The sequence below is a fragment of the Gallintestinimicrobium propionicum genome (genome assembly GCF_025567525.1).
GTDB lineage: Bacteria > Bacillota > Clostridia > Lachnospirales > Lachnospiraceae > Gallintestinimicrobium > Gallintestinimicrobium propionicum.
In genome coordinates, this window is record NZ_JAOQJY010000008.1 from 13,457 (window position 1) to 71,127 (window position 57,671).

General features: G+C 49.7%; 49 protein-coding genes and 1 other annotated feature (1 of these 50 cut by a window edge). Of the genes, 17 read left to right on the top strand and 32 right to left on the bottom strand.

The window, feature by feature from the left end:
* The 7 genes from OCV62_RS07565 to gap all read right to left on the bottom strand — a co-directional run.
* On the bottom strand, positions 1 to 178 hold a 178-nt coding region (locus OCV62_RS07565; RefSeq protein WP_262585898.1), incomplete at its 3' end, for a spore coat protein.
* A 20-nt stretch (positions 179 to 198) separates the two neighbouring features.
* A complete protein-coding gene (locus OCV62_RS07570; protein WP_021914755.1) occupies positions 199 to 381 on the bottom strand; it encodes a hypothetical protein in 183 nt (60 codons plus the stop codon).
* A 178-nt stretch (positions 382 to 559) separates the two neighbouring features.
* Positions 560 to 1,642, bottom strand: coding sequence for an RsiV family protein (locus OCV62_RS07575; protein WP_262585798.1), 1,083 nt, complete (start codon positions 1,640 to 1,642; stop codon positions 560 to 562).
* A 108-nt stretch (positions 1,643 to 1,750) separates the two neighbouring features.
* A complete protein-coding gene (gene glgA, locus OCV62_RS07580; protein WP_021914757.1) occupies positions 1,751 to 3,199 on the bottom strand; it encodes a glycogen synthase GlgA in 1,449 nt (482 codons plus the stop codon).
* Between the two features lie 314 nt (positions 3,200 to 3,513).
* Complete coding sequence (gene tpiA, locus OCV62_RS07585) at positions 3,514 to 4,263, bottom strand: triose-phosphate isomerase (protein WP_117959478.1); 750 nt, start codon at positions 4,261 to 4,263, stop codon at positions 3,514 to 3,516.
* A gap of 20 nt (positions 4,264 to 4,283) precedes the next feature.
* Positions 4,284 to 5,510, bottom strand: a complete 1,227-nt coding sequence (locus OCV62_RS07590; RefSeq protein ID WP_021914618.1) for a phosphoglycerate kinase — start codon at positions 5,508 to 5,510, stop codon at positions 4,284 to 4,286.
* Between the two features lie 131 nt (positions 5,511 to 5,641).
* Positions 5,642 to 6,661 carry a type I glyceraldehyde-3-phosphate dehydrogenase gene (gene gap, locus OCV62_RS07595; protein ID WP_021914617.1) on the bottom strand — a complete coding sequence of 340 codons (1,020 nt, stop codon included), beginning with the start codon at positions 6,659 to 6,661 and terminating at the stop codon, positions 5,642 to 5,644.
* A 215-nt stretch (positions 6,662 to 6,876) separates the two neighbouring features.
* Between gap and OCV62_RS07600 the strand changes: the two genes are divergently transcribed.
* On the top strand, positions 6,877 to 7,695 hold the full coding sequence (locus tag OCV62_RS07600; RefSeq protein WP_262585799.1) for a histidinol-phosphatase HisJ family protein: 819 nt from the start codon (positions 6,877 to 6,879) through the stop codon (positions 7,693 to 7,695).
* A gap of 97 nt (positions 7,696 to 7,792) precedes the next feature.
* Here the strand turns inward: OCV62_RS07600 and OCV62_RS07605 are convergent, their stop codons facing one another.
* Genes OCV62_RS07605 through OCV62_RS07615 form a run of 3 tightly spaced genes read right to left on the bottom strand, consistent with a single transcriptional unit; the run spans position 7,793 to position 13,635 of the window.
* Positions 7,793 to 8,623 (bottom strand): hypothetical protein, encoded by an 831-nt coding sequence (locus tag OCV62_RS07605; RefSeq protein ID WP_262585800.1) that lies wholly within the window; start codon positions 8,621 to 8,623, stop codon positions 7,793 to 7,795.
* Positions 8,624 to 8,643: 20 nt separating this feature from the next.
* Positions 8,644 to 10,062, bottom strand: a complete 1,419-nt coding sequence (locus OCV62_RS07610) for a DUF5716 family protein (RefSeq protein ID WP_262585801.1) — start codon at positions 10,060 to 10,062, stop codon at positions 8,644 to 8,646.
* 12 nt (positions 10,063 to 10,074) lie between these two features.
* Positions 10,075 to 13,635 carry a DUF5717 family protein gene (locus OCV62_RS07615; protein ID WP_262585802.1) on the bottom strand — a complete coding sequence of 1,187 codons (3,561 nt, stop codon included), beginning with the start codon at positions 13,633 to 13,635 and terminating at the stop codon, positions 10,075 to 10,077.
* A 177-nt stretch (positions 13,636 to 13,812) separates the two neighbouring features.
* Between OCV62_RS07615 and OCV62_RS07620 the strand changes: the two genes are divergently transcribed.
* From OCV62_RS07620 to OCV62_RS07635, 4 genes are all read left to right on the top strand, one after another.
* Positions 13,813 to 14,181 carry a GntR family transcriptional regulator gene (locus OCV62_RS07620; protein ID WP_021914612.1) on the top strand — a complete coding sequence of 123 codons (369 nt, stop codon included), beginning with the start codon at positions 13,813 to 13,815 and terminating at the stop codon, positions 14,179 to 14,181.
* The gene (locus OCV62_RS07625) at positions 14,178 to 14,897 is read left to right on the top strand and encodes an ABC transporter ATP-binding protein (protein ID WP_262585803.1); all 720 of its coding nucleotides are present in this window, start codon (positions 14,178 to 14,180) and stop codon (positions 14,895 to 14,897) included. Before OCV62_RS07620 ends, OCV62_RS07625 begins: the two co-directional genes overlap by 4 nt.
* Positions 14,882 to 15,706 carry a hypothetical protein gene (locus OCV62_RS07630; protein WP_262585805.1) on the top strand — a complete coding sequence of 275 codons (825 nt, stop codon included), beginning with the start codon at positions 14,882 to 14,884 and terminating at the stop codon, positions 15,704 to 15,706. Before OCV62_RS07625 ends, OCV62_RS07630 begins: the two co-directional genes overlap by 16 nt.
* 276 nt (positions 15,707 to 15,982) lie before the next feature.
* The gene (locus tag OCV62_RS07635) at positions 15,983 to 17,266 is read left to right on the top strand and encodes a peptidoglycan-binding protein (RefSeq protein WP_262585806.1); all 1,284 of its coding nucleotides are present in this window, start codon (positions 15,983 to 15,985) and stop codon (positions 17,264 to 17,266) included.
* Between the two features lie 379 nt (positions 17,267 to 17,645).
* Here OCV62_RS07635 and htpG read toward each other — a convergent pair whose 3' ends face one another.
* The 4 genes from htpG to OCV62_RS07655 all read right to left on the bottom strand — a co-directional run bounded on the left by htpG (position 17,646) and on the right by OCV62_RS07655 (position 24,735).
* Positions 17,646 to 19,691 (bottom strand): molecular chaperone HtpG, encoded by a 2,046-nt coding sequence (gene htpG, locus OCV62_RS07640; protein WP_262585807.1) that lies wholly within the window; start codon positions 19,689 to 19,691, stop codon positions 17,646 to 17,648.
* A gap of 308 nt (positions 19,692 to 19,999) precedes the next feature.
* A complete protein-coding gene (locus OCV62_RS07645) occupies positions 20,000 to 21,010 on the bottom strand; it encodes a peptidyl-prolyl cis-trans isomerase (protein ID WP_262585808.1) in 1,011 nt (336 codons plus the stop codon).
* Between the two features lie 429 nt (positions 21,011 to 21,439).
* A complete protein-coding gene (locus OCV62_RS07650) occupies positions 21,440 to 23,566 on the bottom strand; it encodes an alpha-amylase family protein (protein WP_262585809.1) in 2,127 nt (708 codons plus the stop codon).
* 83 nt (positions 23,567 to 23,649) lie between these two features.
* Entirely contained in the window at positions 23,650 to 24,735 is a 1,086-nt protein-coding gene (locus tag OCV62_RS07655; protein WP_262585811.1) for a PTS sugar transporter subunit IIC, read from the bottom strand.
* A 147-nt stretch (positions 24,736 to 24,882) separates the two neighbouring features.
* Here OCV62_RS07655 and OCV62_RS07660 point away from each other — a divergent pair, with 147 nt between their 5' ends.
* Together OCV62_RS07660 and OCV62_RS07665 are read left to right on the top strand one after the other, a co-directional pair.
* The gene (locus OCV62_RS07660; RefSeq protein ID WP_330667310.1) at positions 24,883 to 26,346 is read left to right on the top strand and encodes an MATE family efflux transporter; all 1,464 of its coding nucleotides are present in this window, start codon (positions 24,883 to 24,885) and stop codon (positions 26,344 to 26,346) included.
* Between the two features lie 83 nt (positions 26,347 to 26,429).
* A complete protein-coding gene (locus tag OCV62_RS07665; RefSeq protein ID WP_262585812.1) occupies positions 26,430 to 26,567 on the top strand; it encodes a hypothetical protein in 138 nt (45 codons plus the stop codon).
* On the opposite strand, the gene OCV62_RS07670 is transcribed toward OCV62_RS07665, so the two are convergent.
* The 9 genes from OCV62_RS07670 to OCV62_RS07710 form a co-directional block, all read right to left on the bottom strand.
* The gene (locus OCV62_RS07670; protein WP_262585813.1) at positions 26,562 to 27,023 is read right to left on the bottom strand and encodes a SpoVA/SpoVAEb family sporulation membrane protein; all 462 of its coding nucleotides are present in this window, start codon (positions 27,021 to 27,023) and stop codon (positions 26,562 to 26,564) included. The genes OCV62_RS07665 and OCV62_RS07670 overlap by 6 nt on opposite strands.
* A gap of 52 nt (positions 27,024 to 27,075) precedes the next feature.
* The gene (locus tag OCV62_RS07675; protein ID WP_262585814.1) at positions 27,076 to 27,552 is read right to left on the bottom strand and encodes a stage V sporulation protein AB; all 477 of its coding nucleotides are present in this window, start codon (positions 27,550 to 27,552) and stop codon (positions 27,076 to 27,078) included.
* Positions 27,553 to 27,566: 14 nt separating this feature from the next.
* Complete coding sequence (locus OCV62_RS07680; protein WP_021915424.1) at positions 27,567 to 28,193, bottom strand: stage V sporulation protein AA; 627 nt, start codon at positions 28,191 to 28,193, stop codon at positions 27,567 to 27,569.
* Between the two features lie 186 nt (positions 28,194 to 28,379).
* Positions 28,380 to 29,117, bottom strand: coding sequence for a SigB/SigF/SigG family RNA polymerase sigma factor (locus tag OCV62_RS07685; protein ID WP_262585815.1), 738 nt, complete (start codon positions 29,115 to 29,117; stop codon positions 28,380 to 28,382).
* Between the two features lie 3 nt (positions 29,118 to 29,120).
* Positions 29,121 to 29,573 carry an anti-sigma F factor gene (gene spoIIAB, locus OCV62_RS07690; RefSeq protein ID WP_262585816.1) on the bottom strand — a complete coding sequence of 151 codons (453 nt, stop codon included), beginning with the start codon at positions 29,571 to 29,573 and terminating at the stop codon, positions 29,121 to 29,123.
* Between the two features lie 124 nt (positions 29,574 to 29,697).
* Entirely contained in the window at positions 29,698 to 30,030 is a 333-nt protein-coding gene (locus tag OCV62_RS07695) for an STAS domain-containing protein (RefSeq protein ID WP_021915427.1), read from the bottom strand.
* Positions 30,031 to 30,221: 191 nt separating this feature from the next.
* Positions 30,222 to 31,631, bottom strand: coding sequence for a tetratricopeptide repeat protein (locus OCV62_RS07700; protein ID WP_262585817.1), 1,410 nt, complete (start codon positions 31,629 to 31,631; stop codon positions 30,222 to 30,224).
* A gap of 12 nt (positions 31,632 to 31,643) precedes the next feature.
* Positions 31,644 to 31,811 (bottom strand): hypothetical protein, encoded by a 168-nt coding sequence (locus tag OCV62_RS07705; protein WP_262585818.1) that lies wholly within the window; start codon positions 31,809 to 31,811, stop codon positions 31,644 to 31,646.
* Between the two features lie 297 nt (positions 31,812 to 32,108).
* Entirely contained in the window at positions 32,109 to 34,772 is a 2,664-nt protein-coding gene (locus tag OCV62_RS07710; protein ID WP_262585819.1) for a valine--tRNA ligase, read from the bottom strand.
* A 232-nt stretch (positions 34,773 to 35,004) separates the two neighbouring features.
* Positions 35,005 to 35,288: a binding site (T-box leader), on the bottom strand.
* Between the two features lie 163 nt (positions 35,289 to 35,451).
* On the opposite strand from OCV62_RS07710, the gene trkA reads away from it, so the two are divergent.
* Together trkA and OCV62_RS07720 are read left to right on the top strand one after the other, a co-directional pair.
* Positions 35,452 to 36,810: a Trk system potassium transporter TrkA gene (gene trkA / locus OCV62_RS07715; RefSeq protein WP_021915431.1), complete on the top strand. Its 1,359-nt coding sequence runs from the start codon at positions 35,452 to 35,454 to the stop codon at positions 36,808 to 36,810.
* A gap of 9 nt (positions 36,811 to 36,819) precedes the next feature.
* A complete protein-coding gene (locus OCV62_RS07720; protein ID WP_262585820.1) occupies positions 36,820 to 38,259 on the top strand; it encodes a TrkH family potassium uptake protein in 1,440 nt (479 codons plus the stop codon).
* 120 nt (positions 38,260 to 38,379) lie between these two features.
* Here the strand turns inward: OCV62_RS07720 and OCV62_RS07725 are convergent, their stop codons facing one another.
* Genes OCV62_RS07725 through OCV62_RS07735 form a run of 3 tightly spaced genes read right to left on the bottom strand, consistent with a single transcriptional unit; the run spans position 38,380 to position 42,474 of the window.
* Positions 38,380 to 40,257, bottom strand: a complete 1,878-nt coding sequence (locus OCV62_RS07725; RefSeq protein WP_262585821.1) for an ABC transporter ATP-binding protein — start codon at positions 40,255 to 40,257, stop codon at positions 38,380 to 38,382.
* The gene (locus OCV62_RS07730; protein ID WP_262585823.1) at positions 40,257 to 41,990 is read right to left on the bottom strand and encodes an ABC transporter ATP-binding protein; all 1,734 of its coding nucleotides are present in this window, start codon (positions 41,988 to 41,990) and stop codon (positions 40,257 to 40,259) included. The genes OCV62_RS07725 and OCV62_RS07730 overlap by 1 nt, the downstream gene beginning before the upstream one ends.
* A 7-nt stretch (positions 41,991 to 41,997) precedes the next feature.
* Positions 41,998 to 42,474: a MarR family winged helix-turn-helix transcriptional regulator gene (locus OCV62_RS07735; RefSeq protein ID WP_262585824.1), complete on the bottom strand. Its 477-nt coding sequence runs from the start codon at positions 42,472 to 42,474 to the stop codon at positions 41,998 to 42,000.
* Positions 42,475 to 42,662: 188 nt separating this feature from the next.
* Between OCV62_RS07735 and OCV62_RS07740 the strand changes: the two genes are divergently transcribed.
* Complete coding sequence (locus OCV62_RS07740) at positions 42,663 to 43,967, top strand: TrkH family potassium uptake protein (RefSeq protein ID WP_262585825.1); 1,305 nt, start codon at positions 42,663 to 42,665, stop codon at positions 43,965 to 43,967.
* Between the two features lie 127 nt (positions 43,968 to 44,094).
* Positions 44,095 to 44,778 (top strand): potassium channel family protein, encoded by a 684-nt coding sequence (locus OCV62_RS07745; RefSeq protein ID WP_021915437.1) that lies wholly within the window; start codon positions 44,095 to 44,097, stop codon positions 44,776 to 44,778.
* 78 nt (positions 44,779 to 44,856) lie between these two features.
* On the opposite strand, the gene spo0A is transcribed toward OCV62_RS07745, so the two are convergent.
* Positions 44,857 to 45,387: a sporulation transcription factor Spo0A gene (spo0A, locus tag OCV62_RS07750; RefSeq protein ID WP_330667303.1), complete on the bottom strand. Its 531-nt coding sequence runs from the start codon at positions 45,385 to 45,387 to the stop codon at positions 44,857 to 44,859.
* Between the two features lie 252 nt (positions 45,388 to 45,639).
* Positions 45,640 to 46,803: an MFS transporter gene (locus OCV62_RS07755; RefSeq protein WP_262585826.1), complete on the bottom strand. Its 1,164-nt coding sequence runs from the start codon at positions 46,801 to 46,803 to the stop codon at positions 45,640 to 45,642.
* A 226-nt stretch (positions 46,804 to 47,029) separates the two neighbouring features.
* On the opposite strand from OCV62_RS07755, the gene OCV62_RS07760 reads away from it, so the two are divergent.
* Positions 47,030 to 48,412, top strand: coding sequence for an MATE family efflux transporter (locus tag OCV62_RS07760; protein WP_262585827.1), 1,383 nt, complete (start codon positions 47,030 to 47,032; stop codon positions 48,410 to 48,412).
* A gap of 99 nt (positions 48,413 to 48,511) precedes the next feature.
* Here OCV62_RS07760 and OCV62_RS07765 read toward each other — a convergent pair whose 3' ends face one another.
* The 4 genes from OCV62_RS07765 to OCV62_RS07780 form a co-directional block, all read right to left on the bottom strand.
* Entirely contained in the window at positions 48,512 to 49,903 is a 1,392-nt protein-coding gene (locus OCV62_RS07765; protein ID WP_262585828.1) for a uracil-xanthine permease family protein, read from the bottom strand.
* An 81-nt stretch (positions 49,904 to 49,984) separates the two neighbouring features.
* Entirely contained in the window at positions 49,985 to 52,276 is a 2,292-nt protein-coding gene (locus OCV62_RS07770; RefSeq protein ID WP_262585829.1) for a xanthine dehydrogenase family protein molybdopterin-binding subunit, read from the bottom strand.
* A 12-nt stretch (positions 52,277 to 52,288) separates the two neighbouring features.
* A complete protein-coding gene (locus OCV62_RS07775; protein WP_021915443.1) occupies positions 52,289 to 52,744 on the bottom strand; it encodes a (2Fe-2S)-binding protein in 456 nt (151 codons plus the stop codon).
* Between the two features lie 2 nt (positions 52,745 to 52,746).
* Positions 52,747 to 53,535 (bottom strand): FAD binding domain-containing protein, encoded by a 789-nt coding sequence (locus OCV62_RS07780; protein WP_262585830.1) that lies wholly within the window; start codon positions 53,533 to 53,535, stop codon positions 52,747 to 52,749.
* 172 nt (positions 53,536 to 53,707) lie between these two features.
* Between OCV62_RS07780 and OCV62_RS07785 the strand changes: the two genes are divergently transcribed.
* The 5 genes in view from OCV62_RS07785 to OCV62_RS07805 are tightly spaced (each overlapping or abutting the next) and all read left to right on the top strand, a layout consistent with a single transcriptional unit that may run on beyond the window.
* On the top strand, positions 53,708 to 54,829 hold the full coding sequence (locus OCV62_RS07785) for an ABC transporter substrate-binding protein (protein WP_262585831.1): 1,122 nt from the start codon (positions 53,708 to 53,710) through the stop codon (positions 54,827 to 54,829).
* On the top strand, positions 54,807 to 55,784 hold the full coding sequence (locus OCV62_RS07790) for a FecCD family ABC transporter permease (RefSeq protein ID WP_262585833.1): 978 nt from the start codon (positions 54,807 to 54,809) through the stop codon (positions 55,782 to 55,784). Before OCV62_RS07785 ends, OCV62_RS07790 begins: the two co-directional genes overlap by 23 nt.
* Positions 55,781 to 56,578, top strand: a complete 798-nt coding sequence (locus OCV62_RS07795) for an ABC transporter ATP-binding protein (protein WP_262585834.1) — start codon at positions 55,781 to 55,783, stop codon at positions 56,576 to 56,578. Before OCV62_RS07790 ends, OCV62_RS07795 begins: the two co-directional genes overlap by 4 nt.
* The gene (locus OCV62_RS07800; protein ID WP_262585835.1) at positions 56,575 to 56,916 is read left to right on the top strand and encodes a winged helix-turn-helix domain-containing protein; all 342 of its coding nucleotides are present in this window, start codon (positions 56,575 to 56,577) and stop codon (positions 56,914 to 56,916) included. The genes OCV62_RS07795 and OCV62_RS07800 overlap by 4 nt, the downstream gene beginning before the upstream one ends.
* On the top strand, positions 56,870 to 57,671 hold the 5' portion of the coding sequence (locus OCV62_RS07805; protein WP_262585836.1) for an NTP transferase domain-containing protein. Its footprint extends 323 nt past the window's final position; the window shows 802 of its 1,125 coding nt (coding positions 1-802); its start codon is at positions 56,870 to 56,872; its stop codon lies beyond the right edge, outside the window. The genes OCV62_RS07800 and OCV62_RS07805 overlap by 47 nt, the downstream gene beginning before the upstream one ends.

Here is a 57,671-nt window from a genome sequence, read left to right on the forward strand (position 1 = left end):
ATTTTTCCCGTGCGATCTGATACAGCTCTTCCTGAGACTGCTCGCACGCAGCCCGAAACTGTTTCAGGGTTGTTTTTAACTCTTTATTTTCTGTCTGCGGAATCATCTCGCCAAACCGCATCAGTTCTCCGTTGATTCCTGCCAGCGTGTCTGCTACCATCGTCTTATCTTCAAACATATTCCTCTCCTTGCCCCTGCTCAGCGCAGGAAATCCATCAACGCCTGCTTGTTCTCCATCGCGGACTTCGCGCCTTTTTCGAAAAACTGCTTCACTTTCGCATCCTGTGCGCACTCCGCATATTCCTGCATCTTGCAATGCGTCGTATCGTATCCGCCAATCAAGTGACGTAAATTCTGCAGTTCCAGTTCCGATAAGTTCATATTTTCCTCTCATTTCTGCGCACGCTTTTTGCGCATGTCGAGTTTGTGTCAAGTGCGCTCAGACACAAATCTCGCGATTGAAAAATTTTATTTTTCAATCTTCTGCCTTCGTTTCTACAGATATTTTTACTTGAAAACCGCACGGTTTTCCTGATGAGTATTTCCGAACCACAGAATTTTATTCACGATCATCCTCGATCGGCAGCTCTGCCTCCACATAGCCCTCTTCCGGCAGGGCAATTGTGTACGGCTCCAGATAGCAGACGATCGCTGTTTCCGTAAAATACCAGCCAATTTTCTCCGGATTCAACACTGCAATTTTTTCCTCCGCATCCGCATAATAAACGCCCGGATTTTCGCGCAGTTTGTCCCGATACGCCTCCTGCAGCAGCTGATAACATTCCTCTCTGGATTTTCCCAACAATTTTTCCAGCGTCACCTGCTGCCCGCTTTCGAGATCAAGCACATAACTTTCCCGGTGCGGGATTTTTTTCAAGTTTCCTTCCTTTAAATCAGAATCCAGCAAAACGCTCACATACTGCCCTTTCGTGCACACCCGACTGACGCGATAGCGCTCTGTCCAACTGCCCGTCCATCCGCTGTCTTTGCTCTCCCGATAGATTTCCAACGCGGCTTGTCGGATGGAATCCCCATCCGCTTCATAAATGCGCAGCTTTTCATTTTTCCAGTCCTCGAAAAAACGATTGACCTGCAGGACTCCGCCCGCCTTCCCGGCAAAATACGGCCACGACAGCTGCAGCTGATACAGCACCGTCCCATCTTCCGCATGAAAATTTTCCTGCACCGTTTTTACCTGATACGTTACGCTGCCGCTTCCACCCCCAAGCAGGCTTCCCGACCGCCCGGATTCTGTCGCGCGCACATTTTCTGTCACACGCCCGGATTCTGCCACGCTCCCGCTTCCAATCCATGTCGATGCACGCTGCCATTCAGACGTTTGCAGCTGTCCATTTCTGCCCTGTCCGCCGTTTTGCAAATTCTGATCTGATGCGTGCACCTGTTCCGATGTGCGTGCCCGTTCTCCCGTTTCAGAGTTGCCCGAATTTCCATGAAACTGTTTTGCATTGTCTGTATTTTGTTCTACGCCCTGCTGCACCTCTCCCATCTGGCTTTCCACAGAGTTTTCTTCTTTTTCACTCAGATCGCCTTTTTGACCGCATCCGTTTACTCCAATTCCAATCCCGAGGAGCAGACACAGACACGCAACCGCGGACAAAAGCGCCCTTTGCCGTTTTATCATCGCATTCTGCCTTTCCTTTTTTCACAGAATGCCCGCACCGCGAAAGTTTTATACAAAAAAACTGCAGACCTTTCAGCCTGCAGCTTTCCTATTTCATTCTGATTCTATTCAACGTCCGATCAGCCAGTCATACATCTCCTGATATTTCTGTGCGGAAACATTCCAGGAGAAGTCCGCTGCCATCGCACGGTCGATGATCTTATTCCACTCGCGCTTCTTATCATAGTAGATCTGTTCTGCATAACGAATCGTTGCGAGCATTTCATGGGCGTTATAATTCGTAAAGGAGAATCCGGTTCCGGTTCCTTCGAATTCGTTGTAAGGCCATACGGTATCTTTTAAACCGCCGGTCTCGCGGACAATCGGAACAGTTCCGTAACGCAGGCTCATCAGCTGGCTTAAACCGCAGGGCTCAAACAGCGACGGCATCAAAAATGCATCGCTTGCCGCATAAATCCGATGGGACAGCTCTTCAGAATAATAAATCTGTGCGGAAACCTTGCCGTTATATTTCCATGCAAAATGGCGAAACATGTTTTCATAACGTTCTTCACCGGTACCCAGTACGATAATCTGGACATTATCCTGACACAGCTCATCCATCATGTATGCAATCAGATCGAAGCCCTTCTGGTCAGTCAGTCTGGATACGATACCGATTAGCATCGTCTTGTCATTCTGCTCCAGCCCCATATCCGCCTGCAGGGCACGTTTATTCTTAATCTTCTCTTTTCGGAAGTTCACTGCATTATAACGGTTCGTGATGTAAGGATCCGTCTCCGGATTGAACGCATCATAGTCGATACCATTCAAAATACCACGCAGGTCATTCGAACGTGCACGGAGCAATCCGTCCAAGCCTTCGCCATAAAACGGTGTCTTGATCTCTTCTGCATAGGTCGGGCTTACGGTTGTAATCGCATCCGCATATACCAGACCGCCTTTTAACAGGTTTGCATCCTTGTATGCTTCCAGCTTATCCGGTGCAAAATAGTAATCCGGCAATCCGGTAATGCTCTGAACCTCCTTGATACTCCATTTGCCCTGGAATTTCAGGTTATGGATCGTCATAACTGTCTTGATACCCCGATAAAACTCACCGCCTGCAAAGCGTTCATGCAGATATACCGGAATCAGACCAGTCTGCCAGTCATGACAGTGAATCAAATCCGGTCTGAAACCGATCACCGGCAGAATCGACAGCGCAGCTTTTGAGAAAAATGCAAACTTTTCAATTTCAAATAAAGCGTTGTCACAGTACGGCTTAAAACCGTTAAAATAATATTCGTTATCAATAAAATAATATTTAATCCCATCGTATTCTGCTTCCAGAATGCCGACATATTCGTTTTTCCAGTTAAATTCCATGTAGAAGTGATCTCTGTAATGGAGCATATCCTTCTTATCCTGATGCATGCAGTTATACTTGGGCAGGATAACCCTCACATCATAATATTCCTTATCAATGCCCTTCGGCAGTGATCCAACCACATCTGCCAGTCCGCCTGTCTTGATAAATGGCACACCTTCTGATGCGATGAACAAAATGTTTTTCATGATACATCCTCCCACTTGATTATAATCCTCGGAATAAACCCCGTTTATTATATTCATTATACATCATTCCTGCCTTTTGTTAAAGGGGCATTTGTGGGAAATGTAAAGAACCTATACGGTAAAATAGAATGTACCTTGGCACATTCTCGCGCCGAGGCGCGGTTGCTTCGGCAACCATCTACCCTTGCGCCGAGTGCGCATCCTCGCGGAGCGTTTTTTATCATATGGAAATGAAGTTTTCATACGATAAAAAAGGGCTGACGCCCGACAAATATTGCCGAAGCGCCAGCCCTGTCTCTGCACAAAGTCAGATCTTATTTGTAATTTACAATTTTGCCAAAATCAGCCTTCAGAGATGCGCCGCCAACCAGACCGCCATCGATATCAGGCTGTGCAAACAGCTCTGCTGCATTGCCGGCATTTACAGAACCGCCGTACTGGATACGAACAGCTTCTGCAGTATCGGTATCATACATCTCAGCGATGCATTCACGGATACCCTTGCAGACTTCTTCTGCCTGCTCGGTGGTAGCGGTCTTGCCGGTACCGATTGCCCAGATAGGCTCGTATGCAATAACCATGCCCTTAACCTGATCTGCGGTAACGTCAGCCAGATCAGATTTGATCTGCAGACGGATCCAGTCCATGGTAACGCCCATTTCTCTCTGCTCCAGAGTCTCGCCGCAGCAAAGGATCGGGATCAGACCTTTTTCCAGAGCCTTCTTCACCTTCTTGTTCAGCAGGCAGTCACACTCTTTGAAGTAGTCACGTCTCTCGGAATGACCGATGATAACATATTTTACGCCAGCATCCAGCAGCATGTCTGCAGAGATTTCTCCGGTGTAAGCACCCTTTTCTTCGAAGTACATGTTCTCAGCACCAACTTCAACGTTTGTGCCTTTTACAGCTTCTACTACAGGTACGATGTCGATTGCAGGTACGCAGTAAACTACGTCTACATCGTCAGATTTTACAAGGTCTTTTAAGGTATTGCACAGTTCTACAGCCTGGCTGGGAGTCATGTTCATCTTCCAGTTGCCGGCTACGATCTTTCTTCTTGCCATGATAAATTGGTCTCCTTTGTTTACTCTTTGTCGTCTGCTGCTGCTACGCCAGGAAGCTCTTTGCCTTCCAGGAATTCCAGGGAAGCGCCGCCGCCGGTGGAGATGTGGCTCATCTTGTCAGCGAAACCAAGCTGGTTTACAGCTGCTGCGGAGTCACCGCCGCCGATGATGGTGGTAGCATCTGTTTCAGCCAGAGCTTTCGCTACAGCGATAGTACCTTTTGCCAGAACAGGGTTCTCGAATACACCCATAGGTCCGTTCCAAACAACAGTCTTAGCTGTCTTAGCAGCCTCTGCGAACAGTTCTGCAGATTTCGGTCCGATATCCAGGCCGATCTTGTCAGCAGGGATATTCTCAACATCAACATAGTCAACCGGGATCTCAGCATCGATCGGGTTCGGGAAAGCGTCAGCTACAGCTGCGTCTACCGGCAGAATCAGCTTCTTGCCCAGCTTCTCAGCCTTAGCCATCATTTCCTTACAGTAGTCGATCTTCTCTTCGTCAACCAGAGACTTACCGATCTCAAGACCCTGAGCCTTTAAGAAAGTAAATGCCATACCGCCGCCGATGATCAGAGTGTCGCATTTCTCCAGCAGGTTGGAGATAACGTTTAACTTATCTGCAACCTTAGCGCCGCCCAGAATCGCTACGAAAGGTCTAACCGGGTTCTCAACTGCATTGCCCAGGAAGTTGATTTCTTTCTGCATCAGATAACCAACAACATTGGAGCCGCCTTTTTCGGTGATGAACTTGGTAACGCCTGCAACAGATGCATGTGCTCTGTGAGAAGAACCAAATGCATCGCATACATAATCGTCAGCCAGATCAGCCAGCTCTTTGCTGAACTCTTCGCCGTTCTTGGTCTCTTCTTTGCCGCGGAAACGGGTATTCTGCAGCAGAACAACATCGCCGTCTTTCATTTCAGCAACAGCCTTGGTAGCTGCTTCGCCGGTTACATTGTAATCTGCAACGAATTTTACCTCTTTGCCCAGCTTCTCGGACAGTCTTACTGCTACAGGAGCTAAAGACTCGCCTTCGTTGGGGCCGTTCTTTACTTTGCCCAGATGAGAGCAAAGGATAACCTTGCCGCCATCGTTGATCAGCTTCTTGATTGTAGGAAGCGCTGCAACGATACGAGTTTCATCTGTGATCACGCCATCCTTTAACGGAACGTTAAAGTCGCATCTTACCAGAACTCTTTTGCCTTTTACGTTGATGTCATCAACGGTTTTCTTGTTTAAGCCCATGATAGGAACCTCCTGAAATTTTAACTGTTATCGTATGGAAACAAAGTTTCCGATACGATGAAAAGAGGCCCGGTCCTTCTCAGACCGGACCTCCAATGGCCTTTGTCTTATACGAAAAAGCCTAACGCCAATTAAGCGTTCAGCAGTTTGCCGAAGTGCTTGATGGTACGAACCATCTGGCTGGTGTAGGAGTTCTCGTTGTCGTACCAGGAAACAACCTGTACTTCAGACAGCTCGTCGTTGATAGGCAGAACCATGGTCTGAGTTGCATCGAACAGAGAACCATATCTCATGCCAACGATATCGCTGGATACGATCTCATCGGTGTTGTAACCGAAGGACTCATTAGAAGCAGCCTTCATAGCGTCGTTGATTGCTTCCTTTGTAGGGTTGCCCTTAACAACTGCAGTCAGAATGGTGGTAGAACCTGTAGGGGTAGGTACACGCTGAGCGGAACCGATCAGCTTGCCGTTCAGTTCAGGGATAACCAGGCCGATTGCCTTAGCTGCGCCAGTGCTGTTAGGAACGATGTTAACAGCTGCTGCACGGGATCTTCTCAGATCGCCTTTTCTCTGAGGACCATCCAGAGTCATCTGATCGCCAGTGTAAGCGTGGATGGTGCACATGATACCAGACTGGATCGGGAAGTTGTCGTTCAGAGCCTTAGCCATAGGTGCCAGACAGTTGGTTGTGCAGGATGCAGCGGAGATGATGGTATCTTCGTTGGTAAGGGACTCATGGTTTACATTGTAAACGATGGTAGGCAGATCGTTGCCTGCAGGAGCAGAAATAACAACGTGCTTAGCGCCTGCATCGATATGAGCCTGAGCCTTAGCCTTAGAGGTGTAGAAGCCGGTGCACTCCAGAACTACGTCAACACCGATTTCGCCCCAAGGAAGCTCTGCTGCGTTAGCCTTAGCGTAGATCTTGATCTCTTTGCCATCAACGATGATGGAATCTTCGCCTGCTTCAACCTTATCAGCCAGTGCATATCTGCCCTGAGTGGAATCATATTTCAGTAAGTGAGCCAGCATCTTGGGAGATGTCAGGTCGTTGATTGCAACGATCTCAAATCCTTCTGCGCCAAACATCTGTCTGAAAGCCAGACGACCGATACGGCCAAAACCATTAATTGCTACTTTTACTGCCATTTTAGTTTCCTCCTAAAAATGTTTTGAAATTCTTTTGTCAGACAAGCTGTCCGATCAAAGGGCAGTATGCTTGACAAAATTTTATCAGCACAATTATTCTACCTAATTTGTTTCAAAATATCAAGATGTAAAATTAAAAATATTGGAAACATACGTCGTTTTTATGCTATACTTTGGAATGAAAAATCAACAAACACCAACAGGAGGAGTTTTTCATGCCAATTTTAGCAGACTATCATATGCACTCCAGCTTTTCCGGAGACTCCAGAGCGCCCATGCAGGACATGGCAGCGCGCGCCATCGCACTCGGTTATCAGGAAATATGCTTTACCGAGCATATGGACCTGCACTATCCTGCTTCCGAAGAGTGTCCCGAAGACATGTTTTTATTAAATACCGATTCCTATCTCTATGATCTGCTCCGCGCCAGGGAGAAATTCGGGGAACAGATTAATATTAAATTCGGCGTTGAACTGGGACTCCAGCCAGATTACCTCAAAGAAATTTCCGACTACGCAAGATCCTATGATTTTGACTTTATCATCGGCTCCACCCATGTCGTACAGCATCAGGATCCTGCTTTTCCCTCTTATTATGAAGGAATCACAACTGAGGAGGGCTACCGCGCCTACTTTAATGAAATCCTGACATCCATCCGCTCCTTTACCAATTTCGATATTTACGGACATATCGACTATGTGATCCGTTACAGCAAAACAAAGGATTTAAACTACTGCTATGAACAGTATGCGGATATTTTTGACCCCATCATTGAAACGCTGATCGCCAACGGCAAAGGCATCGAAATCAACACCGCCGGTCTGGATAAAGGCTTAAAGGAGCAGCATCCCTGCACCGAATTCATCCGTCAGTACCGCAAAAAAGGCGGTGAGATCATCACAGTCGGCTCCGATGCACACCGCCCGGAGGATATTGGACGCCATTTCGACCACGCAGCTGACGTGCTGAAAGCATGCGGATTCTCTTATTACTGCACGTTTGAGAAACGGGTACCGGCTTTTCATAAGCTGTAAATACAAGCCGCCAGGAATTTTTATGTTCCTTTTACAGAAAAGATGAGGCAGCTGCACTGACGTGTGGCTGCCTCATCTTACGATAACAACTCCGGTATCACGAAACCGCTTCCCGGTATTCTTTTTCCAGCTCTTTGATTTTATCTGCCAGCTGCTTTTGGCAAATATCTCCGGAACCATTTTGCAAAGCCCCCTCCATGGACGCACAAAAGACCTGTCCTGGCGTACCCTGCCATTTCTGCCTGCAGTCCTTTAGCTGTTCCTCCACCAGAAGCGAAATCTGGTACAGCTCTGGATTTTTCGCCAGAAAATCCACATATTCCTGCTCAGACAGTCCCATCCGTTTTGCCGCCAGAAACCCGGCCGCGCTTCTTTTATCCCGCAGAAGCTTCCACGCTTTTTCATACGCGGCTGCCGCCCGATCGAACAAAAACAGTCCTGCATAAGCGCAGCCCGCATTATGATACACACTCCCGACGATCTCCGGCTTTGCGCCGGTCAGCTGTTTCATCAGCGGCTCATATTCCTGCAGCGCGCGGAAATATTTTCCGGATTCGAGGAAATAATCCCCCCGTGCCTTCGCCCGGTCGGTTTCGTTATTTCCCGCATTCGTCTGCAGGATTTTCTGCACCTGCAGCGCCTGCTCCTGCGGACAGTATCCGGTATACGAAAACAGACATGCCGCAAACGCCGTCACACAGTCCTCTTCTTTCAGGCTGTCATTTAACAGCACCGCAAGCTTTGGCAAACCGCACTGCTGCGCAACCCAGTCGATCAGCTCTTTTGTCAGCAGCTCCGGCTCCATTATCCATGCGTTTTCCCGAATAAAATAGCACAGTTCTTCGATATTCCAGATATGTACTTTTGCTTTTTCAAAATAGTAGGGCAATTCTGCGTTCTGCCCCAGACACAGATATACACGTCCCATGATTTTCCTCTAAAATTCGTCTATGATTCTGCCAAAACCGGCGGCGCAGCGGATTTTGCATCAGCGCCTGCTGCACTCTGTTCTGACGCCACAGTTGCAGTGTCTGTCGTATCGGCACCTGCTGACGCCTGGGCTGCAGTGCTGCTGCCTGCCGCAGTATCCGGCTGCCCGATCGAAATCGTCTTCTCCCAGAACTGGTGCGTCGCCGGGAAGAACTCTCCGAAGCCGAAATCTTCCATGTTCAAGCGCAGCGTCGTCAGATCCGCCATGTCGATCTGCAGGTGGATGCGCGTTGTGCGCGCCGGACGCTGTGGAAGTCCGGTCAGCGCGATCTCCACATCCCGGATCTCGCCGCCGTTTAGCGGTGTAATCCGCAGCGAAAAGCGGTTCTCCTCTTCCAGTAAGAAGTCGATCTCCGCCTTTGCATCGTACCAGTTCGTCCCGGCATCCAGAAGCGGATGGCAGCTGTCCTGCCCGCGCTTTTCCACATACAGACTGATGTTTGCCTTTAACATGTCTTTTCCCAGGAACACATACCCTTCGGAAACGCTGCCGGGCGTCATACGCTGGCGCGCCGCATAACAAGCTCCCTTGCTGTAAAGGTTGTTGCCCAGAAACACCCGGCGTTCCTGGCACAGAAACCGCAGCGATTCCTGATACCATTCTCCCAAAAAGCCTTCGCCAATCAGGTAGACACAGCTAATATTTCTATCGCCGATCACCGCTTTCATTGTCTCTAAAAAGCGCTGATCCAGATCTTCTCTGCCTGCCGCCACTTCCTTCCAGTCCGCTTCCTCCACAAAGCAGGCGACCGGAGATGTTTTCCGGTTTGCCGTAAACAGAAGCGTATGCAGAAACGTGCCGGAAAAATCACACAGAAGCACGTCCTGTTTCCAGAGCTCTTCGGGTTGGCAGATATTATAATAGAAAAAACTCTCCGCGCGTCCGATCAGAAACAGACTCGCATTTTTCAGACCGAGCATGCCGACCGCATCCGTCACTGCTGACAATACGGGTACAGACACCTCCGGTACAGAAAAGACGAGCGCCTGCAGGCGTTCCGGGCGCACGATCGGTGCAAGCAGCGACATCGTCCGTTTTAAAAACAGGGAAAGCAGCGCAATCGAACTATAGTTCTGTCCGCCTACCTCCACCATTTCCTGGTGTGCTGCCTTCGTCAGCAGTCCGTCAGCGAGAAAAACCTCTCCAGTCGCTGCCGCTGCCTGCGCTTTCGGTCCGTACACCCAAAGATCTTGATCGGTATACCGTCCCAGCAGCGCCGGAATCAGATACTGCTCCTGATCCGCCTGCAGGCTGATCGTCTTTGGACAGGGTTCTCCCGGCAGACAATAGCTGATTTGCGCATATGCATCCGTCAGATCATAGCCAGCCGTTGCCTGCCGTTTGTTTTCTTCTTTTTCCCTGTGTTCTAAAAACATATCTCCTTCTCCCTATTTCAGCATTCCAAACAGCCGTTTTGCACAAAACGCGGTATACAGGTAGCTTTGCGTCCGCTCCTTCTGCGCCGATAAATCCTCCTGCAAAAGCTGTGCCTGTGCCATTTCATAAAGCCTTGCGTACCTGCCCTGCATTGCCTCTGCAGCTTCCTCCTGTGCAAGCAACATGCCATTTTCCAAAATTTTTTCCGGCCTTTCGGACACTGTGATATAATACTGCAGCCGCTCTCCCGGAAACAGAATAAATCCCGCCGCATAAATGCCGTCGCAGACGCATGGAAGCTCCATTTCATGATACTGCGCTTCCGCCAGTTCCCCTTCCACTCTCCGATAGTTCAAAACCAGCTGTTTTTCGGGTTCTCCTTCATATACGACAAAGGTTTTGTCCAGAATCTCCCAAACCTCCGGCACAAGGTCTGCAAACTGCTGCAGCACCGGAAGCAGGCAGTTTTCTTCAAATAACTCCCTGATAATTTTAGCCACCTGACCGCGGTTTTTTTCCTCTAACATGCCTTTGTTTTTGGCGTAATACTGCAGCGCCGCAATTTTGCACAGCCTGCTTACCTTTGCACCCCATCTGCAGAGCCGCAAAATCATCTGCACCATATATCGGTGGATCGGTTGCTTTAAAATCACATTTGCATAGGCGCAGCGGTACAAAAATGCCTCTTCCAGCTCCGGACTGCCGCCCGCACTGATATAATCCCGCAAAAGATCCATCCGCTCCGTCACATCCTGCCCGGTAAACAATAGCTGAACCAGCAGCTTCCTGTTGATTTTCCAGATGTCGATTTCAAAATTTTTTGCCGCCTGCAATAGCACTTCCAGCTCGCTGCAGCTTCCCTCGTAAGCATCCGCCAGATACTGTAAAATCCGATCGTCATATTTTCCGTTCAGCGCAGCCTGCGCACACAGAAGCATCAGGCGCTTTTCTTCGAGATGGCTTTCTTTTGCCAGAAGTCTGCTGCAAAGGCGCATCAGCTCCGCCGGCTCAAGTTTGCAAAAGCATTGACCGGCAAGCCACTCATATGCTTTGTCATAAAAACCGTGCAGAATCATCAGTCGCGCCATGCATAGCCTGTCCTTTTCCGCAATCTGCTCTTTGGACACTGTCCGCAAAAAGGCGTTCAGCTCCTTATTTTTCTCCTGTTCGGACAGCCACACCGCCAGCCGGCAGCGAAGCTCCTGCCCGTAAACATCCTCCAGCTGTCTGTTTGTACAAAGCTTCGTCCAGACGGCGATCTGATCGAGTTCCGAAAGCTTTCTTTTTTCCGCTTCCAATAAAAACGCAATGCTCTCTGTGCCCCATTCCCGCAGTGCTTCCATTCCCCAGGCAGAAACCGCATTCTGAAACGAAAGCAGCTCTTTCCTGTCAACAGTCACCAGACAGCGGTTCTGCTCTTCGTCTTCTGTAAAAAGCAAATCCTCCGGATCGTAAACGGACACGCAGGCTTTTCCATCCTGCAGCCAGTAAGTCTCTTCGCCTTTCAGTCTGCGATGAACGACGATCAGCTTGCGGCATTCCTTGCGGTTCAATACAACTTCAGTGCTTCCGAGCAGTGAAGTAATCGTCTCCCCCTGCGTTTTGTCAAGCGCCAACGCCGGCAAATTTTCCCTGTACAGCCAAGACAGATGCCGGTTGATTCTTCCCTTATTCAGACAGTCCAGCAGAAAATGGTCCATCTCCGGCTTGTAGGTGATGTAAAGCTCCGGGTCCTTTGTCTTGCATCGCTCCACGCACGAATACAGCCACGCCGCATATTCCCAGTCCAGGTTGCACTGGTAGGCAAAATACAGCAGCACGCTTTTGGGCGGCTCAATATCCCGCGACAGATCGGTGCTCAACAGATAATATTCATACAGACGCGTGACGCGCAGCTTGTTTTCCACACCTCTTTCATACCAGACATGCCACTTTTGCTCGCATTTGTTCCCTTTGATCAATAACGAACAGATCGCCTGCAAAATAGCTGTGGACTGCGTTTTTTCCCAGCTGCGTTCCAGAATTTCAAACAAAACCGGCTCGAAATATTTTTCCCGGCAGGCAAGCTCTGCAGCCTGTCCGCAAAGATTTTCATTCAAAAGCCCTTTCCGTGCGCCATAAACTAAAACCCTGCGCACAATCGGGTCTAGCCCCGTCAAAAGCGCCGGATCTGCGTTCAGCAAAAGCACCGCTTCCTGATACAACAGCGGGCTTACGCAGCCTTTCTGGAACTGTTCCTGCAAAAACTGCCACTTCCGGTAGGTGCTCCGGTTGATCTCATGGGATAAAAACAGCATCAGCCACGCAATCCGCCATTCTTCCGGGTAACGGGTATAAATTTCCTCCACCCGCGCGGCGGCACGCTTCACATATTCCTCGCGCTTATCGTATAGTGTCGTCAGATACAGATAATAGCTGACGACCGCCGGGCTTTCTCCCTCCAGCATCGGGCGCAGCTGCTTTAACATCCAGCCGGCCTCTTCTGTTTTGTTTTCCGTCAATAACAGCTGTGCGGAAAAAAGCTTTGGCACGATACTTTTCCGATCCAGGACAGCCAGTTCTTCCACACATTCCCGCACCTTTTCCTGCCAGTCTGCCAGGTCGATCTGCTTTGCGCGCAGCTTTAAATAAAGCTCTGTCAGACGGATCGTATATTTTTTCTGGCGGCTTTTTTTTTCGGTTTCCGCAGACAGTCCCGTTTTCCGGCGGGTCGCTGTGACACCGACCAAAAAGCTGCCCCGGCTCCACGAAACCGTCACCGTCCCGAAATTTTTCCCGTCATGGAGCTTTTCTTCCGATATATAAACCGGCAGGCGACAGAGATTGCCTAAAAAGTCGTCCTCCCCGATTCTGTTTTTTTCCAGAAACAAAAAATCGTCCTCTGTCTGTACCTTCAGGCTGACCGGTCCCCAGCCATTTTTTAAAATCGGCAGCTCTTCCCGTACCGTTTCCTGTACGTCTTTGACCTGAATTTCCGGTTTGGCAGCAGTAAAGGTCAGTGCCTGCTTGCAGCCGTTTTCCTCCAGAAATGTCTCGACGTTGGAGCTGTTATAGTATCCGGCGGACAGCCCCCGGTACAAAAGCCAGGTCTTTTCGCCTTCTTTTTTACAGATTTCTGCAAACGGTTTGCTGTAAAAAAACTGTACCGCCGTTTTCCAGTCCGTGCGCGCAAGCTCTGTAAATCCGGCAAGCGTCGAGACTTTTCCTGCAATTCCTGCTGCCGCCTCTCTGCGCACCGTCACCTTCCACGGCAACGTGTATTCCCCGTAGTCCGATATGATCAGGAACTGTCCCTGCAGGCTATCGCCCTCCTGCAGCCCGTCTGCACAAAATCGGTACACGATTTTCTCCTGCACGCCGTTGAACCACTCCGTTTTACACTCCATCCGCTCATCCTTTGTCAGGACATAGCCTTGTGCCGGGATTTCTTCCTGTGATGCAAAAATGGTAAACGCGCCCTCTGCAGCTTCCCCCGGCGCAACAGACAGCTCTGCCAGCCGGACAGAAAACGTCAGCTTTCCTTCTATTCTGCGGTATTTTTCTGTCAGAATCTGCTCTTCCAGTCTTCTCACTTGCGTTCCCCTTTCTGCACATTTTTGCCTGCCGGGACGCTCCCGATCAGGCGGTCATTTCCAATAGTCTTACCTTTTATATTACCCTATTTCCGAATATCGCGCAAGGGATTGACAAATGCGTTCCGCTTAAGTATTATTGTATTAAATCAATCATACAAACAAGGAGGTGTTCACATGCCATGGGAACTTGATTCAGACAGACCTATTTACGCCCAGATTGTTGACCGGCTCAAGCATGAAATCGTATCCGGATTCTATCCGCCCGGCTCCCGGCTTCCCAGTGTCCGCGACCTCGCTGCACAGGCAAGCGTCAATCCGAACACCATGCAGAAAGCCTTCACCGAGCTGGAGCGTACCGGTCTGATTGTCACGCGCCGCACCAGCGGGCGGACGGTCACCGAAGATACTGCTTTGATTGAACAGGTGCGCAGTGAACTGGCAGAGCTTCAGATCAGTCAGTTTCTGACGCGGATGCAGCATCTCGGCTATCAGAAAGACGATAGTATCCGGCTGCTTTTGGCCAAAAAGGAGGAAAATTCATGACACAGACATCCGATACCCTGCTCCGCCTGCAGGACGTCAGCAAGCGCTTCGGCAAAAAAACAGCGCTTGACCATATCAGCCTCGAAATCGCTCCCGGCAGGATGGTCGGGCTTTTAGGCTCCAACGGCAGCGGCAAATCCACACTGATCAAACTCATCAACGGACTTTTGGTACCCTCGTCCGGACAAATTTTCATCTGCGGCCAGGCTCCCGGTCCCGAAACCAAGGCGATCGTTTCGTATCTGCCGGAGCGCACCTATCTGCCCGATACTGTCCGGGTAAAGGGACTGCTCTCTTTTTTCAGAGATTTTTATACAGACTTTGACGCTGCAAAGGCGGAGGAAATGTTGCAAAAGCTCGACATCGATCCGTCCAGCCCCTTAAAGACGCTCTCGAAGGGAACCCGTGAAAAGGTGCAGCTGATCATGGTCATGAGCCGCCGCGCCAGGGTCTATATTCTGGACGAGCCGATCGCCGGCGTCGATCCCGCCGCGCGTGATTACATTTTAAAGACCATTATCCAGGATTACAGCGAGGATGCGTCAATTCTGCTCTCCACACACTTGATTGCGGACGTCGAACAGCTTCTGGACGACGTTATTTTCCTGAAAGACGGACAGATCATTCTCTCTTCCAGCGTGGAGAAGATCCGGGACACCCGCCATCAGTCCGTAGACTCTTATTTCCGGGAGGTATTCTCATGCTCACAAAACTGATTTCCCATGAATGGAAAGATACGTTTAAAGTTCCTGCCCTTCTGCTCACTATCACAGTACTGCTTTCCGCCGCCAGCCTCGTATACTTCTCCGTTGCTGACCAAGCTACCGCCGACATAGATCTCAATGTGCGAAACTTTGTACTTTACATCGCATACATCCTGATTCTCAGCGGTCTTTCCATGATCCTGACAATCTATTTTGCTATCCGTTTTTATAAAAATCTCTATACCGACGAGGGCTATCTGATGCACACACTCCCTGTCAAGCCCTGGATGCTGATTGTCTCCAAGTTGACCATCGGAACCATCTGGTTTTACCTGATCGATTTGTTGTTGGTTGGCGCAATTACCTTGATCACCTTGATTGCCCTGCCCACGATGGCATATTTTTCTCCGGAAGATCTGTTGGAGCTTCGGACGATGTTCCAGTCGTACCACACGATTTTCACCGTTCCCTCCATACTCTTTCTGGCAATTCCCGTGATGATCATCGGCTCTGTCTTTTCCCTGCTTACCATCTATGCCTCGATCTCTTTGGGACAGCTGTTTTCCAGCCACAAGGTGCTCGCATCCATCCTGTGTTATCTCGGGCTGAGCACCATCCTTTCGACCGCTATGATGCTTCTGACCGCGCCTACGACCGCAGGCGTGTTCATCCTTCAATCGACTTCTGCGAATCCGATGGCTGATTTTGCCTCCATTTACTGGTCAATTATGCTGATTTCCCTGTTCGCAAATCTGGTTCTATGCGTTCCTGCTTTCTTGATCTGCAACTATGTAATGAAACGTTGTCTGAATCTTGATTAAACGAATCAACTGTACGCTTTGTAAAAGATCCGGTTATCCGGAAAAAACAACGCCCGCCAGGTTATCGTATAACCGACGGGTGCTGTTTTTTTCGTTTGCGCAGCTTTCGGCTTTGGCTGGTGTTCGGCACGGGCTTTGATCAGAGTCCGTTGCAACCAGCGTTCGATATATGTCGATCGCAGCGCTGCTGGCAGGTTTTCGGCGGCTGACGTTTAGAGCAGACCATCGTATCATTTTTTCTATCTCCGGCATATCTTATTATCACATATTCTGGATATGAGAGGTACTTTTATGCCACAGCTTTCCTGTGCTGCAGCAGAAGAAACCGGTTATCCCGGCTCCCTGATGATCTGCGTAACTTCTTCTGTCGGTTTTTTCCCGGTTGTGGGCGCTACTGTTACGATCTCCGACAGTGCTTCCCCGGAACAGATTCTTGAAACTCTTACTACCGATGAATCCGGACAGACAACGTCCGTCCTGCTGCCAGCGCCCAATCCCGCCTATTCCCAGAGTCCTTCCAATCCGCGACCATACACCGATTATATAATCGAAGTACAAGCGGACGGTTACGAGCCCGTCCGTATCAACGGCGCTGAAATTCTGCCGGACGAATCCAGCATTCTTCCGGTTTCCATGACACCCACCGCAGTTTCCGACACTCCCGAAGAACAGGACATTTTCATCCCGGATCACACGCTTTACGGTGAATATCCTGCCAAAATCCCGGAAGCTGAGATCAAAACCGAAGCTGAAACCGGAGAAATCGTCTTAAGCCGCGTCGTCATCCCGGAATATATCATCGTCCACGACGGTCTTCCCGACGATTCCAGCGCTCCAAACTACTATGTCCGCTATAAAGACTATATCAAAAACGTCGCTTCTTCCGAAATCTATGCAACCTGGCCGGAGAGCACTATCTACGCCAACATCCTCGTCATTCAGTCCTTTACCCTGAATCGTGTATACACAGAATGGTATCGTGCAAAGGGCTATTCCTTTACCATCACCTCTTCCACCGCCTACGACCAGAAATTCATCTACGGCAGAAATATCTACAGCAACATCGACCGCCTCGTGGACTCCATTTTTGCAAATTATCTCTCCCGCCCCGGCGTGCGGCAGCCGATCTTTACCAGCTATTGCGACGGAAACCGCGTCAACTGTCAGGGTCTCTCCCAGTGGGGCTCCAAATATCTCGGTGACCAGGGCTACAGCGCGATTGAGATCATCCGCTACTATTACGGCAACGACATGTATATCAACGCAGCCCAAGCCATCAGCGGCGTCCCATCCTCCTGGCCTGGTTATGACCTGACAATCGGTGCATCCGGCACAAAGGTTCGACAGATGCAGGAGCAGTTAAACCGCATTGCACAGAACTACCCTGCTATCCCGAAAACCTCTGCCGACGGTATCTTCGGTTCCCAGACCGCTGCCCAGGTGCGGGCTTTTCAGCGTATCTTCAATCTCCCGGCAACCGGAATCGTGGATTATCCGACCTGGTATCAGATTTCAAACATTTATGTGGCGGTCAGCCGTATCGCAGAGCCAGGGACGTAATGGCAGGATTTTCCGCCTGCGGCGGGTCGCGCAAGCGACATTCTTCCATTCCGCTGCAGTGCGATCCGCGCGGAGCGTTTTTATCGTATGGAAACGAAGTTTCCTATACGATAATAAAGAATGTGCCTTGGCACATTCTCGCGCCGAGGCGCGGTTGCTTTAGCAACCATCTACCCTTGCGCCGAGTGCGCATCCTCGCGGAGCGTTTTTATCGTATGGAAACGAAGTTTCCCATACGATAAAAAGACCGCAGACAGGAATTGTATATTCATCCTGCATGCGGTCTTCGCATTTACTAGTACAGCGTTTCGTAAATAACGATGTACTAGTTTTCTCTGATGAGTTATTTGCAGCAACGCTCTTTTCACAGCCTGCGCGTTTATTTTGCAAGCAGCAGCATAATGTCATTGGAGCGCGCTACAAACTTGGTCATCGCTTCTGGAGAAAGCGGTGCGTTCTGGAGCTTCGCCAGATCATAGAGCTGTTCGCAGATCATCTGGGTGTTTGCATCGTCTTCGTGCTCCGTAATGTAGGTTACGAGCGGATGGTTTGCATTCAATACCAGCGTCTCGCCCTCTGCACCGAACATGCTCATATCCATGCCGCCGCCATACATCTTCATCATATCCTGCATTCTTCTGCTCTCTTCGGAAACCGTCAGAACAGAGGATACCTTTTTATTCTTGAGCTTTTCGATCTTTACCTTGATCTTGTCGTTTTTCAGTGCTTTCTGAACCAGCTTTTCAACCTTTTCCGCCTGCGCGTTTAATTCTTCCTGCGTCTTCTTGCTGGTCTTTGTCTTAAACGCATCGGTTAAGTCAGCATCGATTCTTGCAAAATGAATCCCCTCATTCTTTGCTTCCAGCTGAGAGATAAAAGGCTGGTCGATCCGGTCGGTCAGCATAACGGCATCCATTTTGGCAGCCTTGAACATGTTGATGTACTGGCTCTGCTGTTTTTCATCTGTTACATAGTAGATGGTCTTGTCTTTCTTCTCTTCCTCAGCGGAATCTTCGCTCTTGTCCTCTACGACTTCTGCTTCTACCTTTTCGCCGTTCTCATCCACAGCACCCTCCTGTGTCTCATCCGGGTCAGTCTTATTGACTTCCAGGCACTCGGGCAGGGTCATATATTTGCCGTCCAGATTCTTGAAGAGGATGTAATCCGTCATTTTCTCGCAGAATTTTTCGTCCTTTAAGCAGCCGAATTTGATAAACGGAGCGATATCATCCCAGTATTTCTCGTATTCCTCCTTCTGGGTCTTGCACATGCCGGACAGCTTATCCGCAACCTTTTTGGTAATATAATCGGAAATTTTCTTTACAAAGCCATCGTTCTGCAGCGCGCTTCTGGACACGTTCAGCGGCAGATCAGGACAATCAATGACGCCCTTTAACAGCAGCAAAAATTCCGGAATTACTTCTTTAATATTATCGGCAATAAATACCTGATTGTTGTACAGCTTGATGACGCCCTCGATGGATTCGTATTCCATGTTGATCTTCGGGAAGTAAAGGATACCCTTTAAGTTGAACGGATAATCCATGTTCAGATGAATCCAGAACAGAGGCTCCTTGTAATCCATAAATACCTTGCGGTAGAAATCAATGTACTCTTCCTTTGTGCATTCACTGGGGTTCTTCGTCCAGAGCGGGTGAGTATCGTTGATCAGTTCCGGACGCTTTGTAATTTTGAGCTTATCCGGATCTTCTTCCTTTTCTTTCTTCACTTCTTCGATCACATGATCGCTGTCGAGCTTCTCACTCGCAAGAATCGTCTGTGTCTCAGGTGTATTGGCTCTGGAAACGTAAATTTCCACAGGCATGAAGGAACAATACTTTTTGATCACTTCGGTTGCCTTATACTCGTTGCAGAACTGCAGGCAGTCCTCGTTTAAGAACAGGGTAATGCAGGTACCGACTTCTGTGCGGGTACCATCCTGCATGTCATATTCTGTGCCGCCGTCGCACTCCCAGTGAACCGGCTTTGCATCCTTCTGCCAGGAAAGGGTATCGATATGCACCTCATCTGCTACCATAAATGCGGAATAGAAGCCCAGGCCGAAATGACCGATGATCTGGTCGTCGTTTGTCTTATCTTTATATTTTGCGATAAAATCTGTCGCGCCGGAAAATGCGATCTGGTTAATGTATTCCTCCACCTCATCCGCAGTCATGCCGACACCGTTATCGATAAACTGGATGGTCTTTGCATCCGGATCAACGATAACATCCACTCTGGGCTTGTAGCCTTCCGGAAGCTCGTATTCTCCCATCATATCCAGCTTCTTTAACTTCGTAATGGCATCGCAGCCGTTGGAAATCAGCTCTCTGTAAAAAATGTCATGATCCGAATATAACCACTTTTTAATAATCGGAAAAATATTGTCGCTGTTAATTGATAATGCTCCGTGCTTTTCAGCCATGAAATATCACGATCCTTTCTTTCTCAGTTCGTTTTCAGATGCCTGGAGAAGCTTTCCTCCAAGCTTTATCCATAGTGTAGTCCTGTCGTTTCAAAAAGTCAATAAAAAATTAGCACTCATTTTGACTGAGTGCTAATAATTCTTTGAAAGCCCGCATGGTTGCCGCGTTTCCCGCAATTCTAAATTTTTCATAAACAGGGTACAGCACACTGTCGGGCAGTTTTCATAAGCTGAAACGCAGCGTCCGACAGGGCAGTTTTCATAAGCCGGAAGCGCGACGTCCTGCCGGAATGCCCAGCTATTCCTGCTCACTCCTGATGCTGGAAATACATCTGGTATACTTCAAAAAAGCTGGAAGTTTTGACATCGTCCTGATGAATCATCGTGACGGAATTCCAGAGTTCCTCGTTGAGCTGACGTACCAATGTCTGCTCAAACGCCGTATATTCCGTATCGAATGCCTCGCTCTGGCGCTGTTTTACTATTTTTTCCTTATTCGCTTTGGTCTGCGCCTCGTCGAACGTGCTGATACATTTTAAAATATAGTAACTTCCGTCTGATTCCACCACGTCACTGATCTCGTCCTTGCCGAGGTTAAACGCCGCCTTTTCCAGTGCTTCCGAAACCTCGCCTTTTCCAAACGACTGCGTCACCGTTTGGTCCTCGCTCTCTGCCTGCGCAAGCGTCTCAAAATCCACGCCTTCTTCCTTTGCCTTGCCAAGCACCTGGGAAGCTTTGGCAGAATCGCTGACCCTGATCATATCTACCGTGATGGTGCGCGCTTCATCGTCACTGACCTCCGGATTGACATTTTCTACAATCGTCTGATAAACCTTTTCTGCAAGCGCATACTCTTCATACATCTTCGTAATCAGATCCTGCGTCACGTTGAGTGCCGTCACTTCCGCGCTGTTCAAGGAAGTAAAATATTCCCTGCCCGCCGCTGCCGCACGCTCCTTTTCCTTATCATCCAGCGTCACTTCTTTTTTCTGGGCGAGCAGATTCATCACCTTGATTCTCGCCAGCTGTGTCAACACCTGTTCCCGTTCCTCCTGCTCCAGCGAAAGCTGTCCGTCGGAAGCGTTCCAGATCTGGCTTCCATAGACGGATTCATACTGATTCTGCATGTTCGTCAGATATACCATCACCTCCGGCAGCACACAAGACGCACTCGAAATCCGGAATACCTCGTTCTTTTTCAGACCCGCCGTCAGAACGACCTTCGTATTTTTCCCGCAGCCTGCCAGCGCAGAAATCATCATAACAGCCGCGCCCAGAAGCGCTGCAGCTTTACAAAATTTTGTTTTTTTATTTATCATCAATTTCTCAACTTTCTATTTTTATATTTTTATAGGAAAAAGAATGTGCTTTGGCACATTCTCGCGCTGAGGCGCAGTTGCTCCGGCAACCATCTACCCTTGCGCCGAGTGCGCATCCTCGCGGAGCGTTACTTATCGTATGGAAACGAAGTTTCCTATACGATAAAAGAATGTGCCTTGGCACATTCTCGCGCCGAGGCGCAGTTGCTTTGGCAGCCATCTACCCTTGCACCGAGCGCGCATCCTCGTAGAGCGTTACTTATCGTATGGAAACGAAGTTTCCTATACAACAATAGAATGCATGCTCTGTGAGCATTCTATTGTCATGAATAAATAAAGACCACAGCAAAAGCCGTGGTCTTTATTATAACGATCTTCCATCGAGAAGTCAACGCGCGACAGCGCACTCTGAAAAGTTTAAAACATTTTTCAAACTTTCCTCTCGATAAAAACTCCCATATGCGGGAGCAGGATTTTGCTGTCCAAATCCTGGTACAGTTCGGGATTCTGGAAATAGCGTGTTCCGGGTTCATCGATTCTGCACGGATAGGAGCTGTGGTTGACGATGACCGTACCGTTTTCAAATTCTGCGCGCTCAACGCCCTTTTTCCGGGTCAGTGTCGTGCCGAATTTTTCTTCCAGAAGCATCCCTACGGGATCTTTTTTCAGCATGGTCAAAGGGTACAGCTCGTTATTGCGCTGCGTCAGCGGAACGTGCGGTGCGATTCTGCCGGTGTATTCAAAGCCGTAGAAAAATCCGATTTCGCAAACGGTTCCCTTCCCAAATGTGCGCTTGACAATCGCAGGCTTTTCGTCCGTTTCCCAGACTGCGAGCACGTCGGCGTTTTCCTCCTCGAAGCTGCCAAACTGCGTTCCGGTCAGCATTCCCTTTTCGCCGCTGCACTCAAACGCATCCTTTTCATGAGAAAGACAGCGGCTGCCAACGCTCGCCCGTGCAAGCAAATCCATCGGTCCGTGCAGCAGCATTCCGCCATTTTTTACCCATGCTGCAATGCCCTGCTCCAGTTCAGAATCCGGGGCAAGCGCATAGCAGTCGTTTGCCGCGAGCACGAGCACCTCGTACTGATCTGCTGTCTGATCCTTGAAAATGCTGCCATCTACAACGTCAACGTCGATCTGCCAGTCCTCCAGAGCCTTATACCAGCCCAGAAGATCCAGCCGCCTGTCATGATTGTGCTCCGTGTCAAACGTCTCTGCAAGCGCCATCGCAGACGGGAACAGCACTGCTGCCTTTGCAGCTTTTCTCACTCCGAGCCTCAAAACAACCTCTTTCCACCAGCGGTTGCCTTCTTCTAAAGACCTGCAGAATGCTTCCGGCATCCGGTGTAACACGCCGCCGTCGTCTAACCCGCACATGCCGTAAGACGCATATCCGGAAGCGCCGGACGCCGCCATCGAGGCGACCGCCTCACACGGAGAAATCCACGCATATAGGTCATTATAAACAAATCTTCCCCAGTAAATGCCGCCGACAAAGGATCTGCCACGATTCATATTCCGCATCATACTGTGTTGACATGCTGTCACATAGCAGTCCGGGTCACCGTTTGGAAGCACCGGCACAGAAATAAAATGCGCCGCATCCACATACGGGGCAATCCGGTAAAAATCAGCGCCTCGCACCGCCGTATCCCACAGATCAGAAAGCCCTGCACCGGTTAAAAAGCTTCCATCCACGTTCAAAAAATATCCCCACTGGCTCAAATCCGGGCACAGATACAGCTGCGGATCAAGTGCATGGAGCTTTTTCTGCATCGCTTCAAAATAAAACACCAGCTCGTCGCTTTTCCAGCGCTGGTTGTCCATCCATACGCGGCATTTTTCGTCCCGGTCTTCCAGCTCTTTTTCCGAAAAACCATTTTTTCCAGGATAACGCAGTTCAAACCAGTATTGCTCGGGTTCGATCGTTTCAAAGCTGTTTGCTTCCGTTTTGTAGAAGTGGTTAAAGGTTTTAATATCTCCGTTATAACGTTTTTCAAGCCAGCTGCGATAGCGCTTTTTTCCATCCTCATCGAAGCTCGGTGCAACGACCGGGTCCCACATGCTGCACAGCGGTTTTTTTTCTTCCCCGTCCACTTCGATCCGGGTCATATTTTCACCGTACATCTCTAAAAGCTGTGAAACGTGCTCCGTCATCGTCTCCTGCGCTTTCTCCGACCAATAACGATACCAGCGACCGTCATTGCCTTTTGCCGTCACAACAGATTCCCCGAACACCGGCGGGCTAAAGCGAACATTCGGATACAGGTTATCTGCATTCAGATAAATTGCCAGAAATGTATGGCTCATCCCCTGCTTTTTGATCTGCTCCATCATAAACTCCTGCATGCCGACATACTGGCTCGCAGGCTTTCCCTCATAGCGTTCCCGAAAATCCTCCCAGTCCTTGGAATCGAGCAAAACACTGTTGAAGCCGAGCTTTTTTAACAGCTCCATCCCCTCTGCGACAAACGCCTGATCGTCATACGCCGGTCGGTAAAAATTGCCGAACCAGACGTTTAAGTACGGCGCTCCGCTCTTTTTTTCAGAAATCATATACCCTCCTTTTCTGCCGTAAATGCAGCAGTCTTTCCTCTGATAACGCTTTTATCTGAATGCTGCCTTCTTGTCCAAATGCTTTACAGCTTCAGGTCATCTTCTTTGATCCAGCCGATTTTTCTTAAAATCTGTCCAAACACCAGGCTCAGCACCGCCGGAAGCACGAAGCAGATCAAGATCATGCCGATCCAGTCAAACGCTGTAATCTGACTCCGACTGCCCGCTGCAATTTCTTCCAGCCAGCCGGTATAAACGCCGATCTGTCCCACCAGTCCGCAGGTTCCCATTCCGGAGGAAACTGCGGGTCCGTTCATCTGAAGCCGGAACAGACAGGTCGCAATCGGTCCGGTGATGGCTGCCGCCAGCGTCGGTGGAATCCAGATGCGCGGATTTTTTACGATATTGCCCATCTGCAGCATACTTGTGCCCAATCCCTGGGAAATTAGTCCGCTCCACTTGTTTTCTTTGAAACTCATCGCCGCAAAGCCGACCATCTGCGCACAGCAGCCCGCAACTGCCGCGCCCCCGGCAAGCCCGGTTAAGTTCAGCGCCGCGCAGATTGCTGCAGAGCTGATCGGCAGCGTCAGCGCAACACCTACAATAACCGATACCAAAATACCCATAAAGAACGGCTGCAGCTCCGTCGCCCACATGATCAGGCTTCCGACTGCGCTCGCAGCAGCTCCGATTGTCGGCGCACACCACATCGACAGCAGCACTCCGGAAAGGATTGTCACCAGAGGCGTGACTAAAATATCAATCTTCGTTTCCTTGGAAACCGCCTTGCCGCATTCCGCCGCCACAATCGCAACGATCAAAACTGCAAGCGGTCCGCCCGCCCCGCCCAGCGAATTGGCTGCCGCCCCGACTGCAAGCAGGGAAAATAATACCAGTTGCGGTGCCTGCAGTGCATAGCCGATCGAAATTGCCATCGCCGGTCCGGCCACGCTTTTTGCAAAGCCTCCGGCGTCCACCAGCACCTGACTTCCGATCTGCTCTCCCAGCGTTCCGATAATTGTACCGATCAAAAGCGATGCAAACAATCCCTGCGCCATCGCGCCCAACGCGTCGATTCCATAACGTTTTGCCGAAAAAATAATGTTTTTCCGTTTCAGGAAACGCTGCAGCGCATTTCCGGTTTCTGTCTGTTGTACTTTCTCACTCATCTCTCATCCCTCATGTCTCCGGATTTTTCATCCAATTTCTGCCGGCACTCTTTCCCGGAAGGGTGCCACAGTAGTATCTTTTTCATCTTACCACATCTGTAGTTTTTCTAACAGCATAAAAGGCTTTCTTCTTCTGTAAAAAATGAGCTGTTTTCCCTATTTTCATCCATTTTATTTTCTGCTATGATACAGAAGGTTTTTTATTTTCCGCAGATTTTTCCAATATTTCAGGAGGCGCATGATTTTTTCGTGAACACAAAAAAACAAACAGCAACACAACATCTTTTCACCAATAAACAGCTTCGGACGCTGCTTGTCCCCATCATGGTCGAGCAGCTTCTGTCTTCCCTAATGGGAACCGCCGACACGATGATGGTCAGCAACGTCGGCTCCGCTGCAATTTCCGCAGTTTCTCTCGTTGATGCAATCAACATTTTAGTGATTCAGGCGCTCTCCGCGCTGGCGGCAGGCGGTGCGATCCTCTGCTCCCAGTACCTCGGCAGTCAGAACCTGAAAAAGGCGAAGCGTTCCGCAGAGCAGGTGCTTTTCGTTATGCTCGTCCTTTCCTGTTCGCTGTCGCTTTTATGCCTGATCTTCCGTTTTCCGCTGCTTCGTCTGATTTTCGGCACTGTAGACACGGACGTTATGGCAAACTCCCAGATTTACTTTTTCTTCACACTTTTGTCGTTCCCATTCATCGGTCTATACGATGCAGGTGCTTCCATTTTGCGTGCACAAAACAACACCAAAGGTCCTATGACGATTTCCATCCTTTCCAACTTCTTAAATATCGGAGGAAATGCGATCCTGATCTTCGTCTTTGGCATGGGCGTCGCCGGCGCGGCAATTTCCACCCTGGTTTCCCGTATTTTCTGTGCGATCGTCGTGATCTGGCAGCTGAGAAACCCTGCAGAACAGATTTATGTACGCAACTACTTTTCTATCCGTCCGGACTGGTCTTTGATCAAACGCGTTTTATTCATCGGCATTCCATCCGGAATTGAGAACAGCATGTTCCAGTTCGGTAAGCTCGCCATTCAGTCAACCGTCTCCACTCTCGGTACGGTTGCCATCGCCGCGCAGGCAATGACCAGTATCCTGGAGGCGTTAAACGGAATCGCCGCCATGGGTGTCGGCATCGGACTGATGACCGTCGTCGGTCAGTGTATCGGTGCAAAACGGAAAGATGAAGCGATTTATTACATCAAAAGGCTGTCCTGGCTTTCGGAAATCGTCATCCTCATCTCCTGTGCCGTCGTCTATCTGCTCGCAAAGCCTGTCACCATCCTCGGCGGCATGGAAGCAGAAAGCGCCCGCCTCTGCCTGCAGATGGTCGCATTTATTACCATCACCAAACCGATTTCGTGGGTGCTTTCCTTTATTCCCGCCTACGGCATGCGCGCAGCCGGCGATGTGAAATTTTCCATGATTACCTCCTGTGCCAGCATGTGGCTGTGCCGGGTAAGCCTGTGCATCTTTTTATGCCGCTTCTGTGGCTTCGGTCCCATCGCGGTTTGGATCGGCATGTTCGCAGACTGGAGCGTGCGTGCGGTCGTTTTCATGCTCCGCTTCCACTCCCGCAAGTGGCTCCAGCACCATGTGATCGACTAAGTTCACCCGTGCCTTTTTGCAGACTGATTTTCCTGCTCGCAGGAAAATCAGTCTGTAAGAAGGCACGAGGGGAGCGCCATTTCATGAGCAAAAGAAGCTGCGAAGCAGCGGGGAGCAGCGAAGCTGCGATTTTGCGAATGGCGCGGGTGAACGGCATCGTTTCAACAACATTCACCCGCAGCATTTCGCAGACTGATTTCCTGCGAGCGGGAAAATTATAAAAGCGAACCGATCCATCCAATCAGTCCAAGCACCCAGCTGACGAAAATTCCATACAAAATAACCGGTCCGGCGATCGTAAAAATTTTGCAGCCGATTCCGAATACCTGTCCCTCCTTCTGAAATTCAATCGCCGGGGCGGCTACGGAATTGGCAAAACCGGTAATCGGAACCAGCGCCCCCGCCCCGCCCCACTTTACCAGAGACGGATAAATGTTAAAGCCGGTCAGAAGTGCGCTCGCCAGAACAAGCAGAATCGCGCACACGCTTCCTGCTGCCGCATCGTCCAATCCGTTTGACTTCGCAACGTTCAAAATAATCTGTCCTACCGTGCAGATTATACCGCCCGTCACAAATGCATGCAGCATCTGCAATGCAAGATTGTGTGTCGGCGTCACCTGTTTGACATATTTTTCATACTGTTTCTGAAAAGACTGGTCTGCCTGATACTTTTCCATATGCTGTTCCTTTCCGAATCTGCTGCACGATTCACCGTTTGTAACGGAGTTTTTACCGAAAAATAGGATGCCAGAAATACAACAGGCTTCCAACCGCTTTTCCCATCGCAATGGAAATCACCATCAGCCCGAGTCCGTGCCGAAAACCGATCCGACGCGTCAGAATCGGAATGGAGTCCAGCATTTCTGCAATTGCAAGTGCCAGACAGCCGACGAAAATTCCGGCAAACAGACCGGTCAGGGCTTCCGCCGTCAGAACCAGCCACTCAAAAGCTGCTCCCGCTTCCAACCTTTTCTGCAACCATTCCCTGCCAAAAATTACTGCACCCGGAAATACACTTGCCAGACAGCCGACGAGCGTTCCAAAGACAACCATTTCCTCGTACAGAAAAATTTTTTCCCCCGTGTGGGTCTTTCCTGCAAAGCGTGGCACAAGTCCTACCGAAAGCAGCACCGTAAAAACGCCTGCCGAAACGAGAATGCCTGCGCCCAGTCCAACAACCACCGGCAAAAGCTTCGATAAAATCACAATTTTCCCCCCTTTCAGACGTCCAGCGTCTTTTTTTCCCGATCTGCAGTTTCTGTCAATGCCTGATTGACGTCCGTTTCATATTTACGCATTTCCACTTCGATCGGTGTCGGATCGGACGTAATCCTCCTCCCACCGATATGGTTGAAAAACACCAAAATGCCAAGTGCCAGCCCGATCGAATACGCGATTTCCAGCGCTGTAACCGACTGCGGCTCCTGTCCGGTCAAAAGCTCGTAAATTTGCCCGAACACCTCGCGAATCCCGATGTCGTTATGAAACGCCATGATCGTAAACGCTGCGCCAAAAAAGCAGATGCAGCAGACAAAGACGATTTTGCACACCTGCCAGAAGCCCGGATAACGACTGACTTTTACCTGCTCCACCACCGTTTCCGGCGCGCCGATGCTTTCCACCTCCAGATTCGGATTGTCCTGCTGCAAAAGCGAAATCACAAAAAGCGCGCTAACCACCCGGCGCCCCTTATCTTTTTCCTCAAATCGGAAAACAGGAAGCGTTCTGCATCGATTCTGCACGCTTTGCGTTTTACAATATAATTTTCCAAGATCGCTGATATGCACGCTTTCACCGGACAGCTCTGCGTTTTGCTCAAGCTTTAAATACAGCACTTCTTTCGGCATCTGTATGTTCCTCCTGTTTCACACAGTATGCACCCGGGCAAAAAAAGTTATGCAGATCAGACGTTTTTTCTTTTTCGGGCTGTCTGCAAAAATCGTACCATCTGCCGCCAGCTGGTTCTACGCACTGCCCTGCTGCCATCGCTGCCGCCGAGCGCTTTCTACAGCTATGCAGTCCTCATCGCTGTCCTACACCCCCGACCGCTCTCGCATGCGGATCAGGATTTTCTTTTCCATCCGGCTAACCTGCACCTGGCTGATACCGAGTTTTTTGGCGATCTGGGCCTGCGTCTGATCCTCGTAGTAGCGCAGCCGGATCAGGATTTTTTCCTGTTCGGGAAGCTCGTCTATAAGCTGTTTTAACAGCATCCGGTCTACCAGCCGGTTCTTTTCTGCGTCCTCCCAGGTGTTGTCTGCAGACCGTGCCGCAAGCTGATCCATCAGCGCGATCTCTTTCCCATCCCCCTCATAGACCGGCTTTGACAGCGATTCAACCTCCCCGGCTGCAGCGACCGCCATGACCGCGTCTTCATAGGCGATTCCTGTTTTTTCACACAGCTCGCGCAGCGTCGGGTCGCGTCCCTCCTGCGTCTGAATGCGCGCAGCCTCCTGCCGCAGCTTATAATTCGCATCCTTTAATGACCGGCTGACCTTGACCGGTCCATCATCGCGCAGAAAACGCCGGATCTCTCCTGCAATCAGAGGAACCGCATATGTAGAAAATTTGACATCGTAGCTTAAATCAAAATGATCAATCGCTTTCATCAGTCCGATCGTTCCGGTCTGGAACAGATCCTCCGCCTCGTATCCCCGCCCTGCAAACCGTTTCACAATATGGTGAACCAGTCCCAGATTTTCTTCTATCAGTATTTTTCTGGCAGACGCATCTCCTGCCTGCGCCTTTTCGATCAATACTGATATTTCCATGTGCTACTCCTCTTCTTGATCCGGATCACTGACCCACGGCGCATTTCCCAGTTTTTTTTCCATAATCACACGCGTCCCCTTCCCCACGGTCGATTCCACCTCCAGGCAGTCCATAAACGCTTCCATAAAAGAAAATCCCATACCGGAACGTTCCAGATCCGGGCGCGTCGTGAACATCGGCTCCATCGCCTGTTCCACATTTTCGATCCCGCAGCCCTGATCGGTGATTTCCATTTTCAAAAGATCCTTTTCCAGCACACAGGAAATTTCAATCGTTCCTCCCTGCTCCTTATATCCGTGGATGACTGCGTTTGTAACTGCCTCCGAAACGGCAGTTTTGACGTCCTCGATCTCCTCCAGTGTCGGATTTAAGGGCGTCAAAAACGCCGCTACAGCAACCCTCGCAAAGCCTTCGTTTTCCGGCAGGGCTTCAAATTCCACTTTCATGTTATTCATGCTTTCCTCTCATTTCTGCGCACGCTTTTTGCGCATGCCGAGTTTGTGTCAAGTGCGCGCAGACACAAATCTCGCGATTGAAAAATTTTATTCATGACAATAGAATGCTCGCAGAGCGTACATTCTATTGTTTTTCAATCTTTTCTTCCTGATCTATCATCTCCACGATATCGCCGATGCCCGACATTTCCAAAATTTTCCGGATGCGCCGGTTGGCGTGAATTACATACACCTTGCCTCCAAAACAGGAAATCTTGCGGTAACGCCCCGCCAGTACGCCGATGCCGGAGCTGTCCATAAATTTTGTGTCGGAAAAATCAAACACGATGTGGCTGACGCTGTTGTCCAACATCATGTGATCCGCCCTCCTGCAGATCACGCTGCAACTGTGGTGGTCGATTTCTTCCGGCAGGCGGATCATCAGATAGTGATCGATAATTTTATAATCCTCTTCCATGCTACTCTCCTTTTTCTATATAAATTTCGTGCAGGCACAAACGGCTTGGGAACCTTAACCTTGAAATAGCTATCCCCGAATTGCCGCACGGCAATCTGCAAACATTCGGAATCCGTAGATAGCAAAAAGAGGACAAAAAGCCATTGTGCTTTTCATCCTCTTTCGTAAAATCCTTTTTAAATTGTCGCCTTTTAATTATCCAGCTGATCCAGCGCGCGCTGGGACTGGGTTGCTTTTTCCGTGTTCGGGAACAGTTCAATTACCTTCTGGTAGGTTTCCTTCGCCTGGCGCTTGTTGCCGTTGTCGCGATAGGAATTTGCCAGCGCATAAAGCGCTTCACTGTTCGTCTCATCATAGGAAACCGCTTTCGTCAGGTTTTCAATCGCCGTCTCATAATCCCCGGAACGATATGCCTTGTAGCCGGTGTCATAATAGTTCGCTGCAAGATCTGTGCCGGTGTCCTGCAAAAGCTGCTGATAGAGCTTGCGCGCCGCCTCGGAGGTATCGCTGCTCTCCATCGCATCGCGGCTGATCTTGTCCACCGCTTCAGAAAGCGCTTCGATATCGTCCGGCGTCTCCATATAGACACTTGCCGCATTCAACAGCGCTTCTACCGCGCTCATGCTGCCGTCCGCGCCGGACAGCTTGCCGTTCTGCGCCGTCAGCTCGTCATTTTCCTTAGTCAGCGTCTCTATCTGCTGATTTAAGCTGGAAATCTCTGCATTTTTGCGGTCGGCTTCTTCCCCGACTGCTGTCAGCTTATTGTTTAACTCCGTCTGTGCGATCTGTACCCGCGCAGGCAGGATCAAAAACCAGGATACCGCTACGCCAACCGCAAGGCCTGCGAGCGTTCCCCACAGCCACCCGAAGTTCTTTTTCGGTTCTATCTGGCTGATCGGCTGAATAATCGTCTCATTGCCGCTCTGGTATTTGACGACTTCCTCATCCTTTCCCTGTTTGCGGGCGAATCTCCCGTCGTCATCGGTTTTTAACGCAATGTCCACTTCATGCATATACCGAAGTGCCATCGTATTTGCGCAGTCGATCCGCAGGCAGCGGGTCAGCTCCTTGCGGGCTTTCTCCCAGTCCGCCGCATCCATGTACAAAAGCGCCAAAAGCAGATGTGCCTGTACAAAATTCGGATGGTCGGAAAGCACCTTTTTCAACTGAATTCTCGCCAGATCCTTGCTGTCCTGATAACAGTAGTTGAGCGCCTGATTATATTTCCGGCTCATCTGTGCAAACTCTTCCAGCTGCGTCGGGCTCTTCTGTACAGCGTTGATGTAATCATCCGCGATATTTTTCTCCGGGCGGAGGTTTTTGCTGATGACCCATTCACTCAGCGCCGGAACGGTCTCGCCCATTTCAAAATAAATCAATCCCAGGAGGTTTCTCGCCTCGATATGATATTTGTTGAATTTCAACGACAGCTTCAGACTCTCGATCGCACCGGAAAGATCCCGGACACCGGCTTTATCCAGACCGTCATTATAATAATAATTGGAAATGCTCAGAAGCTTCTTATATCTCGAAACATCTGCCCCGCAGTTCGTGCAGAAATTCTTTTCTGTCAGATCTGCTCCACAATTATAGCACTGCATATATTTGCTCCTTTACTCTTTCTTCCCGGCGGCATCGGCCATTTCTTTTTCCTGCTCTTTGACCATGTCTATCAGAATATCCGTAAAGTCTGTCATATTGTGGTTTATAATCACATCCTCCGCCTCATCGATTTCAAGGCTGGGATGGAACTTTTTCAATTCTTCTTCAAAGTTGATCATGCGCATCCTCCCGCTTATCTGCTCTTATCCTCATGGATTCAATACCATTATAATACGCAGGGCACACAAAAAAATCAATCTAATTTTTCCGGAAATTCAGGAAAGCACTTCGCATTTTCGCGTTTTTCCGTCAGAAACTGCGGACATGCTGCAATCCCGACCGGTTTACAGGAATGCAGCGTTGCATGAACAAAAACAGAGCGGCTCTGCTTTTGTTACAAAACCGCCCTGCACTTTCCTATTAATAAAAAACTTAATAAGAAAACCATATTTCGCTGAAAGCATGCATCTTCCCGCTTACTTGCGCAGCTGACCTAACCGTTCTTTTACCTGTTCCATCATCTGCGTGTATTTTTCCAGCTTGCCGCGCTCTTCTGCGATCTTGCTTTCCGGTGCCTTGCTCATGAAACGCTCGTTGTGCAGCATGCCATTTACTCTGGAAAGCTCGCCCTCGAGGCGCTTCTCTTCTTTTTCCAGACGCTCGATCTCTTTTGCAAGATCAACCAGCTCTGCAAATGGAATGTAAAGCGTTGCGTTCGGGATCACAACGGATACCGCGTCCTCTGCGATGCCTGTCTTGTCCGCCTGGCAGGTCACATCGGATGCGCTCGCCAGGGATGCAAAGAACAGCTTGCCCTCCTCAAAGGTATTTTGCAGCTCTTTCTGGTCGCTTACCACATAAACATGGGCTTTTCTGGAAGGCAGAACGTTCATGCTGGTACGGACGTTGCGGACGCCGCGGACAGCTTCCTTGAGGATTTCAATCTCCTGCTCTTCTTTCTCGAAGTGTCTCTCTTGCTGATAAACCGGCCAGGAGGAAATCATGATGGATTCCTCTTCGGACTGCAGGGTGCAGAAGATTTCTTCAGTAATAAAAGGCATATACGGATGCAGAAGTTTTAAAGCGTCGATCAGGACAGTTTTTAACGTCCACAGTGCAGCGTTCTGGCTGTCGGCATCGTCCGTCGCATACAGACGGGGTTTTACCATCTCAATATACCAGTCGCAGAATTCATCCCAGATAAAGTCATAAACCTTCTGTACGGCAACACCCAGCTCGAAGTTTTCCATGTTGTCGGTCACTTCTTTTACGACGTTATTCAGACGGGAGAGAATCCACTTATCGGCAGGCTCCAGATACGCAGACGCATCCGCAGGAACTTCCTTGCCTTCCATATTCATCAGGATGAAACGGGATGCGTTCCATACCTTGTTTGCAAAGTTTCTGTTCGCTTCTACACGCTCCATGTAGAAACGCATGTCGTTGCCGGGCGCATTGCCGGTGATCAGCGTCAGGCGCAGTGCGTCCGCACCGTATTTGTCGATGATTTCCAGCGGATCGATACCGTTTCCGAGGGATTTGCTCATCTTGCGTCCCTGAGAGTCTCTTACAAGTCCGTGGAACAGTACTGTTTTAAACGGCTTTTCGCCCATCTGCTCATATCCGGAGAAAATCATACGGATAACCCAGAAGAAAATGATATCGTAACCAGTTACAAGCACATCAGTCGGATAGAAATATTCCAGCTCCTTCGTCTTTTCCGGCCAGCCGAGGGTGGAGAAGGGCCACAGTGCGGAAGAAAACCAGGTATCCAGCGTATCGGGATCCTGTGTAAAATGTGTGCCGCCGCACTTCGGACAAACAGTCGGCTCGGTGCGCGCTACCACGGTTTCGCCGCAGGAATCGCAGTAATAAGCCGGAATTCTGTGTCCCCACCACAGCTGTCTGGAAATACACCAGTCTTTGATGTTGTCCGTCCAGTTGAAGTAGGTCTTTTCCATGCGTTCCGGAATCAGACGGATTTCCTTCTCCTGAACTGCTTTTACTGCGGGCTTGATCAGCTCGTCCATCTTTACAAACCACTGCTTTTTGATCATAGGCTCGATGGTCGTACCGCAGCGGTCATGGGTGCCGACATTATGGCTGTAGTCTTCGATCCGGACTAACAGACCCATATCATCTAATTCCTTCACAATGGCTTTTCTCGCTTCATAGCGATCCATGCCTTCGAACTTACCGCCTTTTTCATTGATAGTTGCATCATCATTTAAGATATTAATCTGCTCCAGGTTATGACGTTTTCCTACCTCAAAGTCATTCGGGTCATGTGCCGGAGTGATCTTTACAACGCCGGTACCAAATTCCATATCTACATAGGAATCCGCAACGATCGGAATCTGACGGTTTACAATCGGCAGCAGAACCTTTCTGCCAACCAGATGCTGATAACGCTCGTCGGACGGGTTAACTGCAACCGCACTATCGCCCAGCATGGTTTCCGGACGGGTGGTCGCAAATTCCAGAAATTCTGTCGTGCTTACCTCTCCGTTTTCATCGATCAGCGGATATTTGATATGCCAGAAATGACCAGCCTGTTCTTCGTATACAACCTCTGCATCAGAAATAGAAGTTTTGCAGACAGGACACCAGTTGCCGATTCTGTTTCCTTTATAAATCCAGCCTTTTTCATGCATGCGGCAGAATACTTCTGTAACAGCCTGATTGCTGCCTTCGTCCATCGTGAAACGGAGTCTGTCCCAGTCACAGGAGGAGCCCAGCTTCTTTAACTGATTGATGATTCTCCCACCGTATTCCTCTTTCCATTCCCAGGCGCGCTTTAAAAATCCTTCTCTGCCGAGGTCACGCTTATCGATGCCTTCTTTTTTGAGGGTCTCGATAATTTTAACCTCTGTTGCAATGCTTGCATGGTCTGTTCCGGGCTGCCAGAGCGCATTATATCCCTGCATTCTCTTAAAACGGATCAGAATATCCTGCATGGTATTGTCCAGCGCGTGCCCCATATGCAGCTGTCCTGTGATATTCGGGGGCGGAATGACGATGGTAAACGGTTTCTTGCTCTCGTCTACTTCCGCATGAAAATATTTCTTATCCAGCCATTTCTGGTACAGACGATCCTCAATGCCATGGGGATCATAGGTTTTTGCCAGTTCCTTGCTCATTGTTTCCTCCATTTTCATTTTTGCCGCTATAGGGCTTTGGGACGCCGAGAGAAAAAATCAGAAATCCTGCGAATGAAAAAGAATGTGCCTTGGCACATTCTCGCGCCGAGGCGCGGTTGCTTCGGCAACCATCTACCCTTGCGCCGAGTGCGCATCCTCGCGGAGCTTTTTTTATCATATGGAAACGAAGTTTCCTATACGATAAAAAAACGCCCTTCGACAGAAAACTCTGTCAAAGGGCGTCTGAATCCAAACGCGGTACCACCTTTGTTTTCCGGAAAAACTGATCTGCTGCAGAGACTGCGCCGCCAGCTGTTTCGGAATCTTGTCGCGGTCATTCCTCTAGAACCGCTGTCCGATAACGGGGACTACCGTGAAAGCTTACCACGCAGCTGCGCATTCAGCTCTCCGATTCCAAAGCCACATTCCGTTCTCCTTTGCTCAGGTCTCCTTTCAGCGATCCGGGACCCTCTCTGTCAGCCGGGTAAACGTACTCTTCTTCTTCCTCATCTTTGTCCGTGTACTATGTACACTATAGGGAAGAATTAAATTTTTGTCAAGAATATTTTTTGCAATTGCAATAAATTTGCGTCGTGCTATAATGAGTGCTAGTGAGTGGGAGTAGTCCCTATCTGCTCCTTACACACGACGAATAACAAGTTCAAAAGATGAGGCTAACATGAAAATTATTATTATTGGCTGCGGCAAGGTCGGCCTGACACTGGCGGAACTGCTTTCCGCTGAAAAACACGATGTCGTACTGATAGATGAATCCTCCCAGAAGCTCTCCTCCATCCCGGAAGAGCTGGATGCTCTGCGCATTCTTGGAAACGGTGCCAGCGTCAATATCCAGCAGGAGGCAGGCGTTGAAGAAGCCGATCTGTTAATTGCAGTGACCGGTTCCGACGAATTAAACCTGCTCTGCTGCCTGATTGCCAAAAAGGCGGGCAACTGCCATACCATCGCCCGCGTCCGCAATCCGATTTATAATAAGGAAATCGGATTCATCAAGGAAAAGCTCGGCATCTCCATGATTATCAATCCAGAGCTGACCGCTGCAACGGAAATTTCCCGTCTGCTGCGTTTTCCCTCCGCGATCAAGATCGACACCTTTGCAAAAGGACGCGTGGAGCTGTTAAAATTCCGCATCAAACCGGAGTTTCACTTAAATAACATGCCGGTCAGCCAGATCGGCTCCCATACAAACAGCGATATTTTAATCTGCGCTGTAGAGCGCGGCGACTTGATCGCGATCCCGGATGGTAATTTTATCCTGCGGGACAACGATCTCTTGTCCATCATCGCTTCCCCGCAGAATGCCTCCACCTTTTTCAAGCACATCGGCTTTAAAACCGGTCAGGTCAAAAACGCGATGATCGTCGGCGGCGGAAAGCTCGGCTATTACACAGCAAACCTCCTGCAGACGATGAATATCAACGTCCGCATCGTGGAAAATAACCGCGACCGCTGCGAACAGCTGAGCGTGCTTTTACCTGATTCCACCATCATCTATGGAGACGGAACGGACAAGCAGCTGCTGTTGGAAGAAGGTCTTTCCGAAGCGGAATCCTTTTTGACCTTAACCGGTCTGGATGAGGAGAATATCCTGCTCTCTCTGTTCGCCAAGGCAAACTCCAACGCAAAACTCATCACAAAGGTGACAAAAATCGCCTTTACCGAGATTATCAACAACCTCGATATCGGCAGCGTCATTTATCCTAAGCATCTGACGGCAGACTATATTTTACAGTATGTCCGCGCGATGTCCAATTCCATCGGCAGTAACGTCGAGACGCTGTATCAAATTCTGGACGGACGCGCAGAGGCGCTGGAATTTGCCATCCATGATACCTCTGCCGTCACGGATATTCCGCTGGCAGAGCTGAAATTAAAGTCCAACCTGCTGATCGGCAGCATCAACCGAAAGGGTAAAACCTGGATTCCCCGTGGTCAGGATACGATCCAGGTCGGTGACACTGTCATCATCGTTACCACTCAGAAAGGTCTCGGCGATATCCTGGATATCCTGAGAAAATAGGTACGCCCGATGAACTATTCTATTATTTTTTATATTATCGGCTGGATTTTAAATCTGGAAGCGGCCTTTATGCTTCCCTCCTGTCTGGTAGCCCTGATCTATCAGGAAAACAGTGGTTGGTCACTCGTTGCTGCTGTCCTGTTATGCCTGCTGATCGGTCTTCCTTTGGTTATAAGGAAGCCGAAAAACCGTGTATTCTACCTGCGTGAGGGGTTTGCCACGACTGCACTTTGCTGGATCGTATTAAGCTGTGTCGGTGCACTTCCCTTTGTACTTTCCGGTTATATTCCCAATCCGGTCGATGCGCTGTTTGAAACCGTTTCCGGCTTTACAACAACCGGTGCAAGCATTCTGACAGACGTGGAAGCGCTTCCTCACTGTCTGCTGTTCTGGCGCAGCTTTACGCACTGGATCGGCGGTATGGGTGTTCTGGTCTTTTTGCTGACTCTGATTCCCCTCACAGGCGGCAGCCATATGAACCTGATGAAGGCAGAAAGCCCGGGTCCCTCCGTTACCCGTCTGGTTCCGAAGGTAAAATCCACTGCAAAAATTTTGTACATGATTTACATTGTCCTGACAATTATTGAGATTTTCCTCCTGCTGTTTGGCGGCATGCCGCTGTTTGATTCCATCACGCTCTCCCTCGGCACGGCGGGCACCGGCGGCTTCGGCATCAAAAACGACAGCATTGCAGGCTATTCCACCTATTGTCAGGTCATTATCACGATCTTTATGATCCTGTTCGGCATCAACTTTAACGCCTACTTTCTGATCCTGATCCGTAAATTCAGACAGGCATGGGAAAGTGAAGAAGTTCGTGCCTATCTGTTGATTATCGCTGCAGCAACGCTCGCGATCACCTTCAATGTACGCGGATATTTCAGCAGCTTTGCACAGGCATTCCAGCAGACGATTTTCCAGGTTGCTTCCATCATTACAACAACCGGCTATGCCACAACAAACTTTGACCTGTGGCCGGAGTTTTCCCGCACCATCCTCGTCCTGCTGATGTTTGTCGGTGCCTGTGCCGGAAGTACCGGCGGCGGCATTAAGGTTTCCCGCATCCTGATCCTACTGAAAACGGTAAAAAAAGAACTGATCCAGCTGCTGCATCCCAGGAGTGTACGCCGCATCCAGATTGACGGCAAGGCGATCGAGCACGAGGTTGTCCGCTCCACAAATGTTTACATGGGCGTCTACATTTTTATTTTTGCCTTTTCCATGCTGCTGATCGCGCTGAATAACTTCGATCTTATCACCAACTTTTCTGCAGTTGCTGCGACACTCAACAACATCGGTCCCGGTCTTTCCCTGGTGGGTCCGATCGGAAACTTTTCCATGTTTTCCGACTTTTCCAAGCTTGTCCTGATCTTCGACATGCTTGCCGGACGCCTGGAGCTGTTCCCGCTGCTGCTGTTATTCGTACCGAATACCTGGAAACGATTTTAAACCGCTTCCAGGCGAAATAAAATCAGATTATTCTGCGCACTCACAGCGAGTTTGCATTGCCGCGACGCAGACAAAAAAAGAACCAGGCTGCAGCCTGGTTCTTTTTTGTTTTAAAATCTTTTACGCCAGCTGTTTCTTGCCGGTATAAAGCTCGTAATATCTTCCCTTTTGTTCCAGCAGTTGATCGTGATCGCCGCGCTCGATGATTTCGCCGTTTTCCAATACCATGATCGCATTCGCGTTTCGAACAGTGGAAAGCCTGTGGGCGATGACAAGGGTTGTCCGTTCTGCCATCAGGCGATCCATACCATGCTCAATATGTCGCTCGGTTCTCGTATCGACAGAGGATGTTGCCTCATCCAGGATCAGGACAGGCGCCTTGGAAATTGCCGCACGGGCAATGTTTAACAGCTGTCTCTGTCCCTGGCTTAAGTTTGCGCCATCTCCCTCGATCATCGTATCATATCCGTTTTCCAGACGCATGATAAAGGAATGTGCGCTGGCCATTTTTGCCGCCTGCTCGACCTCTGCATCGGTCGCATCCAGCCTGCCATAGCGGATATTTTCCCGGATCGTTCCGGTAAACAGGTGCGTATCCTGCAGCACCATTGCGATATTACTGCGCAGGTTTTCTCGTCCAACCTTGCGGATATCCACGCCATCCATCAGGATTTCTCCGCTGTCGATCTCGTAAAACCGGTTGATCAGGTTCGTGATCGTCGTCTTGCCCGCGCCGGTACTGCCGACAAACGCGATCTTCTGTCCCGGTTTCGCATACAGGGAAATATGCTTCAAAATCGTATGACCAGGCACATAGCCAAACGTCACATCCTTTAACTCCACATGTCCTTTGCAGGGATTTAAAACAACCGCATCCGCTGCGTCTGCAGTTTCCGGCGCTTCATCCATCACCTGGAACACACGCTCTGCACCCGCAAGAGCGGAAAAGATTGTATTCATCTGCATGGACAGCTCATTGATCGGTCTGGAGAACTGTCTGGAATAGTTGACAAATACAGTCAGACCGCCAATATCAAAGCCCTGCAGCACGCATAATATACCACCGATCATCGCAGTCAGGGAATAGCTGACCTGGCTTAAGTTGCCCATGACCGGTCCCATGATTCCTCCAAAAAACTGAGCGAAAATCTGTTTTCCGCGAAGATCGTCGTTTAAGTATTCAAACTCTTCCTCCGCAACGTTTTCATGGCAGAACACCTTTACAACCTTCTGTCCCGTCATCGTTTCTTCGATATAACCGTTTAAAGTACCGATCGCTGCCTGCTGCGCCTGATAAAATTTCCGGCTCTTTCCTGCCACTGCTCCGCCTACTTTCATCATGAGCGGAACCATCACAACCGTCACAATTGTCAGCCACACGTTCGTGTAGAGCATCAGTCCGAGGGTTCCGACTACAGTGATCACGCTGGAAATGATCTGCAGCACGGTGTTGTTCAACATATCTCCGACCGCATCCAGGTCGTTCGTATAACGGCTCATCAGGTCGCCGTGGTTGTTCGTATCATAAAACCGAACCGGCAAATGCTGCATTTTCACAAATAAATCGTTTCGGATTTTTTCCAGTGCACCCTGGGAAACGCCGATCATAATCCGCTGCTGCAGATACTGTGCTGTGACACCGATGATATAAATTCCTGCCATGGTCAGAAGCGAATGCAGAAGCTTCTGCGCACTGCTGCCCTCCCCGGTCAATCCGTTGATGATCGGACGCAGCATATAGGAGCCTGCAAGGTTCGCAATCGTCCCGGCAATGACACAGAAAAAGACGAAAATCAGCCGTCCCTTATCTTCAGAAAGATATCCCATCAGACGCACAATCGCTTTTTTGGTATTCTGCGGCTTTTTGACTTTCATTTTTCCACCGCCAGGACCAGGTCTTGGACCTCCCGGGCCTCCGGGACCGCCGAATCCTTCAGGCCTCTTTGCGCTGCTCTTGCTGTATTTGGCAATCAGTCTTTTCTTTCTCTGCTCGTCCATTATGCGATCACCTCCTTTTTCATCTGGGAGTCGTAAATTTCCTGATAGGCTTTACAGGTTTCCAGAAGGGCTTCATGTTTGCCAAGCCCGACGATTTTTCCCCCGTCCATCACGATGATCTGATCCGCTTCCATCACGGAGCCGATCCGCTGTGCGATAATCAGCTTTGTTGTCTCCTTCAGCGTCGTGGAAAAAGCTTCCCGAATCCTTGCTTCTGTCGCTGTATCCACCGCACTCGTGGAGTCATCCAGAATCAATATTTTCGGACGTTTTAAAAGTGCCCGCGCGATACACAGTCTCTGCTTCTGACCGCCGGAAACGTTTACGCCGCCCTGACCAAGCTCCGTATCATATCCATCTGCCAGTTTTTGAATAAAGCCTTCCGCCTGTGCACTTTCTGCAGCTTCCCGAATCTGGTCTTTGTCAGCATTTTCATCGCCCCACTGCAGATTTTCTTCGATCGTACCGGAAAAGAGTACATTTTTCTGCAGCACCATACCAACGCCCTCCCGCAGATGATTCAGGGAATAATCCCGAACGTCGATGCCATCCACCAAAACCTTTCCCTCATCCACATCGTACAGACGCGGAATCATGGACACCAGCGTTGTTTTGCCGCAGCCCGTCGATCCGATGATACCGATCATCTGTCCCGGCTCGATCGTCAGATTGATCTGATCCAGCACTTTTTCTGCACTGTCTTTGTAATATCGGAAGGAAACATTCTGGAATTCGATCTTTCCGTTTTTTACAACTGCTTCCGGATATGCTGCATGATCGTCTGTCAGACTCACTTTTGTATCCATCACTTCGTTAATCCTGCGTCCGCTCGCAAATGCCCGGGAGCTCTGCAAAAATACCATAGCCAGCATCATCAGGGACATCAGCACCTGCACAATATAGGTTGTAAACGCCGTCAGATCACCGACCTGCATCTTTCCGCCCAGGATCTGATTGCCTCCAAGCCATACCACAACCAGCGTTGTCAGGTTCATAAACAGCATCATCAGCGGCATCTGTGCAACTGCGATCTTAAATGCATTTAAGCTGGATTCCTTTAGCTCTGCGTTCGACTTTTCAAAACGGGCACTTTCATAATCCTCACGGACGAAGGACTTGATGACCCGCACATTCGTCAGTACCTCCTGAATATTGGAGTTTAGAGCATCCAGCTTTTTCTGCATAAACTCAAATCTCGGATATGCAATGCGTAAAAGCAAAAGGATCACTACTGTCATAACCGGCAGAACGATCAGAAATACCGCCGCCAGCTCCCGATCCATCAAAAACGCCATAATAATCGCGCCGATCAGCATGCCGGGGGCGCGAAGCATCATTCGAAGCGCCATCATGATCAGGTTCTGCACCTGTGTGATATCGTTGGTCAGACGCGTAACCAGAGAGCCCGTGGAGAACCGGTCGATCTCCGAAAACGAAAAGGTCTGGATTTTTTTGAACGCATCTTTTCGAAGCCCTGTTCCGAAGTTGATCGCCGCAACCGATGCAAACCATGCTCCTCCAACGCCGCCGGCCATCATGATGAACGCCGTCAGGATCATGATCATTCCCTTCTGAAGGATGTAGCCTACATCATGATTGGCTGCCCCGACATTAATGATATCCGCCATAAAAGACGGAAGCAGTACTTCTCCTGCTACCTCCGTCAGCATCAGAAGCGGTCCCAGTATAAACGCATACCAGCAGGGCCTGATATATTTTCCGTAACGTTTCATTTGATCCTTATTCCTCCTTTTGCTGATCCCGCAGAAGATTTTCATAAATTCGTTCGAAAAACTGCTGCAGACTCTGCATTTCCTCTTCTGAAAATCCTTCAAACATCGCTTTTTCCGTTTCCCAGAACATCTGCTCACTCCGCTCAATGACACTGCGTCCCTTTGGCGTGATCGTCACCCGGTGTGTCCTGTTGTCAGACTCTGTGGTTTCCCGTGTAATGTATCCGCCGCTTTCCAGCTTTTTTAAGGAAACTGCAACCGCTGCCGGAGAAATCTCCAGCTCACGCGCAATTTCAACCTGGGAACAGTTCGGATGATGATTTAAGTGCATCAAAAGCCGGTGCTGACTCTGATAGACTCCCGTATGATTCACCTTTTTTTCAATACAACGGCGCAGCTGCCGATCCGTGCGTCGAAACAGAAATGACAGCCTGCCTTCCGGTGTCGGATTCCCGCAGTGCTTCGCATTTTGTTCTTGTTCCATCACATTTCCCTCTTGTTAACTAGTTAATTGTTTACTTGTTAAGTATATGTATGACTAACTCTGTTGTCAAGAGAATTTTAAAAAACTGATTTCCTTACTGTAACTTTTTTTCGAAATAGATTATAATGATATGCATGACTTCACAGTGTCTTTTTTGATTTTTATATTTTAACGGAGATTTTTAACCTATGTCTTTGACAACCTTTTTGAAAAAGCTTTCCCCCGGGCGCATCATTGCCCTCGGTTTTCTTTTCTACATCCTGCTTGGCTCCCTTTTACTGATGCTGCCCTGCAGCCTGCAGCCCGGTATCGCACTGCCCTATCTTGACGCCCTTTACACTGCCACCAGCGCAGTCTGTGTAACCGGCTTAAACGTCATCGACCCCGGCAGTACCTTTTCACCCTTTGGTCAGTTTGTCCTCGGCTGCCTGATCCAGATCGGAGGACTGGGTGTCGCTTCCATCGGTGTCGGGATCATGCTCGCAATGGGAAAAAAGATCAATCTGAAAGAACGCCGTGTTATCCGTGATGCAATGAACCTGGATTCCGGCAAAGGCCTGATCCGATTTGTCAAAGCAATCTTTTGTACGACACTTCTCATTGAGCTTTTGGGCGCGTTTCTTTCGTTTCCTGTCTTTTTCCGGGATTATCCGCTGCCTCGCGCCATAGGCTTAAGCCTGTTTCATTCGGTTGCTTCCTTTAACAATTCCGGCTTCGACGTGCTCGGAAACGGGACAAGCCTGATTCCGTATCAGAAGGATGTGCTTCTAAATCTCGTGACCTGTGCTCTGGTAATCGCCGGCGGCATTGGCTTTCCGGTCATTTTTGAGCTGCCCCTGAAACACTTTTCCTGGAAACGCCAGTCAATGCACACACGGGTTGTGCTGAGCACGACATTTGCCCTGCTGCTTTTCGGAACACTTTTATTAAAACTCACAGAGAGTATCAGTTGGCTCGGCGCTTTTTTCTACAGCGTCTCCGCCCGGACAGCCGGTTTTTCCACTTATAACCTCAGCGATTTCTCTACTGCAGGTCTGCTGGTCGTTTCCGGACTGATGTTTATCGGGGCCTCTCCCGCGTCCACCGGCGGCGGCATCAAGACCACCACCTTTTTTGTCCTGCTCTCCGGCATCTATTCCGCAGCAACAAACCATTCCGAAAGAGCCTTCCACAACGCGATCCCAAAGGACGCGTTCCGCAAGGCCTCCGTCATCAGTATGCTCGCTGTCTTTTTGGTTATGACAGCCTCCTATCTGATGCTGATCTTTGATCCGCAGCTTTCCCTGCGGGATGTACTGTTTGAAATGATCAGTGCTTTCAGCACCTCCGGTCTTTCCACCGGCATCACACCACAGTTGAGCGCTCAGAGCCGGATTCTTTCTATTATTATGATGTACATCGGCAGACTCGGACCCCTGACTGTTGCATCCCTGTGGTACTTTACGATCGGGGAACGCGTCCGCTACCCGGAAGGGACAATTGCCATCGGGTGAGTGACCGTCCACGGCACGCAGAGACTCTGCCAGCACTGCGCAAGATCACAATTCAGGAATACCGCGCAGATCTTTGCATAACTTATTGGAAAAATATGCGAGCGAACCGCTCAGAAATGAGGATATTATGTTTGGAAAAAAGAAAAAAAATGCCATTGCATACGGTATTATCGGACTTGGGCGCTTCGGGGAAGCGCTGGCGACAGAGCTTGCACGCTCCGGCGCAGAGCTGCTTGTCATGGATCGCGAAGAAGAGCGGGTCCGTGAGATGCGGGAACTGACCGAAAATGCACTCGTTGTCAATACCCTGGACAAAAAAACCCTGACAGAAACCGGTATCCAGAACTGCGATATTGCGGTCGTCTGCATCGGCGAGCATATGGAATCCTCTATCCTGACGACATTAAATCTCGTCAGCCTCGGTATTCCGACTGTCATTGCCAAAGCCACCAGCCCGGAGCATGGCGAGATTTTAAAACGCCTCGGCGCACAGGTCGTTTATCCCGAACGTGATATGGCAATTCGCCTGGCAACCAGGCTTTCCAACTCCCGGGTCCTGGATTTTATCCAGCTGAGTGAAAAATTGAATATCACCAAGCTGTCCGTCCCGGATGCCCTCGTTCAGAAATCTGTCGTTGAATTGAATCTGCGAGCCCGGTTTGGTCTAAACATCATCGCCATCGAGCATAACGGTCAGGTGATCGAGCACGTCGATCCAAACTACCGCTTCTGCCCCGGCGACATTTTGATCCTGTCCGGCAGCAAGGAGAGTCTTTCCCGATTTGACCGCTGGATAGATAAGCAGGAGTAACACGTACAGGTTGCATGTAGACAGCGCACTCCGTCAGTGCGGTACACAGCGCGGGACGCAGCCAACACTGGAGGACATCTACTCCCGGTACGCCAACCGGATTTTATCCGCGATCAGCGCGATGAACTCCGAGTTGGTCGGTTTTCCCTTTCCCGTATTAATCGTATATCCAAACAGCGCGTCCAACGTCTCCATCCTGCCGCGGTTCCACGCAACCTCGATCGCATGGCGAATGGCGCGCTCGACTCTGCTCGGTGTCGTTTCATACTTTTTCGCAATTTCCGGATACAACGTCTTTGTGATCGAGCCGAGCATATCCATGTCCTTGACTGACATCTGAATTGCTTCGCGCAGATACTGATATCCACGGATATGCGCCGGTACGCCGATGTCATGGATCATGTTCGTGACATCCCGTTCCAGGTCCCGTTTGGGCACTTCTTTTGCCTGTACATATTCCAGGGAGTTTTCTTCGCCTGCCGCTCTGGCGGGAACGGTAATCATAATCTGAAATTCTCTATTATGTTCCATCAAATCGGTCAGAATCTGAACCACGTTTTCTTTTTCTTTTCCTGCTGTAAGGCTGAGCTGTTCCATAGTTTTCCTCATTTCTGCGCACGTTTTTTGCGTAGGTCGAGTTTGTATCAAGTGCGCACAGACACAAATCTCGCGATTGAAAAAATTTTTTTTCAATCTTTTTTCCTTTCGCAATACCGGTTTGCTTCCTCTTTACAGGCATCATTATAGGCTGATTCTGCTGGATCCTGCAAGAAACTGTCATCGCAAAAAAAGAGCCAGAAATTCCTCTTTCCGAGAATTTCTGACTCCTTTTTTTACAAAAATTGGCGAAAAACCACGATTTTACAGAGAATTTCTGTTTTTTGTGATCCGGAAGGTCACCTCAACCATCGTAATCATCAGCGCCACGAACACCAGCAGATATAGCGGCAGGATGAAAAATCCGATGGAATTTCCAAGGATACCGAAAATCGGCGGGATAAAGGTCGTTCCAATGTATGCGCTCGCCATCTGAATGCCGATGATCGCACCGGAGTTCTCTGCCCCAAAATTGGACGGGGTAGAATGAATGATGCAGGGATAAATCGGTGCGCAGCCAAACCCGATCACAAGGAATGCCGCAAACGCCGCCTGATAGGACGCAATCGGAAGAAACAGCACCAGGATACCGCAAATTAAAATTCCGGTTCCCAGTCGGATCATTTTCTGGTCACCAAGCTTATCCGTAATAAAACCGCTTGCAAATCTTCCGGAAGTAAGGCCGATGTAAAACAGAGCTGCAAAGGTTGCCGCACGCTCTGTAGAAATTCCTTTTACCTCTACAAAGTAGGTGCTCGCCCACTGCATTGCTGTTGCCTCCAGTGCACAATACGCAAAAAAGCCAAGCAGGAGAAAGGGAACGCCCTTTATTTTCAGTGCACCCACCAGTCCGACACTCTTTCCAGCAGTTTCCGTTGCCGATTTGTTGATATTCCAGACCGGCAGCGTCAAAAGTAAAAGAAGGGCAATAGCCAGCTGTAAAAATCCAATGATGCGATAGCCGCTGTTCCACGTCCGGTTCGTCAGCGCATAGCCCATGATAAACGGACTGATAACTGTGCCCACACCCCAGAAGCAGTGCAGCCAGCTCATATGCTTCGCTTTGTAATGAAGCGCCACATAGTTGTTTAACGCTGAGTCGATCGCACCTGCTCCCAATCCATAGGGCACTGCAAAAACGGCCAGCATCCAAAACTGCGAAGAAAAGGAAAATCCAAACAGTGCAATAACGGTCAGAAATACGCTGGCAACCGTTACGATTCTGGTTCCAAATTTTCGGGTCATTTTGTCCGAAAACAGGCTCGATACAACCGTCCCACCGGAAATGATCATTGAAATGATCCCCATATACGACACCGGCACGCCAAACTCTGCGTGCATGACCGGCCAGCCGGAGCCAAGCAGCAAATCCGGCAGTCCCAGACTGATAAATGCAATATAAATCAACGCAAGCAAAAATAAGTACATTTTTCTTCTTTCTCCTGTCATAAAATTTGAAAATGGCAACCCGTTCCTCATCATACACCAATCCAGATCTTTCCGCTATCCTTTTCTTTTCCTGATGACGGAAATTTCAAATTTTATTCCTGGTGTTAAGAGATTCCGGTCGGGAACCTATAACTCGGAATTTACTTTCTCTACAGAGCTTGCTATACTGGAAAACGAACACGAAAGAAAAGGAAGCTCCCGACTTATGAAACGAATTGATTTTGAAAACGGAACCGTAACCGGAAACATTCTCGGAGCAGCCCTCCCCATGCTGGTTGCCCAGATTTTGAGCCTGCTCTATAACATCGTAGACCGTATCTATATCGCCCGTATCCCTGGGTGCGGCACAGCCGCCCTCGGCGCAGTGGGACTGTGCTTTCCGCTGATCGTCATCCTCAGCGCATTCGCCAATCTCTTTGGAAGCGGCGGTGCTCCGCTTTTTTCCATTTACCGTGGAAAAAAGGAAACAGAACAGGCAAACCGCATTATGAACACATCTTTTACAATGGTATGTGTCAGTGCCACCTTTTTGATGACGATTGGTCTTGTTTTTGCCCGCCCCCTTCTGGTGCTCTTCGGCGCGTCTGCAGATGCTTTAGTCTATGCATATCCATACATGATGCTCTATCTCATCGGCACGCTGCCTTCCATGATCGCAGTCGGCATGAATCCTTTTATCAACGCACAGGGATATTCCCTTGTTGGTATGTGCTCCGTCGCCATCGGCGCAGCTGCCAATCTGCTCCTTGACCCTCTCTTTATTTTTGTTTTCGGCCTCGGCGTGCAGGGCGCTGCAGTTGCAACCGTGCTCTCCCAGCTGCTTTCTGCCTCGTTCGTCCTGCTTTTCCTGACGAAAAGGGCGGAGCTGAGGGTTCGCTTTCTGCGGAAAACAGAATTTTCCCAATGTAGCGGCTATGCAAAGAATATCGTCAGCCTCGGTACATCCGGCTTTGTCATGCAGCTGACCAACAGCCTTGTTACGATCTGCTGTAACAACGTCCTTTCCGTCACCGGCGGGGATATCTATATTTCCGTCATGACCATCATTTCCAGCGTGCGGCAGCTCGTGGAAACGCCGATTTACGCGCTCACGGAGGGAACCTCTCCTATCCTGAGCTATAATTACGGTGCCCGCCGTCCGTCCCGAGTCAAAAACTCCGGTATTGTCATGGCACTCATGGTCTTTGGCTATACTGCCATCATGTGGAGCCTGATCATCCTCGCCCCCGGTATGCTGATCCGGATTTTCAGCTCCGACTCTGTGCTGGTTGCCGATGCCATCCCTGCGCTGAAACAATATTTTGCCGCTTTTATTTTCATGGATCTGCAGTATATCGGTCAGACAACCTTTAAATCCTTAAATAAAAAGAAGCAGGCGATTTTTTTCTCCCTGCTCCGAAAGGTATTTATTGTCGTTCCGTTAACCTATCTGATGCCCTATACACTCCACATGGGCACAGCTGGTGTTTTCCTTGCCGAACCGGTGTCCAACGTCATCGGCGGCAGCTTCTGCTTTATCACAATGCTCTGCACTGTATTGCCGGAGTTAAAACGGATGGGACAGGACAATGCAGCGGTGGGCCGGTAAAGCTATAACCTGCGTTTCATTCAGAGACATTTTTGCAGCATAACAATTTCATATAACAGTTGCTCTAAAAAAAATTGCCACCATAAAGGTGGCAATTTTTTAATCCTCTTTCGGAAGTACAATATTCAACAAAATCGCTACCATCGCAGCCGGTACAATACCGGAGCCGCCGAAGATCAGCTGGATAAACTGAGGCGCATTTGCAAGGATTCCTGTGTTGGCGCCCATACCGTAGCCTACACCGAGCGCTACCGATACGATGGAAAGGTTCCGGGCAGTCAGCGGATTCTTTGTGATCAGCTGAATACCGCTGATGACGATAGAAGAAAACATCATAACTGCCGCACCACCCAGTACCGACTGAGGCATGATGGAAACCAGCGCCGCCAGCTTCGGGCAAAGGCCGCACAAGATCAGGAAAATCGCTCCGGTCGCAAGTGCAAAGCGGTTTACTACCTTTGTCATGGCAACCAGTCCAACATTCTGGCTGAAGGAGGTATTCGGCAATACACCAAATAACGCTGCGAAGGAAGAACCAAGACCATCGCACATCACGCCGCCTGCAAGCTCCCGATCTGTTGCTTCCCTGCCAAGTCCGCCTTCCATTACACCGGAAATATCACCGACCGTCTCCACTGCCGTTACAATAAACATGATCAGGACAGGCAAAATCGCACGCAGATCAAACACCGGCTTTACCGGCATCAGCTTCGGAATTTCAAACCAGGAAGCTTCTGCAACCTTATTCCAGTTTAATACCCATGCTTTTGTATATTCCACGCCATCTGCAGTAACACCGGTCGTAGGCAGGACAAATCCCATTACCACTGCAGCAATGTAGCCTGCGATAATACCAAACAGGATTGCAGAAGAGCTTAAAAAGCCCTTTGTCCCATGCTTGAAGACAAGAATCATTGCGAGAACAAAAACAGCCAGAAGCAGGTTTTCCACAGAGCCGAAATCTTTTGCATTATTTCCGCCTCCGAAGGAATTGATGCCTACAGAGATCAGGCTCAGACCAATCGACATAACAACCGTACCGGTTACCACCGCCGGAAAGAATTTTCGAAGGGGCTTTAAAAAAAAGCCCAGCACCGTTTCGAAGAGTCCGCCGATTATGGATGCACCCATGATCGCACCATATGCCAGCACACCGCCGCCCATCGACGCAGCCACACTGTTAAATACCCCGATAAATCCGGAAGAAGTACCCATAATAATCGGAACCTTTCCACCCACCGGTCCGATGGAAAACAGCTGTACCAGCGTTACAATACCGGCTACCAGCATGGCATTCTGCAGCAGGGAAAGCTGCAGCTGTGCAAACTCTCCGCCGGCCAGCCCACATGCACCCGTAATGATCAACAACGGAGTAAGGTTTCCGACAAACATTGCAAGGACATGCTGTAAGCCAAGGGGAATTGCCTGAGAAAGGGGCATTTTCCCATCCATCTGAAATGCTTCCTCAGATAGTTTGAAACTTTTTTTCATTTTTCTCTCTCCTCATTTTGTGATTTATTGTCACAGCCCACACACAAACCTGTTGCGCATGTGGACTGCAGCATTTTCATCCTACTGCGGCATCGACATCAGAATCTTCTCCGGTGTAATCGGAAGTTCCCTGTGCCATACGCCGGTCGCCCGGTAGATCGCATGGGCAATTGCAGGTGCCGGGGTATTGATAACAATTTCCCCGATGGATTTTGCGCCAAAGGGTCCTGTTGGCTCATAGCTGTTTTCAAATTCCACGCGAAGATGCCCCATATCCAGACGGGTCGGAACCTTATACTGTAAAAAGCTGGACTCAATCGGGCGTCCATTTCTGTCATAAGTGATATTTTCAAAAAGGGTATGCCCGATTCCCTGTACGATACCCCCCTCTGTCTGAATACGCGCCAATGCGGGATTGATCGTAATCCCGCAGTCCACTACCGCAACATAATCCAGAATTTTCACTTCTCCGGTATCCTTATCCAGCTCGATTTCCACCATTCCGACCATGTAAGGAGGCGGGGAAACCGGGGAGGAATGGGACGCGGTCGCAACCGCTGCAATATCGTTATTTACCTGGTCTTTGACGCTGATCTCTGCCAGAGAAACGCTTTTCTCCGTGTTGATCTGCTTTACCCGTCCGTTTTCAAACACAACCTCTTCTGTGCTGCAGCCAAGCATTCCCGCCGCGATCCCACAGAGCTGTGTCTTTAGCTTTGCGCAGGCCATCTCCACCGCCTTACCGGTGATATAGGTTGTGGAAGAGGCATAGGAGCCGGAATCATAAGGGGAAGCGTCCGTATCCGCGCCAAATACCGCCACATCATCTACGGAACAGTCCATACATTCCGCAACCATCTGGGCAAGGATCGTATCGCATCCGGTTCCCATATCCGCAGCGCCGATAATCAGGTTAAAGGTGCCGTCATCTGCAAGCTTCACGGTTGCGGAACCGACATCCACATTGGAAATACAGGAGCCCTGCATCGCCATTGCCACGCCTGCCGCGCGCACCTTTCCGTTTCCCATATCCCGAACGGGATATTTTTCATCCCAATGGAACAGCTCCTTACAGCGCGCCATGCATTTGTCCAACGCACAGGCATTCGCGGTTTCGCCATAATAGGCCGGCATTTTCATGCCTTCCCGGAGCATATTCTTTTCCCGGATGATTGTCGGATCGATTCCAAGCTTCTCTGCCAGCTCGTTGACAGAGGTTTCCAGTGCAAAAATACCCTGTGTCGCTCCGTAGCCCCGATAGGCACCTGCTGCCATCGTATTGGTATATACAACATCATAGCCAAACCGGAATGCCTCCAGGCCTCCGGTATAAAGCGGAATCGATTTGTGTCCGCTCAGTCCTACCGTCGTCGGACCATGCTCGCCATAAGCACCGGAGTTGGATAATGTATACAGGTCCAGTCCCCGGATATGTCCGTCCTTATCTGCGCCCAGCCGCACACGCACTTCCATTTCATGCCGGGGAGATCCTGCAATCTGACTCTCCTCCCTCGTAAAAATAAGCTGCGCCGGGCGTCCGGTTTTCAGTGTGACAAATGCGGGATAAACCTCACTTACCGCCGTCTGCTTTGCACCGAATCCGCCGCCGATCCTGGGCTTTTCCACACGGATTTTACTTTTGGGGATTCCCAGCGCCTGGGAAAGGATTCTGCGAACGTGAAATACGATCTGGGTCGAGGAGATCACATGCAGTCTTCCGTATCGATCCAGCTCGGTATAGGTACGGAAGGTCTCCATCATCGCCTGATTAAAGGAACGCATATGGTACGCATGTTCCAGCACCTCATCGCAGTCTGCAAGCACTACATCCACGTCCCCGTCACCACTGATTTCACTGGCAACCAGGTTCCGCTTTGCATCTCCGCCCACCGGAACCTGTGCAAGCCAGTCCTCTTCTGGATGCACTAAAATTTCATTGTCCTTTGCCTGATGGAAATCCAGAACCGGTTCCAGGATCTTATATTTTACTTTGATCAATTTCATTGCCTTTAACGCCGCTTTTTCATTTTCTGCTGCGATAATGGCGACCACGTCCCCGGCAAAACGCACATGCCGGTCCAGAATCAGCCTGTCGTAAGGCGACGGCTCCGGATAGGTCTGTCCCGCTATGGCAAAGCGCTGCTTTGGCACGTCTTCCCAGGTATAAATATCCACGACACCCGGAACCTTTTTGGCAACCGAAACGTTAATTTCCTCCACAATCGCATTTGCGTGCGGGCTTCTTAACAGCTTTAGCGCCAGCGCATCCTTCGGTACGATATCCTCCACATAAACCGGCTTTCCCAAAAGCAGCTGCATAGAATCCTTTTTGCGGACCGGCTGGTTGATCGCATTGTATTTCTTATGTTCCATGAAGCCTCTCCTTTACTTTCTTCTCTGATCCAGAAAATTCCGGATGCCCCGCAGCTGTCCTTCATAGCCGGAGCATCTGCAGAGGTTTCCTGCCAAATAGGCACGAATCTCATCATCCGTCGGATCCGGATTCTCCCGAAGCAGCGCGATCGTATTCATGACAAATCCCGGATTACAGAAGCCGCACTGATCCGCTCCCTGATCGGCAATAAATCCGACAAACTCTGCCGCTTCCTCCTGAAGTCCTTCCAGGGTATAGATTTCATGTCCATCTGCTCTGGCTGCGAGCACAGAACAGGAAAGCACCGGCGTATTATCCATGAGAACGGTGCACAGACCACAGTTTGCTGTCTCACAGCCTCGTTTTACGCTGTAGCATCCATGTTTTCTCAAAAAGTCGATCAAAAGCAGATCCGGTTCGATCTGCTCGGCGATCCTTCTTCCATTCACTTTTATTATGATCTCCATCCCTACACCTCCCCGATTTTGTAAAACAGTCTCTGACTCAGCACTCCGATCAGACGAGTGCGGTAGTCTGCCCCGGCACGGTGGTTATTACCGGTCGGAATCTGCTCTTTTGCCCAGTTTGCAAATGCCTTTACGCTTTCTTCCTTTACACCGCCGGAAAGAAACTTTTCTTCATCGCAAAGAAGCACTGCCCGATGCGGTCTTGCACCGACTGCCAACCGGTATTCTCCCCCGACGCAGGAAGCGGCACAGGCAATCACCGGGAAGTCCGTGCTCTGGTTGCGGACCGCTGCGTAGGCAAAGCGTCCTGCAGTCTTTTTCACGATCAGACGGACTAAAATATCTCTGTCCTGTTTTTTCTCGGCAAACTCTTTTAAAGGAATTCTTCCACCCTGAAATAATTCCACCTCGGTATCCATTGCAAGAAAAACCGTCAAAACATCAGAGAATCCGAATCGTCCCCAGATGCTTCCTCCAACCGTTGCAAGATTGCGGAACTGCACACCTACTATATCCTTTACTGCATCTCTTACTGCACCCTGTGTATAGGCATTCAGCCCGGTATCTGTCTCCAGCTGCCGCAGCGATACCATGGCGCCGATAGAAAATTCCTCTTCCGTTTCTTCTATTTCATTCAGTCCAAGATCACAAAGATCAATTGCTGTCTGAATCATGCGATTCTGCATTTTCGTCCAGAGCATTCCACCGAGAATACAGTTCCCCTTTTTCTGGTTCAGCTCATATGCCTCTTCCAGACTTTTTGCGCGCACATAATTCTGAATTGTAACCATAAAATGTTCTCCCTGAAGCCTTACTGTTCCCATGCACCCTTTTCTATTTTCGTGCAATCCGTGAACAAAAACCAAAAAATCCAATTATATTATAATAAAATCCCTTGCTTTTGAAAAGACGCTTTGCTACAATACCGTTGTATTATTGAAACTACAACGAAAGGTGAACGTAATGAAAAACACTCTGAAAAAGTACCTGTCCCTGTCCCTGGCATGTGCACTGTTGATCTCCATGATCGGCTGCGGCACTGCTTCTGCCCCCGCAGAAACTGTTCCTGCAACAGAATCCGTCACAGAACAGGCTGCCGAGACTGTCACAGAAACCGCTTCTGCCGAAACAGAAGAGACTGCATCCGAAGAAGCCATTGAAGCTGCAGAAACGACTTATCCCGTCACCCTGACCGATCAGGCAGGCCGTGAAGTAACGCTCGAAGCTGAACCTGAGACCATCGTAAGCGGCTATTACATTCCCTCCAGCCTTTTGATCGCTCTTGGTCTGAAGGACAAGATGGTAGGCATCGAAGCAAAGGCTGGCAAGCGTGCGATCTACAAGCTTGCTGCACCTGATCTGATAGAGCTTCCCAGTGTCGGCACCGCAAAGGAATTCGACCTGGAAGGCTGCGCAGCCCTCTCCCCTGATCTGGTTATCCTGCCCTTAAAATTAAAGGACGCAGCAGCGAGCCTGACAGAGCTTGGTATCCCGGTGCTGCTTGTCAATCCGGAAAGCCAGGAGCTTCTGACAGAAATGATCGAGCTGGTATCTACCGCCACCAACACACAGGAACGTGCAAACGAGCTGCTTTCCTATATAGCTTCCCAGAAGTCCATGCTTTCTGATACGTTAGCTGATACAGAGCCCAAAAGCGTATATCTGGCAGGCAATTCTTCCCTGCTTTCCACAGCAGGTCCTGCAATGTACCAGTCCAGCATGATCGAGCTTGCAGGCGGCAAAAATGCAGCGGAAGAAATTACCGATACTTACTGGGCAGAAATCAGCTACGAACAGTTGCTTGCCTGGGATCCTGCCTATATCATCCTCGCTTCCGATGCAGATTACACCGTTGACGACATTTTAAACGATGAAAACTTAAAAGACTGCACCGCTGTAAAAAACGGTCAGGTATATCAGATTCCCGGCGATGTAGAGGCTCTGGACAGCCCGGTTCCCGCAAGCATCCTTGCATCCGTATGGCTTGCCGGCATTCTCCATCCCGAACAGATTCCCGCTGACACTTATACCACGGAAAGCAACACTTATTATGAAACCTTCTATGGAATCTCCAACGAAAACTAAATCGTTCCTTCTCGTCGGGACCGTTATTTTAACGGTCCTGACTTTATGCTCTTTTTTCGTCGGAAAATATCCGCTTACTCTGTCCGGTCTGTTATCCGGGGACGCGATGCAGTGGCGGGTTTTTCTCACCCTGCGCGCAAGCCGCGCTGTGATCGGCGCAATCGGCGGCTTTGTCCTCGGAGTTACCGGCTTTGTCTATCAGACCGTTTTCCGCAATCCCCTCGCTTCCCCCGACATTATCGGCGCATCCTCCGGTGCAAGCGTAGGCGCCGCTTTCGGCATCCTGTTTTTGCCCGGCGCGGTGGCTGTCACCCTATCTGCCTTTGCCGGAGCCATCTGTTGTGTACTCCTTGCACTGACGCTTTCCTCCCTGACCGCCGAAAAAGACGGCAAAAGCATCGTCCTTTCCGGTATCGCCGTGCACAGCCTGGCACAGACCGCGTTAGTCTGTCTGAAGCTCCTCGCCGACCCGGAAAAACAGCTTGCATCCATCGAATACTGGATCATGGGAAGTTTAAACGGCATCAGCCTGTATTCCATCGGCGGAAACATCGCTCTGTGCCTGATCTGTCTGGTTGGGATGTTCCTGTTGTACCGCCAGATCCTCCTGCTCTCTCTGGATGATCAGGAAGGGCGACTGCTCGGCGTAAATGTGACGCAAATTCGCCTGATCGTCCTTTTGATCGCAACCCTTGCCGCCTCCAGCGTTATCAGCATGACCGGGCTGATCAGCTTTATTTCGCTTCTTGCCCCCCACGGAGCGCGCCTGCTCTTTAAAAACAATCGCTTATCCACCATGTTATTCAGTGGCCTGCTCGGCGGATGCCTTTTGACGCTCGGCGATATTTTTGCCCGCAGCATCGCTTCTACCGAACTGCCAGTAAGTATTTTTACCAGTTTGCTCGGCGCGCCGTTCTTAATCTATCTCTGTATCAGGAGGAAACCACTTCAATGAACCTGCTTACTGTAACCAACCTTTCCGCCGGATATGCCGGAAAACAGGTCATAAAAGATATCAGCTTTTTCGTCGCCCCAAAAACGATCGTTGGAATCCTCGGTGCAAATGGGTGCGGTAAAACCACCCTGATCAAAGCGATTGCAAATCTTCTTCCTCATACCGGAAGCTGTCAGTTAGATGACACTTACTTGGAAAACGCTTCTCCAAGGCAGCTTGCTTTACTCTGCGGATACATTCCCCAAAAGAGCGGTATTTCGATCGATTTAACTCTTCTGGATGTCGTTTTAATGGGGTTTAATCCAAAGCTTTCTCTCCTGCAGTCTCCTACGGAGCAGATGAAAAAGGAAGCATTTGACGCCCTCTGCTCGGTAGGTCTTGGGTCCCGCAAAGACGATAACTTCCAGCAGCTAAGCGAAGGGCAAAAGCAGCTCTGCCTGCTGGCGCGCACTTTTGTATTAAAGCGCAGGCTTCTGCTTTTGGATGAACCGGAAAGCGCCCTGGATTTTCGGCTGCGCTATGAAACGATGGGACTTTTGCGAACGTATGTTGCAAAAAACAACGCCGCCGCACTTGTAACGCTGCACGATCCTTCTCTCGCCCTCAATTATTGCGATACGCTTCTGGTGCTTTCCGATTGCGGTCTGTTGGGAGAGCTTCAACCATTTTCTACCCCGATTTCCAAAATGGAACCGCTTCTTTCCTCCATCTATGGTACAATCAGTTTAACGACACTTTCCACCCGCCGCGGCGAGAAACGGCTGATCATGATAAAGGAGGACGATGCCTGTTGAAAGCGGTTACGAGAATTACTTTTTGTGACGACAACGATGAAAAATTTTTTGGGGAAGGTCCCTGCCGTCTGCTGCATGCCATCGAAGAAACCGGCTCTCTTCGTTCCGCCGCCATATCCATGGGACTTGCCTACACCAAGGCGCTCCGCATAATCAAAAATGCCGAAGCCGCTCTCGGCTTTCCACTGACCACACGCTGTGTTGGCGGAAAATCCGGCGGTGGAAGTACACTCACCCCACAGGGAAAGGAATGGCTGACAAAATATGAAACCTATCGGGACGCCTGCGTTCATGCCAACCGCAAGCTGTATTTGGAAATCTTTTCAAACAAGCGGTAAAAAACATCTGATCCTCACCGGAGACAGGGGAAGCGGCAAAACAACACTGCTTTCTGCGCTCTTTCCATGCCCGATGCCGGGGCTTACCTCCTGGGCGGTTTCAAAGCAGGGCGTCTACTTAAAGGACAATTTTTCTTCCAAGACCGTGCAAATCGGCAGATTTAACCCTGACAACACGGGTACCGAAAACCGGATGCTGCCTGTTTTAGACGCATTTTCCAAAACCGGTGTTTCTTTTCTTCGCGCTTGTGCCGACGTTTCTTCTGACTGGATCACCATTGATGAAATCGGATATCTCGAAAGCACCTGTCCCGAATATCAAAACGCCCTCTCTGAGTTGATGGCGTGCAAGCATCTCCTGATGGTCGTCCGCAAGCAAAAGCTTCCTTTCCTGGACAGTCTGCTTGCACATCAGGATGTCTTCGTTCTCGATCTGGATCAGCCCTACGGAAACGCAGGCTGTATTCTCATGGCGTCCGGTCAGGGCAGACGCTTTGGGGAAAACAAGCTGCTGACAGATCTCGCAGGCAAGCCACTGATTCAATGGGCACTCGATGCTTCCGCCGGTCTGTTTGCACACCGCCTGGTTGTGACCGTGCACAAAGAAATCGAACAGCTCTGTCTCTCGCAGGATATCCCGGTTCTTCTGCATCCTTTTCCCGACCGAAATGACATGATCCGCCTTGGAATGGGTGAAATCAGCTCTTTTATCGATCGCTGCGCCTTCCTGCCGTCCGACCAGCCTATGATCCTGC

Excerpts from the sequence above, each read along its gene's own strand:
- OCV62_RS07770 (WP_262585829.1), bottom strand. The coding sequence starts at position 52,276 with ATGGAACATAAGAAATACAATGCGATCAACCAGCCGGTCCGCAAAAAG.
- OCV62_RS07685 (WP_262585815.1), bottom strand. The coding sequence starts at position 29,117 with ATGGAAATATCAGTATTGATCGAAAAGGCGCAGGCAGGAGATGCGTCT.
- OCV62_RS07655 (WP_262585811.1), bottom strand. The coding sequence starts at position 24,735 with ATGAGTGAGAAAGTACAACAGACAGAAACCGGAAATGCGCTGCAGCGT.
- OCV62_RS07695 (WP_021915427.1), bottom strand. The coding sequence starts at position 30,030 with ATGGAAGAGGATTATAAAATTATCGATCACTATCTGATGATCCGCCTG.
- tpiA (WP_117959478.1), bottom strand. The coding sequence starts at position 4,263 with ATGGCAAGAAGAAAGATCGTAGCCGGCAACTGGAAGATGAACATGACT.
- OCV62_RS07735 (WP_262585824.1), bottom strand. The coding sequence starts at position 42,474 with ATGGAACAAGAACAAAATGCGAAGCACTGCGGGAATCCGACACCGGAA.
- OCV62_RS07650 (WP_262585809.1), bottom strand. The coding sequence starts at position 23,566 with ATGATTTCTGAAAAAAAGAGCGGAGCGCCGTACTTAAACGTCTGGTTC.
- OCV62_RS07740 (WP_262585825.1), top strand. The coding sequence starts at position 42,663 with ATGTCTTTGACAACCTTTTTGAAAAAGCTTTCCCCCGGGCGCATCATT.
- trkA (WP_021915431.1), top strand. The coding sequence starts at position 35,452 with ATGAAAATTATTATTATTGGCTGCGGCAAGGTCGGCCTGACACTGGCG.
- OCV62_RS07725 (WP_262585821.1), bottom strand. The coding sequence starts at position 40,257 with ATGGACGAGCAGAGAAAGAAAAGACTGATTGCCAAATACAGCAAGAGC.
- OCV62_RS07610 (WP_262585801.1), bottom strand. The coding sequence starts at position 10,062 with ATGTTTTTAGAACACAGGGAAAAAGAAGAAAACAAACGGCAGGCAACG.
- gap (WP_021914617.1), bottom strand. The coding sequence starts at position 6,661 with ATGGCAGTAAAAGTAGCAATTAATGGTTTTGGCCGTATCGGTCGTCTG.
- OCV62_RS07790 (WP_262585833.1), top strand. The coding sequence starts at position 54,807 with ATGGAATCTCCAACGAAAACTAAATCGTTCCTTCTCGTCGGGACCGTT.
- OCV62_RS07730 (WP_262585823.1), bottom strand. The coding sequence starts at position 41,990 with ATGAAACGTTACGGAAAATATATCAGGCCCTGCTGGTATGCGTTTATA.
- OCV62_RS07620 (WP_021914612.1), top strand. The coding sequence starts at position 13,813 with ATGCCATGGGAACTTGATTCAGACAGACCTATTTACGCCCAGATTGTT.
- OCV62_RS07680 (WP_021915424.1), bottom strand. The coding sequence starts at position 28,193 with ATGCCGAAAGAAGTGCTGTATTTAAAGCTTGAGCAAAACGCAGAGCTG.
- OCV62_RS07785 (WP_262585831.1), top strand. The coding sequence starts at position 53,708 with ATGAAAAACACTCTGAAAAAGTACCTGTCCCTGTCCCTGGCATGTGCA.
- OCV62_RS07765 (WP_262585828.1), bottom strand. The coding sequence starts at position 49,903 with ATGAAAAAAAGTTTCAAACTATCTGAGGAAGCATTTCAGATGGATGGG.
- spoIIAB (WP_262585816.1), bottom strand. The coding sequence starts at position 29,573 with ATGAATAACATGAAAGTGGAATTTGAAGCCCTGCCGGAAAACGAAGGC.
- OCV62_RS07605 (WP_262585800.1), bottom strand. The coding sequence starts at position 8,623 with ATGGGACGTGTATATCTGTGTCTGGGGCAGAACGCAGAATTGCCCTAC.
- OCV62_RS07700 (WP_262585817.1), bottom strand. The coding sequence starts at position 31,631 with ATGCAGTGCTATAATTGTGGAGCAGATCTGACAGAAAAGAATTTCTGC.
- htpG (WP_262585807.1), bottom strand. The coding sequence starts at position 19,691 with ATGGCTGAAAAGCACGGAGCATTATCAATTAACAGCGACAATATTTTT.
- OCV62_RS07755 (WP_262585826.1), bottom strand. The coding sequence starts at position 46,803 with ATGTACTTATTTTTGCTTGCGTTGATTTATATTGCATTTATCAGTCTG.
- glgA (WP_021914757.1), bottom strand. The coding sequence starts at position 3,199 with ATGAAAAACATTTTGTTCATCGCATCAGAAGGTGTGCCATTTATCAAG.
- OCV62_RS07670 (WP_262585813.1), bottom strand. The coding sequence starts at position 27,023 with ATGGAAAAGTATCAGGCAGACCAGTCTTTTCAGAAACAGTATGAAAAA.
- OCV62_RS07780 (WP_262585830.1), bottom strand. The coding sequence starts at position 53,535 with ATGGTTACAATTCAGAATTATGTGCGCGCAAAAAGTCTGGAAGAGGCA.
- OCV62_RS07570 (WP_021914755.1), bottom strand. The coding sequence starts at position 381 with ATGAACTTATCGGAACTGGAACTGCAGAATTTACGTCACTTGATTGGC.
- OCV62_RS07665 (WP_262585812.1), top strand. The coding sequence starts at position 26,430 with ATGAGCAAAAGAAGCTGCGAAGCAGCGGGGAGCAGCGAAGCTGCGATT.
- OCV62_RS07625 (WP_262585803.1), top strand. The coding sequence starts at position 14,178 with ATGACACAGACATCCGATACCCTGCTCCGCCTGCAGGACGTCAGCAAG.
- OCV62_RS07760 (WP_262585827.1), top strand. The coding sequence starts at position 47,030 with ATGAAACGAATTGATTTTGAAAACGGAACCGTAACCGGAAACATTCTC.
- OCV62_RS07710 (WP_262585819.1), bottom strand. The coding sequence starts at position 34,772 with ATGAGCAAGGAACTGGCAAAAACCTATGATCCCCATGGCATTGAGGAT.
- OCV62_RS07635 (WP_262585806.1), top strand. The coding sequence starts at position 15,983 with ATGAGAGGTACTTTTATGCCACAGCTTTCCTGTGCTGCAGCAGAAGAA.
- OCV62_RS07720 (WP_262585820.1), top strand. The coding sequence starts at position 36,820 with ATGAACTATTCTATTATTTTTTATATTATCGGCTGGATTTTAAATCTG.
- OCV62_RS07600 (WP_262585799.1), top strand. The coding sequence starts at position 6,877 with ATGCCAATTTTAGCAGACTATCATATGCACTCCAGCTTTTCCGGAGAC.
- OCV62_RS07590 (WP_021914618.1), bottom strand. The coding sequence starts at position 5,510 with ATGGGCTTAAACAAGAAAACCGTTGATGACATCAACGTAAAAGGCAAA.
- OCV62_RS07645 (WP_262585808.1), bottom strand. The coding sequence starts at position 21,010 with ATGATAAATAAAAAAACAAAATTTTGTAAAGCTGCAGCGCTTCTGGGC.
- spo0A (WP_330667303.1), bottom strand. The coding sequence starts at position 45,387 with ATGAGGAAAACTATGGAACAGCTCAGCCTTACAGCAGGAAAAGAAAAA.
- OCV62_RS07745 (WP_021915437.1), top strand. The coding sequence starts at position 44,095 with ATGTTTGGAAAAAAGAAAAAAAATGCCATTGCATACGGTATTATCGGA.
- OCV62_RS07705 (WP_262585818.1), bottom strand. The coding sequence starts at position 31,811 with ATGATCAACTTTGAAGAAGAATTGAAAAAGTTCCATCCCAGCCTTGAA.
- OCV62_RS07775 (WP_021915443.1), bottom strand. The coding sequence starts at position 52,744 with ATGGAGATCATAATAAAAGTGAATGGAAGAAGGATCGCCGAGCAGATC.
- OCV62_RS07795 (WP_262585834.1), top strand. The coding sequence starts at position 55,781 with ATGAACCTGCTTACTGTAACCAACCTTTCCGCCGGATATGCCGGAAAA.
- OCV62_RS07630 (WP_262585805.1), top strand. The coding sequence starts at position 14,882 with ATGCTCACAAAACTGATTTCCCATGAATGGAAAGATACGTTTAAAGTT.
- OCV62_RS07575 (WP_262585798.1), bottom strand. The coding sequence starts at position 1,642 with ATGATAAAACGGCAAAGGGCGCTTTTGTCCGCGGTTGCGTGTCTGTGT.